General features: G+C 73.2%; 49 protein-coding genes (1 of these 49 cut by a window edge). 16 read left to right on the forward strand and 33 right to left on the reverse strand.

What is annotated here, in order from left to right; all coding sequences use genetic code 11:
• Window positions 1-1,057 carry the 5' portion of an N-acetylglucosamine/diacetylchitobiose ABC transporter substrate-binding protein gene (ngcE, locus tag AC067U_RS04090; RefSeq protein WP_478828020.1) on the reverse strand. The gene continues 368 nt to the left of window position 1, outside the view, so 1,057 of the gene's 1,425 nt are visible here — the first part of the coding sequence; the start codon lies at window positions 1,055-1,057; its stop codon lies off the left edge, out of view.
• 236 nt (window positions 1,058-1,293) lie between these two features.
• A complete protein-coding gene (acnA, locus tag AC067U_RS04095) occupies window positions 1,294-4,008 on the reverse strand; it encodes an aconitate hydratase AcnA (RefSeq protein ID WP_478828021.1) in 2,715 nt (904 codons plus the stop codon).
• 384 nt (window positions 4,009-4,392) lie between these two features.
• Here acnA and AC067U_RS04100 point away from each other — a divergent pair, with 384 nt between their 5' ends.
• Window positions 4,393-5,415, forward strand: coding sequence for a hypothetical protein (locus AC067U_RS04100; protein ID WP_478828022.1), 1,023 nt, complete (start codon window positions 4,393-4,395; stop codon window positions 5,413-5,415).
• Window positions 5,390-5,788, forward strand: a complete 399-nt coding sequence (locus AC067U_RS04105; protein ID WP_478828023.1) for an alpha/beta fold hydrolase — start codon at window positions 5,390-5,392, stop codon at window positions 5,786-5,788. Before AC067U_RS04100 ends, AC067U_RS04105 begins: the two co-directional genes overlap by 26 nt.
• Here the strand turns inward: AC067U_RS04105 and AC067U_RS04110 are convergent.
• Both AC067U_RS04110 and AC067U_RS04115 read right to left on the reverse strand, forming a co-directional pair.
• Window positions 5,703-6,605 carry a hypothetical protein gene (locus tag AC067U_RS04110; RefSeq protein ID WP_478828024.1) on the reverse strand — a complete coding sequence of 301 codons (903 nt, stop codon included), beginning with the start codon at window positions 6,603-6,605 and terminating at the stop codon, window positions 5,703-5,705. The genes AC067U_RS04105 and AC067U_RS04110 overlap by 86 nt on opposite strands.
• A gap of 78 nt (window positions 6,606-6,683) precedes the next feature.
• Window positions 6,684-7,694 (reverse strand): LacI family DNA-binding transcriptional regulator, encoded by a 1,011-nt coding sequence (locus tag AC067U_RS04115; protein WP_478828025.1) that lies wholly within the window; start codon window positions 7,692-7,694, stop codon window positions 6,684-6,686.
• A gap of 189 nt (window positions 7,695-7,883) precedes the next feature.
• On the opposite strand from AC067U_RS04115, the gene AC067U_RS04120 reads away from it, so the two are divergent.
• Window positions 7,884-9,815: an amidohydrolase gene (locus AC067U_RS04120; RefSeq protein WP_478828026.1), complete on the forward strand. Its 1,932-nt coding sequence runs from the start codon at window positions 7,884-7,886 to the stop codon at window positions 9,813-9,815.
• Between the two features lie 121 nt (window positions 9,816-9,936).
• On the opposite strand, the gene AC067U_RS04125 is transcribed toward AC067U_RS04120, so the two are convergent.
• Both AC067U_RS04125 and AC067U_RS04130 read right to left on the reverse strand, forming a co-directional pair.
• Entirely contained in the window at window positions 9,937-10,950 is a 1,014-nt protein-coding gene (locus AC067U_RS04125; RefSeq protein ID WP_478828027.1) for an ion transporter, read from the reverse strand.
• A gap of 227 nt (window positions 10,951-11,177) precedes the next feature.
• Complete coding sequence (locus AC067U_RS04130) at window positions 11,178-12,053, reverse strand: haloalkane dehalogenase (protein WP_478828028.1); 876 nt, start codon at window positions 12,051-12,053, stop codon at window positions 11,178-11,180.
• 93 nt (window positions 12,054-12,146) lie between these two features.
• On the opposite strand from AC067U_RS04130, the gene AC067U_RS04135 reads away from it, so the two are divergent.
• The 4 genes from AC067U_RS04135 (at window position 12,147) to AC067U_RS04150 (ending at window position 17,085) form a co-directional block, all read left to right on the forward strand.
• Window positions 12,147-12,644, forward strand: a complete 498-nt coding sequence (locus tag AC067U_RS04135) for a MarR family winged helix-turn-helix transcriptional regulator (protein WP_478828029.1) — start codon at window positions 12,147-12,149, stop codon at window positions 12,642-12,644.
• Between the two features lie 137 nt (window positions 12,645-12,781).
• Window positions 12,782-14,311, forward strand: a complete 1,530-nt coding sequence (locus AC067U_RS04140) for a helix-turn-helix domain-containing protein (protein ID WP_478828030.1) — start codon at window positions 12,782-12,784, stop codon at window positions 14,309-14,311.
• 403 nt (window positions 14,312-14,714) lie between these two features.
• Complete coding sequence (locus tag AC067U_RS04145; RefSeq protein WP_478828031.1) at window positions 14,715-16,088, forward strand: cytochrome P450; 1,374 nt, start codon at window positions 14,715-14,717, stop codon at window positions 16,086-16,088.
• Window positions 16,089-16,155: 67 nt separating this feature from the next.
• Window positions 16,156-17,085: a helix-turn-helix domain-containing protein gene (locus AC067U_RS04150; protein ID WP_478828032.1), complete on the forward strand. Its 930-nt coding sequence runs from the start codon at window positions 16,156-16,158 to the stop codon at window positions 17,083-17,085.
• 369 nt (window positions 17,086-17,454) lie between these two features.
• Here AC067U_RS04150 and AC067U_RS04155 read toward each other — a convergent pair whose 3' ends face one another.
• Complete coding sequence (locus AC067U_RS04155; RefSeq protein ID WP_478828286.1) at window positions 17,455-18,894, reverse strand: MFS transporter; 1,440 nt, start codon at window positions 18,892-18,894, stop codon at window positions 17,455-17,457.
• A 205-nt stretch (window positions 18,895-19,099) separates the two neighbouring features.
• Between AC067U_RS04155 and AC067U_RS04160 the strand changes: the two genes are divergently transcribed.
• Window positions 19,100-21,241 (forward strand): S9 family peptidase, encoded by a 2,142-nt coding sequence (locus AC067U_RS04160; RefSeq protein ID WP_478828033.1) that lies wholly within the window; start codon window positions 19,100-19,102, stop codon window positions 21,239-21,241.
• A 216-nt stretch (window positions 21,242-21,457) separates the two neighbouring features.
• On the opposite strand, the gene AC067U_RS04165 is transcribed toward AC067U_RS04160, so the two are convergent.
• From AC067U_RS04165 to AC067U_RS04205, 9 genes are all read right to left on the reverse strand, one after another.
• Window positions 21,458-22,126, reverse strand: coding sequence for a GntR family transcriptional regulator (locus AC067U_RS04165; RefSeq protein ID WP_478828034.1), 669 nt, complete (start codon window positions 22,124-22,126; stop codon window positions 21,458-21,460).
• A 40-nt stretch (window positions 22,127-22,166) separates the two neighbouring features.
• Window positions 22,167-23,117 (reverse strand): ornithine cyclodeaminase family protein, encoded by a 951-nt coding sequence (locus AC067U_RS04170; protein WP_478828287.1) that lies wholly within the window; start codon window positions 23,115-23,117, stop codon window positions 22,167-22,169.
• 80 nt (window positions 23,118-23,197) lie between these two features.
• Window positions 23,198-24,217 carry a proline racemase family protein gene (locus AC067U_RS04175; RefSeq protein ID WP_478828288.1) on the reverse strand — a complete coding sequence of 340 codons (1,020 nt, stop codon included), beginning with the start codon at window positions 24,215-24,217 and terminating at the stop codon, window positions 23,198-23,200.
• A gap of 71 nt (window positions 24,218-24,288) precedes the next feature.
• Window positions 24,289-25,293, reverse strand: a complete 1,005-nt coding sequence (locus AC067U_RS04180) for a proline racemase family protein (protein WP_478828035.1) — start codon at window positions 25,291-25,293, stop codon at window positions 24,289-24,291.
• A gap of 95 nt (window positions 25,294-25,388) precedes the next feature.
• On the reverse strand, window positions 25,389-26,288 hold the full coding sequence (locus AC067U_RS04185) for a dihydrodipicolinate synthase family protein (RefSeq protein WP_478828036.1): 900 nt from the start codon (window positions 26,286-26,288) through the stop codon (window positions 25,389-25,391).
• 74 nt (window positions 26,289-26,362) lie between these two features.
• The gene (locus tag AC067U_RS04190; protein WP_478828037.1) at window positions 26,363-27,859 is read right to left on the reverse strand and encodes an FAD/NAD(P)-dependent oxidoreductase; all 1,497 of its coding nucleotides are present in this window, start codon (window positions 27,857-27,859) and stop codon (window positions 26,363-26,365) included.
• Complete coding sequence (locus AC067U_RS04195; RefSeq protein WP_478828038.1) at window positions 27,840-28,181, reverse strand: (2Fe-2S)-binding protein; 342 nt, start codon at window positions 28,179-28,181, stop codon at window positions 27,840-27,842. Before AC067U_RS04195 ends, AC067U_RS04190 begins: the two co-directional genes overlap by 20 nt.
• On the reverse strand, window positions 28,178-29,341 hold the full coding sequence (locus AC067U_RS04200) for an NAD(P)/FAD-dependent oxidoreductase (protein ID WP_478828039.1): 1,164 nt from the start codon (window positions 29,339-29,341) through the stop codon (window positions 28,178-28,180). The genes AC067U_RS04195 and AC067U_RS04200 overlap by 4 nt, the downstream gene beginning before the upstream one ends.
• A gap of 136 nt (window positions 29,342-29,477) precedes the next feature.
• Entirely contained in the window at window positions 29,478-31,883 is a 2,406-nt protein-coding gene (locus tag AC067U_RS04205) for a collagenase (RefSeq protein WP_478828040.1), read from the reverse strand.
• Between the two features lie 180 nt (window positions 31,884-32,063).
• Between AC067U_RS04205 and AC067U_RS04210 the strand changes: the two genes are divergently transcribed.
• Window positions 32,064-33,434, forward strand: coding sequence for an aminopeptidase P family protein (locus tag AC067U_RS04210; protein ID WP_478828041.1), 1,371 nt, complete (start codon window positions 32,064-32,066; stop codon window positions 33,432-33,434).
• Between the two features lie 46 nt (window positions 33,435-33,480).
• On the opposite strand, the gene AC067U_RS04215 is transcribed toward AC067U_RS04210, so the two are convergent.
• The 3 genes from AC067U_RS04215 to AC067U_RS04225 form a co-directional block, all read right to left on the reverse strand.
• The gene (locus AC067U_RS04215) at window positions 33,481-33,939 is read right to left on the reverse strand and encodes a hypothetical protein (RefSeq protein WP_478828042.1); all 459 of its coding nucleotides are present in this window, start codon (window positions 33,937-33,939) and stop codon (window positions 33,481-33,483) included.
• Window positions 33,940-34,032: 93 nt separating this feature from the next.
• Window positions 34,033-34,431: a RidA family protein gene (locus AC067U_RS04220; protein WP_478828043.1), complete on the reverse strand. Its 399-nt coding sequence runs from the start codon at window positions 34,429-34,431 to the stop codon at window positions 34,033-34,035.
• The gene (locus AC067U_RS04225; protein ID WP_478828044.1) at window positions 34,428-35,606 is read right to left on the reverse strand and encodes an acyl-CoA dehydrogenase family protein; all 1,179 of its coding nucleotides are present in this window, start codon (window positions 35,604-35,606) and stop codon (window positions 34,428-34,430) included. Before AC067U_RS04225 ends, AC067U_RS04220 begins: the two co-directional genes overlap by 4 nt.
• Before the next feature lie 141 nt (window positions 35,607-35,747).
• Here AC067U_RS04225 and AC067U_RS04230 point away from each other — a divergent pair, with 141 nt between their 5' ends.
• The 3 genes from AC067U_RS04230 to AC067U_RS04240 all read left to right on the forward strand — a co-directional run bounded on the left by AC067U_RS04230 (window position 35,748) and on the right by AC067U_RS04240 (window position 39,203).
• A complete protein-coding gene (locus AC067U_RS04230) occupies window positions 35,748-37,355 on the forward strand; it encodes an AMP-binding protein (protein ID WP_478828045.1) in 1,608 nt (535 codons plus the stop codon).
• A gap of 4 nt (window positions 37,356-37,359) precedes the next feature.
• Window positions 37,360-38,169: a PaaX family transcriptional regulator gene (locus AC067U_RS04235; protein ID WP_478828046.1), complete on the forward strand. Its 810-nt coding sequence runs from the start codon at window positions 37,360-37,362 to the stop codon at window positions 38,167-38,169.
• 194 nt (window positions 38,170-38,363) lie between these two features.
• Complete coding sequence (locus tag AC067U_RS04240) at window positions 38,364-39,203, forward strand: GNAT family N-acetyltransferase (protein WP_478828047.1); 840 nt, start codon at window positions 38,364-38,366, stop codon at window positions 39,201-39,203.
• Between the two features lie 13 nt (window positions 39,204-39,216).
• On the opposite strand, the gene AC067U_RS04245 is transcribed toward AC067U_RS04240, so the two are convergent.
• Window positions 39,217-41,451: a bifunctional salicylyl-CoA 5-hydroxylase/oxidoreductase gene (locus tag AC067U_RS04245; protein ID WP_478828048.1), complete on the reverse strand. Its 2,235-nt coding sequence runs from the start codon at window positions 41,449-41,451 to the stop codon at window positions 39,217-39,219.
• Window positions 41,452-41,453: 2 nt separating this feature from the next.
• Window positions 41,454-42,281, reverse strand: a complete 828-nt coding sequence (locus tag AC067U_RS04250; protein ID WP_478828049.1) for an enoyl-CoA hydratase family protein — start codon at window positions 42,279-42,281, stop codon at window positions 41,454-41,456.
• Window positions 42,282-42,502: 221 nt separating this feature from the next.
• Here AC067U_RS04250 and AC067U_RS04255 point away from each other — a divergent pair, with 221 nt between their 5' ends.
• Window positions 42,503-42,940, forward strand: coding sequence for an ATP-binding protein (locus tag AC067U_RS04255; protein ID WP_478828050.1), 438 nt, complete (start codon window positions 42,503-42,505; stop codon window positions 42,938-42,940).
• Between the two features lie 70 nt (window positions 42,941-43,010).
• On the opposite strand, the gene argF is transcribed toward AC067U_RS04255, so the two are convergent.
• The 6 genes from argF to AC067U_RS04285 all read right to left on the reverse strand — a co-directional run bounded on the left by argF (window position 43,011) and on the right by AC067U_RS04285 (window position 50,705).
• Window positions 43,011-44,021: an ornithine carbamoyltransferase gene (gene argF / locus AC067U_RS04260; protein ID WP_478828051.1), complete on the reverse strand. Its 1,011-nt coding sequence runs from the start codon at window positions 44,019-44,021 to the stop codon at window positions 43,011-43,013.
• An 88-nt stretch (window positions 44,022-44,109) separates the two neighbouring features.
• Window positions 44,110-45,336 (reverse strand): arginine deiminase, encoded by a 1,227-nt coding sequence (locus AC067U_RS04265; protein ID WP_478828052.1) that lies wholly within the window; start codon window positions 45,334-45,336, stop codon window positions 44,110-44,112.
• 84 nt (window positions 45,337-45,420) lie between these two features.
• Window positions 45,421-45,915: a hypothetical protein gene (locus AC067U_RS04270; RefSeq protein WP_478828053.1), complete on the reverse strand. Its 495-nt coding sequence runs from the start codon at window positions 45,913-45,915 to the stop codon at window positions 45,421-45,423.
• 137 nt (window positions 45,916-46,052) lie between these two features.
• Window positions 46,053-48,713 (reverse strand): polynucleotide kinase-phosphatase, encoded by a 2,661-nt coding sequence (locus AC067U_RS04275; RefSeq protein WP_478828054.1) that lies wholly within the window; start codon window positions 48,711-48,713, stop codon window positions 46,053-46,055.
• Window positions 48,710-50,233 carry a 3' terminal RNA ribose 2'-O-methyltransferase Hen1 gene (locus tag AC067U_RS04280; RefSeq protein WP_478828055.1) on the reverse strand — a complete coding sequence of 508 codons (1,524 nt, stop codon included), beginning with the start codon at window positions 50,231-50,233 and terminating at the stop codon, window positions 48,710-48,712. Before AC067U_RS04280 ends, AC067U_RS04275 begins: the two co-directional genes overlap by 4 nt.
• Before the next feature lie 43 nt (window positions 50,234-50,276).
• A complete protein-coding gene (locus AC067U_RS04285; RefSeq protein WP_478828056.1) occupies window positions 50,277-50,705 on the reverse strand; it encodes a hypothetical protein in 429 nt (142 codons plus the stop codon).
• 144 nt (window positions 50,706-50,849) lie between these two features.
• Here AC067U_RS04285 and AC067U_RS04290 point away from each other — a divergent pair, with 144 nt between their 5' ends.
• A complete protein-coding gene (locus AC067U_RS04290; protein WP_478828057.1) occupies window positions 50,850-51,320 on the forward strand; it encodes a lamin tail domain-containing protein in 471 nt (156 codons plus the stop codon).
• 53 nt (window positions 51,321-51,373) lie between these two features.
• A complete protein-coding gene (locus tag AC067U_RS04295; RefSeq protein WP_478828058.1) occupies window positions 51,374-51,925 on the forward strand; it encodes a hypothetical protein in 552 nt (183 codons plus the stop codon).
• On the opposite strand, the gene mmuM is transcribed toward AC067U_RS04295, so the two are convergent.
• Both mmuM and AC067U_RS04305 read right to left on the reverse strand, forming a co-directional pair.
• Window positions 51,922-52,809, reverse strand: coding sequence for a homocysteine S-methyltransferase (mmuM, locus tag AC067U_RS04300; RefSeq protein WP_478828059.1), 888 nt, complete (start codon window positions 52,807-52,809; stop codon window positions 51,922-51,924). The genes AC067U_RS04295 and mmuM overlap by 4 nt on opposite strands.
• Window positions 52,810-52,816: 7 nt before the next feature.
• A complete protein-coding gene (locus AC067U_RS04305) occupies window positions 52,817-53,740 on the reverse strand; it encodes an LLM class F420-dependent oxidoreductase (protein ID WP_478828060.1) in 924 nt (307 codons plus the stop codon).
• Between the two features lie 212 nt (window positions 53,741-53,952).
• Here AC067U_RS04305 and AC067U_RS04310 point away from each other — a divergent pair, with 212 nt between their 5' ends.
• Window positions 53,953-54,156: a hypothetical protein gene (locus AC067U_RS04310; protein WP_478828061.1), complete on the forward strand. Its 204-nt coding sequence runs from the start codon at window positions 53,953-53,955 to the stop codon at window positions 54,154-54,156.
• Between the two features lie 102 nt (window positions 54,157-54,258).
• On the opposite strand, the gene AC067U_RS04315 is transcribed toward AC067U_RS04310, so the two are convergent.
• From AC067U_RS04315 to AC067U_RS04330, 4 genes are all read right to left on the reverse strand, one after another.
• The gene (locus tag AC067U_RS04315; protein WP_478828062.1) at window positions 54,259-54,744 is read right to left on the reverse strand and encodes a DUF6099 family protein; all 486 of its coding nucleotides are present in this window, start codon (window positions 54,742-54,744) and stop codon (window positions 54,259-54,261) included.
• Between the two features lie 120 nt (window positions 54,745-54,864).
• Window positions 54,865-55,212 carry a nucleotide pyrophosphohydrolase gene (locus AC067U_RS04320; protein WP_478828063.1) on the reverse strand — a complete coding sequence of 116 codons (348 nt, stop codon included), beginning with the start codon at window positions 55,210-55,212 and terminating at the stop codon, window positions 54,865-54,867.
• A gap of 95 nt (window positions 55,213-55,307) precedes the next feature.
• The gene (locus AC067U_RS04325) at window positions 55,308-56,708 is read right to left on the reverse strand and encodes an AAA family ATPase (RefSeq protein ID WP_478828064.1); all 1,401 of its coding nucleotides are present in this window, start codon (window positions 56,706-56,708) and stop codon (window positions 55,308-55,310) included.
• A 66-nt stretch (window positions 56,709-56,774) separates the two neighbouring features.
• Window positions 56,775-57,170 (reverse strand): cell division protein SepF, encoded by a 396-nt coding sequence (locus AC067U_RS04330; protein ID WP_478828065.1) that lies wholly within the window; start codon window positions 57,168-57,170, stop codon window positions 56,775-56,777.
• Between the last annotated feature and the right edge of the window lie 53 nt (window positions 57,171-57,223).

Raw genomic sequence — 57,223 nt, forward strand, 5'->3', positions numbered from 1 at the left:
TGAAGGGCTCGCCCGCACCGGCCCGGATGGCCTCGAAGGGCAGTTTGCTGTCCGCGAGCGGCGGCACCGGCAGGAACTTCATGTCGAAGTCGTCCGGGGTCTGCTTGAGCTGCTCGTTCTCCAGCCAGGAGCCCGAGGGGATGAAGGCGGCCTTGTACTGGTTCCAGGCGGTCTGCGACTCCGTGTGGGTGAGGCCGTTGGTGCCCGGCATCAGCAGGCCCTTCTCCACCACCTCGTAGACGGCCTCGGCGGCGGCCAGGGCGGCCGGGTTGCCCTCGAAGGCGTTCGGCTCCAGGTTGTCGATGGCCTTCATGGCCTCCAGACCGCCCTTCTTGGCGATCAGGTCCATGATCACGACGTTGATGTAGTACGGGAACTTGCCCTGGTGGGCCAGGCCGCCGATGCCGGCCTCCTTGGCCTTCGCGCAGACCGCGAGGAACTCGTCCCAGGTCTTCGGCGGGGTCCAGCCCTTCTCCTTGAAGAGCTTGCCGGAGTACCAGAAGCCGTACACGGTGTAGACGTAGTTGAGGGCGACGAACTTGCCGCCCTGGGTGCCCTGTTCGACGGTGCCGGGGATCAGCGTGTCCCGGACCTTCTTGCTCGGGTCGTCCAGCGAGGGCGCGTCCAGCACCGGGGTGAGGTCGGCCAGCTGGCCGGCCTTGAAGAGCACGTCCAGCTTGATCTTCTGGGCGCCGGAGTTGTTGACCACGTCCGGCGGGTTGCCGCCGTTGAAGCGGGTCTGGAGCTTGCCGGTGATCTCCTGGGTGCCCAGGTGGGAGCTGGCGGTGCCCCATTTCTTGTCGAAGGCGGCCTCCCACGCCTTGGCGTAGTCGTCGCCGAAGCCGCCCTTGAAGATCACGACGTCCATCTTGCCGCCCTTGGCCACGCCGAAGGGGTTCTCCTTGGTGGCCGGCACCTTGTCCGGGCCCTTGGTGGTCTCCTCGCCACCTGAGGCACAGGCGGACAGGACGCCCATCGTGGGCACCGTGATCAGTCCGAGTGCTGCGGAGCGCTTGATCAGATCACGGCGTCCGAGGCCCTCACCAGTGGATCCCATGCTCGTGTCCTCGCCTTCGTCAGAAGTGTGAAGGAGGGCCCGGGGCCGCTCGTCCGCGGTGGCCCGGACGCGCACAGGTATAGTCCACTTCCGCTCGGGGCAGCAAGATCGTGCACAAGATTGGCCGACGCTTTTTCCGAGTCGAGACCTGTCCGTCATCCGGCGCTGCCGCCATGAAAAGCGGAAGGGCCGCACCCCCTTAACGGGGATACGGCCCTTTGGTGCCGCTGTCGTGGCTAGCCGCGGATCAGGTTCCGCAGCACGTACTGCATGATGCCGCCGTTGCGGTAGTAGTCCGCCTCACCGGGGGTGTCGATGCGGACGACCGCGTCGAACTCGACACCGGAGTCGGTGGTGACCTTGACCGTGCGCGGGGTGGTGCCGTTGTTCAGCTCCTCCACACCGGTGAAGGAGAAGGTCTCCTCGCCGGTGAGGCCCAGGGAGGCCGCGGTGGCGCCCTCGGGGAACTGCAGGGGCAGGACGCCCATGCCGATCAGGTTGGAGCGGTGGATGCGCTCGTAGGACTCGGCGATGACGGCCTTGACGCCGAGCAGCGCGGTGCCCTTGGCGGCCCAGTCGCGGGAGGAGCCGGAGCCGTACTCCTTGCCCGCCAGGATGACCAGCGGGATGCCGGCGGCCTGGTAGTTCTGGGAGGCGTCGTAGATGAAGGAGACCGGGGCGCCCTCGACGGTGAAGTCGCGGGTGAAGCCGCCCTCGGTGCCCGGCGCGATCTGGTTGCGCAGGCGGATGTTGGCGAACGTACCGCGGATCATGACCTCGTGGTTGCCGCGGCGGGAACCGTAGGAGTTGAAGTCGCGGCGCTCGACGCCGTGCTCGGTGAGGTACTTGCCGGCCGGGGTGTCGGCCTTGATCGCACCGGCCGGGGAGATGTGGTCGGTGGTGACCGAGTCGCCCAGCTTCGCCAGCACGCGGGCGCCGGCGATGTCGGAGACCGGGGTGGTCTCCATGGTCATGCCCTCGAAGTACGGGGGCTTGCGCACGTAGGTGGACTGCGGGTCCCACTCGAAGGTGTTGCCGGTCGGGATCGGCAGCGCCTGCCACTGGGCGTCGCCCGCGAAGACGTCCTGGTAGGACTTGTTGAACATGTCCTCGCCGATGGCGTTGGCGACGACGTCGTTGACCTCGGCCTCGGAGGGCCAGATGTCCTTGAGGAAGACCGGGTTGCCCTCGGTGTCGGTGCCGATGGCGTCGGTGGTGATGTCCACCTTCATGGAGCCCGCGATGGCGTACGCGACGACCAGCGGCGGGGAGGCCAGGTAGTTCATCTTGACGTCGGGGTTGATCCGGCCCTCGAAGTTGCGGTTGCCGGAGAGCACCGAGGTGACCGCGAGGTCGTGCTCGTTGATCGCCTTCGAGATCTCCTCGTCCAGCGGACCGGAGTTGCCGATGCAGGTGGTGCAGCCGTACCCGACGAGGTTGAAGCCCATCTTGTCCAGGTACGGGGTCAGGCCGGCCTTGTCGAAGTAGTCGGTGACGACCTTCGAGCCCGGGGCCAGGGTGGTCTTGACCCACGGCTTGCGGGACAGGCCCTTCTCGACCGCCTTCTTGGCCACGAGCGCCGCGGCGACCATGACGTAGGGGTTCGAGGTGTTGGTGCAGGAGGTGATCGCGGCGACGGTGACGGCGCCGTGGTCGATCTCGAAGGAGGTGCCGTCGGCCAGGGTGACCGTGGTCGGGCGGGTCGGCACGCCGTTGGTCTGCGCCGGGGCGTCGGAGGCCGGGAAGGACTCCTGGCCCGCCTCGTCGGCGTCGTCCACGTAGTTGAGGACGTCCACCGCGAACTGCTGGGCGGCGTTGGCCAGGACGATGCGGTCCTGCGGGCGCTTCGGGCCGGCGATGGAGGGGACGACCGTGGAGAGGTCCAGCTCCAGCTTCTCGGAGAAGTCCGGCTCGGCGGCCGGGTCCAGCCACAGGCCCTGCTCCTTGGCGTACGCCTCGACGAGCGCGACCTGCTGCTCGGAGCGGCCGGTGAGCTTGAGGTAGTTCAGGGTCTCGCCGTCGATCGGGAAGATCGCGGCGGTGGAGCCGAACTCGGGCGACATGTTGCCGATGGTGGCGCGGTTCGCGAGGGAGGTGGCGGCGACGCCCTCACCGTAGAACTCGACGAACTTGCCGACGACGCCGTGCTTGCGCAGCATCTCGGTGATGGTGAGCACCAGGTCGGTGGCGGTGGTGCCGGTGGGCAGCTCGCCGGTCAGCTTGAAGCCGACGACGCGCGGGATCAGCATGGAGACCGGCTGGCCGAGCATCGCGGCCTCGGCCTCGATGCCGCCGACGCCCCAGCCGAGCACACCGAGGCCGTTGACCATGGTGGTGTGGGAGTCGGTGCCGACGAGGGTGTCGGGGTAGGCGACGCCGCCCCGGACCATGACCGTGCGGGCCAGGTGCTCGATGTTCACCTGGTGGACGATGCCGGTGCCGGGCGGGACGACCTTGAACTCGTCGAAGGCGGTCTGACCCCAGCGCAGGAACTGGTAGCGCTCCTTGTTGCGGCCGTACTCCAGCTCCACGTTCTGGGTGAAGGCGTCCTTGGTGCCGAACTTGTCGGCGATGACGGAGTGGTCGATGACCAGCTCGGCCGGGGCCAGCGGGTTGATCTTCGACGGGTCGCCGCCGAGCTCCTTCACGGCCTCACGCATGGTGGCGAGGTCCACGACACAGGGAACGCCGGTGAAGTCCTGCATGATCACGCGGGCGGGCGTGAACTGGATCTCCTGGCTCGGCTGGGCCTGCGAGTCCCAGTTGCCCAGCGCGCGGATGTGGTCGGCGGTGATGTTCGCGCCGTCCTCCGTGCGGAGCAGGTTCTCCAGCAGCACCTTCAGGCTGTAGGGCAGACGGGCGGAGCCCTCCACCTTGTCCAGCCGGAAGATCTCGTACGACTCGTCGCCCACCTGCAGCGTGCTACGGGCGTCGAAGCTGTTCGCCGACACGACAGTCTCCTTCATGCATGAATTCGCGCGTTCTACCGCATCCTGCCGCGTGGCACTCTGGCCAATCCGCTAAGGTAGGGCTAAGTTAGGTAAGCCTTATCAGCGGGGCGGCTGCGGTTCGCCTTCGGCAGATATCTCGATGTCGAGATAACTCTAGTACATGGCCGCGCCGAGGTCATGCACGGCATGGCCCTGCCGGGATCGAGAACGCCCGGCGCCGCCGCAACCCCCTGCCGACCGCCCGCCGACCGCCCGCCGCCGATCCCGGCGAAAATGGCCGGTTGTCGCTCATGTTTGTCCGGTCGCGCCGATGCGGGCGCCCCCGGGTGACCCGAACCTGAACCCCTCGGATGCGACCGACGGGGGCGCGGAGTGGAAGCGGATGTGACGGCTGCGGTCGTGCGGGTGATGACCGATCTTGCGAGCGGCCTCACGGCCACGGTGGGAGCGGAGATCGGCCAGACCGTCTCCGGCATGGTCCGCGAGAGGCTCGGACGGGATCCGGCCGGGCAGGCGGCCCTCGCGGCCGTGGACGCCCGGCCCGGGGAGCCGGAGGCCCGGACCCTGCTGACGGAAGCGGTGTCCGCCTCGGTCGCCGACGACCCGGAGTTCGCCGACCGGCTCGCCCGGGCACTGGCAGGACCGCGGCCGGCCGCAGCGCCGCGGAGTTACACGGGCAGCATCGTGATCGACGGCGGCGCCAGGGTGCGCCGGAGCACCATCGCGCTGGGCCCCGTCACCTTCGACAACACTCCGGCCGGGCGGGCCCTGGCCGTCCTGCTCACCGTGGCCGTGGTCGCCCTGGCCGCCCTGGGCATCTACGGCGGGACACGGCTGTTCGACGGTGACGACTCCCCCGGGGCCGGCGGGGCCTTCGGTGCGATCGCGGGGGCGTCCGGGGGTGGGGACGGCGGCCGTGGCGGTCGTACGAGGGCCGCAGCGCTGACCGATGCGAAGGCGGTCAAGGCGGTGCTGCCGGACGCCGCGGGTCTGCCGAGCGGCTGGACGGAGGTCTCCGCACCCGAAGCCGGCGTCTCCTCACGGGACGACGGATCCACGTTCGAGGGCCGGGCCGAGTACCTGGGGCGCTACAGCATGGAGACGGAGTTCATGGTGTTCGCCTATCCCGGTGAGGCCGAGGCCCGGGCCGCCTTCGAGCAGAAGGGCGCGGGGGTGCGGAAGCTGACGATGCCGCGGTTCGGCGACGAAAGCACCGCCTTCACCCAGTCCACGAGCCGCGGAACCGGGTACGTCACCAAGACGACCCGTTACACGATGGTCCGCACCGGCACCGTGCTCACCCTCGTCGGCGGCAAGGACAACGAGAGCCGGTCCTACGACAGCGGCGACCTGGAGTCGCTCACCCGGCTGCTGTCCGAACGTGCCCGGGCGGCCCAGGCCGGCTGACCGGAAACGGGTTGCCCGGCGGGGCGGGGCTTGCGAACCTCGCGATCATGCCTACCTCCACGGCCGCTGGGACGAGGCGGCGAAGCGGCTCGCCGCGGACAGCGACAGCCACAAGAACCACGAGGCGGGCGCCGTCTTCGGCGAGGAGGGCGCCTACGACCCGCCCGCCCTGCGCACCGCCCTCGCCCGCTTCGACCATCCGGTCCTGGTCCTGGCCGGTGACTCCGACCTCCAGGGCCCGGTGCCCGTGCTGGCCGAGTTCAGCGGGCTCTTCGGGAAGGCAGAGCTCACCGTCCAGCCCGGCGCCGGCCACTTCCCGTGGATGGACGACCCCGCGTCATTCGCGTCGACGGTCGGCGCCTTCCTGGCCTGATCTGCACTCCGCCCGTGCCGGGACCGGTGCGGGCGAGCGGGCCGCGGCCGAGGTGACCGCGGGCCGCCGTGCCGTACGTCGCTTCGGAGAGCCGGGTCAGGGCTTCCAGGGGACGCGCGCAGTCGGCTTCGGCGCCGCCGCCCCGTCCGGCGTCTCGGGCTCCTTCGGGTTCAGGCGGGCACAGCAGGAGCCGGAGGCACCGAGTGAGCTCCGCACGGGCGACCGCGGCCGCCTCGGCGAGGGCGGCCAGGGCGAAGCCGTGGTCGAGGGAGTAGCGCAGGGCCAGCTCGGGCCAGAGGCGCACCAGGTGCTCGAAAACGGCATCGATCTCGCGGGCGATGGTGGCGGAACTCGCGAAGAGGGACAGCGCGGCGAGCACCGTGCCGGTGCCGGTGCCGGGGCCGGTGCCGGAATCGACCGCGTCACCGGAGGGTTCCGGCACGGCGGCGAAGGCCCGGAAAGAGCCCGCCGGGGATGTGCGGCCCGGTCGGGGATCGGGCCGGACCCGAGCGCCCGGAAGCCGCGCGGCTGCCTCGGTGGCGTCGGAGGGGGCCATGCCGAGGCTCCGTGCGAAGAGCTCGGCGAGGCCGGTGCCCGGTGCGTCCGCGGCCAGGTCCGGGACGGAGGGGTGGCTGATCAGGTAGTAGAGGCGTGTCGCCCCGTCCAGGCGGCGCCAGATGGCCGCGATCCGGTGCTGCCCGTCGAGTACCAAGGGCCTCTGCGTGCCCCGGGCGGGACCGGAGCTGGAGTAGGACAGGAAGAAGTGCGGGCGGGATTCACCCCGCGCGCCGTTCCCCCATTCCTGCCGGAAGTCCACGGCCGAACGCTGGCGAGAGGTCGGCGGACACGGGACCGGATGGGCGAGATACCCCGTCCCTGTTCGCCCCGCTCCTGCTCAGCGGCGGGGGCGCGAAGAGGCACGGGGGCGCAAAAGGGCCGGCACCGTGCGCTGTCCGGGGATCGCACGGGCGGCCGGGTCGGGCGATTCCACGAGCTCGACCAGGGCGGCCACAGCGAGCTCGGCGATGCGCTCGGGTTGGAGGGTCATCGTGGTCACCGGGACCTCGGTGGACTCGTAGGCGGGGTCCTCGCTGGCGCAGACGATCAGGAGGTCCTCGGGGACGCGCAGGCCGTGGCGGGCGGCGGCGGCCAGGGTCTGCCGGCCTCCCGGGTCGTAGAGGGAGTAGACGGCGTCGGCCGCGCCCCCGGCGAACGTCTCGTCGAAGGCGTGGCCGGGGGCGTCGTGCGGGTCGAAGACCACCGGGAGCGGCGGGCGGGCGCGGTCCGCGCACCAGCGTTCGTACGCCTCCGTCACCGCCCTGGTGTAGTGCTCGCCGCCGAAGCCGCCGTGCAGGGCGATGCGTTGCGCGCCGGCCGCCGCGAGGTGGTCGAGGACCTCCCGGGTGGTCGCGGCGTGGTCGTTGTCCACCCAGGTGTCCTCCGGCCGGGGAGCGGCCGGCCGGCCGTCGAAGACCACCGGGATGCCGCGGGCGCGCAGGGCGCGGAGCACCGGATCGTCCTGCGGGCTGTCGAGGAGCAGCATTCCGTCCACGGCGAGGTTGTGCCACAGTGCCTCGGCCCCGCGGTCGGCGGGGAGGGTGGTCAGGGCGTAACCGCGGGCGTGCGCGGCGGCGGTGGCGGCCGTCAGCCAGCGGGAGAAGTACGAGACCGCGACGTAGTTCCACGCCGAACCGGCGAAGGTGGTGACGGCCAGGCCGAGGGTGCGGGTCCGCGGTCCGGCGGCGGGCGCGCCGTAGCCGAGGGCGGTCGCGACCGCCCGGACCCGGCGGCGGGTGGCCTCGCCGATCCGCCCGGTGCCGTTGAGGGCGTGCGACACCGTCGCCGTGGACACCTCCGCGGCGCGCGCTATGTCGGCGATGGTCGGGCTGGCGGGCACGGGGGCCATCGTACGGATCCCGGCGCGGGCCGCGCGTGGTCACGGCGACGGGTCGGGCGGCGCAGGGGACGACGGCGGCGGATCGGGACGCGGGGCGGGCGGCGTGTGGGCGGGGTGCGGATTCCGTTGCCGGGGGCGGGTTCCGGTTAAGGGGTTAATCACCGATCGTCCTGGCCACTGCCAACCTTTGGAGTGGTCATGACGTCTTCCTCCTCCCTGTCCCGGCGGGGTCTGCTCGCCGCCGCCGGTGCCGCGGGTGCGGCCGGTCTGCTCGGCGGCCCGGCGGCGGGTGCCGCTGCCGCCGCGCCCGCTACCGGCACCGGCACCGGTAGCGGTTCGAAGCGCGGTTCGGCCGCCCTGGTGATCCACAACGCCCGAGTGTTCACGGGGACGCAGGGCGGTCCGCCGGTCGACGCGGTCGCGGTCGGCCGGGACGGCACGATCCTCGACACCGGGCGGGGCCGGTCCCTGCACCGCTACGTCGGCCGGGACACCGAGGTGGTCGACGCCCGCGGCAACACGGTGATGAGCGGGATCCACGACGGGCACGTCCACCCGCTCGGGGCGGGCGACCGCTCGCTGCGTTCCTCCCTGGACGGTGCGGAAACCACCCTGCCCGAACTCCAGGAGATCCTGCGCGGGTTCCTCGCCGACACCGGCGGGGCCGGCGCCGAGCCGGACGGCTGGCTGGTGGTGGAGGACTGGAACCCGGTCGGGCTGCTGCCGACCGGCACCGTCCCGCACCACTCCATGCTGGACGCGCTGCCGACCCGCCGCCCGGTGATCCTGGTCGGCGGGGACGGCCACAACCTCTGGGCCAATCAACGTGCCCTGGACATCGCCGGGATCACCGCGGCCACCCCCGACCCGGCCGGCGGGAAGATCGTCAAGGGGCCCGACGGCCGCCCCACGGGCGTGCTCAAGGACGACGCGCAGGGTCTGGTCAAGCGGCACGTCCCGGAGCCGACGCGGGCAGAACTGGTCGCGGCCTGCGCGAAGGTACTGGAGCAGGCGGCCGCCTCCGGCGTCACCACGATGATGGACGCGCTGGTGGGACGGCACGAGCTGGAGCTCTACCGGGACCTCGCCGCGGCCGGGAAGCTGCCCCAGCGGATCGTGCCCGCGATCCGGCTGGAGGTGGAGAAGACCCGGGACCCGGCGGCCGCCCTGGCGTACGCGCGGGGCCTGCGCCGGGAGTTCGGGGGCGTGCCCGGGCTCCGGTTCGGGATGATCAAGGTCTTTCTGGACGGGGTCATCGAGTACCCGGCCCAGACGGCCGCCCTGCTGGAGCCCTACCTGGACGGCACCACGGGGAAGCCGACGGACAACCGGGGCGAGCTGTACACCACGGCCGGGGAGTACGGACGGCTCACCGCCGCCTTCAACCGGGCCGGCTGGCAGATGCACGCGCACGGACTCGGCGACCGGGCGGTCCGTACCGCCCTCGACGGGTACGCGTACGCGCGCCGGGCCACCGGGCAGCGCGACCCGCGCAACGCCGTCGCGCACCTGCAGATCGTGGACCCGGCCGACCTGCGGCGGTTCGCCGCCCTGGGCGTCGCGGCCTGCATGCAGCTGCAGTGGGCGGCGAAGGACACCTGGACGATGGAGGCGCTGCTGCCGTACATCGGGCCGCGGCGGCACCGGTGGATGTACCCGGCACGGAGCCTGGAGCGGGCCGGGGCCCGGCTGTCCGGCGGCTCGGACTGGCCGGTGGACGCGCTGCAGGTGTGGAACCAGCTGCGGACCGCCGTCGACCGGCAGGGCGCGCACGGCAGCGGTGAGCTCTACCGCGAGCTGGAAGGGTTGAGCCGTGCGTCCGCCCTGCGGATGCACACGTCGGGCACCGCGTGGCAGCTCCGCCAGGAGGCACTGACCGGGACCGTGGAGCGGGGGAAGGCCGCCGACCTGGTGGTGCTGGACCGGGACGTGACCCGTTGCCCGGTACCGGACATCAGCGACACGGCGGTCGAACTGACCCTGGTCGGCGGGCGGGTGGTGCACGACGCACGGTCGGTGGCGGGCCGTGCGGCCGCGGCCCGCCTCACCCGGGCGGCGTCCGGTCCGCGCCCGGCGTCGTACGCGGCGATCCACGGCGGCAGTCGGCACGACGCCTGCTGCGGGGCGTAGCGGCCTCCCGCCGGCCCGCGGCCCTTGGCTGCGGAATCGGCCTCCGGGGCCGCAGTGCCGGAGGCGGGGGCGGCGGCGCGGCAGCGGCCGGAGGCGGGGCGGGGGCGGCGGGCCGCAGGCGTCACCCGCTGCCCGAGACCTCCAGGCGGCGGCCGGCCGGGATCAGGCGCTCGCGGTCCAGGCTGGCCTCCAGTTCGTCCAGCGCCCGGCGGGCGTTCGCGATCCGCTCGCGCACCTCAAGGGTGTGCGCGTCCGCCACGGACGCTCCTGCGACCGCTGCCGCTGCCGCCGTCGACGATGGCGATGGCGATGGCGATGGCGACGACGGTGATGGCGACGGCGACGACGGTGATAGCGGCGGCGACGGCTGCTTCGGGCTCGCCCGCCTCGCCTGCTCCTCCTTCTCCATCTCCCGCGCCTCGTCCAGCGAGCCGAGGACCACCCCGATCAGCATGTTGACCAGCAGGAAGGAGGCCAGCAGGGCGTACGACGCGTAGTAGAGGATGCTGAACCGGGAGATCTCCAGCCCGGCCCGAACGGCATCGGTGAGGCCGTCCATCGTGGTGAGCAGGAACAACGTCAGGCCCGCCCGGCCGATGGAGCCGTAGTGGGCGGGGTCGACCCCGGCGAAGCAGATCCAGCCGATCATGGCGTAGACGTAGAGCACCAGCCCGCCGACGAACAGGAAGCTCATGGTGCCCGGCAGGCTGCGCCCCATCGCGATGAGCAGGATCCGCAACTGCGGCAGGAAGCGGGCGGTCCGCAGCACCCTGGCCAGCCGCAGCAGCCGGAAGACGGTGGCGTTGTCCCACACCATCGGGAGGACCGAGGAGAGCACGACGGCCAGGTCGAAGAGGTGCCAGGGGTCGCGGAAGAACTCGCGCGGCCGGTCCGCGCAGGCGGCGGCGCGGATCAGCAGCTCCAGCGCGAACAGCGCCAGGCAGGCGTGTTCGACGGCCCGGATCTCCTGCTCGTAGGCGAGGGCGGTCCCGCGGTACGTCTCCACGCCGAGGACCGCGGCGTTCACCAGGATCAGCGCGAAGACGCTCAGCCCGAAGGCGGGATCCTCGATGATCGCCCGGCAGCGGGTGGCTAATCCCACCCGGCGACGGGACGGCCGTGCCTCGGGCATCATCGGGCATCACCTCTGCGCAGCTCGGACTTCGGGCACACCGGGCGTCACGGCCAGGACATGCCGGGCGTGGAGAGACCCGCGACGCAGGGGCGTGTGCGCGGGGTCGCACGGATCAACGTCGGAACGCGCCCCCGGACGTCCCCCGACGGGGATCATGACCGGATCGAGTGAATTGACGGCCGGGATCGGCAGCGGGGTGCGGACGGGCGGGGGTCACGGGCGGGGGGTCACGGGCGGGGGTCGCCCAGCAGGCCCTGCCGTACGACCCAGGCGTTGACTGCGGCCGCGATCTCCTCGCCGCGGTCCTCAGGGGCGAGGTGTGCTGCGTGGCCGCAGTACTCGGTCTCCAGGGCGGCGATGTTCTCCTCGCACCAGGCGGTCAGTTCCGGTCCGACCATCAGCGTGGGTGAGCCGTCGAAGGTGAGCAGCAGCTTCGGTACGCCCGGGGTGCCGGCCAGCCAGGCGTCGTACGCCTCGACGCGGGCGACCACATCGGCGGGTTCTCCGTCCAGCGGCATGGAGCGCGCCCACTGGAGCATGGGGAGCCGGCTCTCGGGGGTCGGGTAGGGGGCGGCGTAGACGGCGTGGTCCGCTTCGGTCAGCGGGTTCAGGACGGTCTTGTGGATGCTGTCCTCGATGAAGACGTTCTCCTCCAGGACGAGCCGCTCCCCCACCCCCGGCGTCTTGAGGGCTTGGAACCGGGACCGGGAGGATTCGGGGTATTCCGCCCAGGTCATGGGGCGCAGGACGGTCTCCATGAAGGCGGTGCCGCGCACCCGCCCGGGGTGCCGGGCGGCGTGGTCGAAGGCGAGCGCGCCGCCCCAGTCCTGGCCGACGAGGACCACGTCGTCGAGGCCGAGGGCCTCGAACCAGGCGTCCAGGTAGCGGGCGTGGTCGGCGAACCGGTACGCGCCGCCGGGCTTGCCGGAGCGCCCCATGCCGATGAGGTCGGGTGCGAGGACCCGGATCCCGTCGGCCATCCGGGGCAGGACCTTCCGCCACAGATGGGATGAAGTCGGGTTGCCGTGCAGGAAGACGAAGGGCACCCCTTCGCCCCGGTCCTCGTAGTACATCGTCGAGTCGAGCACGTCGATGACGGGCATTTCAGCCCCTCCATTTCGTTTGGGCGACTAACGTTCGCGGCACGAACGAAATTAGACCGTTAGTGCCACGAACGCAAGGGCTAGGATCGGGACATGGAAACGGAAGGCAAGACCTCGCAGCCCGGCCCGCCGGTCCCCGCCCGGCTGCGCGAACTGCCCAGCCGGCTGCTGGGGCAGGCGGCGACCCTGGCCCAACGCCTGGTCGTGGAGGGACTGACCGGGGCAGATGCCCGCAAATGGCATTACGCCGCCCTGGTCGCACTGGACGAGTACGGGCCGGCCAGCCAGGCCGAGCTGAGCGCCCGTACCGGGATCCACCGGAGCGATCTGGTCGCCGTACTCAACGAGCTCGCCGGGCGCGGGGACGTGGAGCGGACCCCCGATCCGGCGGACCGCCGACGGAATGTCATCACTCTCACACCGCACGGACGGAAGCAGCTCGGCCGCCTGGAACAGCTGCTCCGGCAGACCCAGGAGGAACTCCTGTCCCCACTGTCCCCCCGTGAACAGCAGCAGCTCACCGCCCTGCTGACGAAGCTCGTGGCCCATCACGCGGGTACGGCGGGCCGGATGGAGCCGGGCGAAAACTGACCGAAGGTGCGGCAAGCGGAACGGCCGGGCAGAAGCAGTCAGGACCCGGGACAGAACGGACACGATCTGACGGTGGGTAACACCCGTCTGCCGCACCCCACGCGAGCCCCATCTCATATCTGAGATACGGTGCATCCATGGCAGACGACTACCTCGTACGCATCGGCAGGCTCATCCGTGACGCCCGGCAACACCGGGGATGGACGCAGAGCCAGCTCGCCGAGGCGCTGGGCACCAGCCAGAGCGCCGTGAACCGGATCGAGCGCGGCAACCAGAACATCAGCCTTGAGATGATCGCCCGAATCGGCGAAGCGCTCGACAGCGAGATCGTCGCTCTCGGCTACTCCGGACCGATGCACCTGAGGGTCGTCGGCGGGCGCCGCCTCTCCGGCGCCATCGACGTCAAGACGAGCAAGAACGCGTGCGTGGCGCTGCTCTGCGCCAGCCTGCTCAACAAGGGCCGCACGGTCCTGCGCCGGGTCGCCCGGATCGAGGAGGTCTACCGCCTGCTGGAGGTACTCGGCTCCATCGGCGTCCGCACCCGCTGGATCAACGACGGCGTGGACCTGGAACTCGTCCCGCCGGCCGAGCTCGACATGGACGCCATCGACGCGGAGGCGGCCGTACGGACCCGGAGCATCATCATGTTCCTGGGCCCCCTGCTCCACCGGATGGACCAGTTCCGCCTGCCCTACGCCGGCGGCTGCGACCTCGGTACCCGCACCATCGAGCCGCACATGATCGCCCTGCGCCGCTTCGGCCTGGACATCACCGCGACCGAGGGCATCTACCACGCCAAGGTCGAGCCCGGCGTCAGCCCCGGCCGCCCGATCGTGCTGACCGAGCGCGGGGACACCGTCACCGAGAACGCGCTGCTGGCCGCGGCCCGCCACGACGGCGTCACGGTCATCCGCAACGCCTCCTCCAACTACATGGTCCAGGACCTGTGCTTCTTCCTCGAGGCACTGGGCGTCGAGGTCGAGGGCATCGGCACCACCACCCTCACGGTGCACGGCGTCCCGAACATCGACGTGGACGTGGACTACTCGCCCTCCGAGGACCCGGTCGAGGCCATGAGCCTGCTGGCCGCCGCGGTGGTCACGGAATCCGAACTGACCATCCGCCGCGTGCCGATCGAGTTCATGGAGATCGAGCTCGCGGTCCTGGAGGAGATGGGCCTGGACCACGACCGCTCGGCGGAGTACACGGCCGACAACGGCCGCACCCGCCTGGTCGACCTGACGGTCCGCCCCTCCAAGCTCGAGGCGCCGATCGACAAGATCCACCCCATGCCGTTCCCGGGCCTGAACATCGACAACGTCCCGTTCTTCGCGGCGATCGCGGCCACCGCCCAGGGCAAGACCCTCATCCACGACTGGGTCTACGACAACCGCGCCATCTACCTCACCGACCTCAACCGCCTCGGCGGCCGCCTCCAGCTCCTGGACCCGCACCGCGTCCTGGTCGAAGGCCCCACCCGCTGGCGCGCGGCGGAGATGATGTGCCCGCCGGCCCTCCGCCCGGCGGTGGTCGTCCTCCTGGCCATGATGGCCGCCGAGGGCACCTCGGTCCTCCGCAACGTCTACGTCATCAACCGCGGCTACGAGGAACTGGCGGAACGCCTCAACTCGGTCGGCGCCCAGATCGAGATCTTCCGCGACATCTAGCCACCGCTTGCCGCGAGACCGGCAACCGCACGAAGCCCCCGCCTCGCGGGGGCTTCGTCATTTCTGCGAGCTCCGCCCCCAGGAGCCGTCCGGAAGCACCTGAGCACATGGCTGGAGGAGAACCCGGACCAGGCCGTGGCCGTCGTCGGTCGGACGGCGACCGGAAGCGTACGCCCGAACTCGTCCTGACGGTGGGGTCGGTGCCGGAACATCGCAAAGGATGACGTTGTGCGTGACGTTGTGCGTGTGCGCCCTCGCGCTGCTGCTGCACGAGCGTCAAGGCCGGAGAGGGCGGTGAGGGCGTCAAGGGTGGAAATCGGCCGTGTGAGGTGTGGGTGGACTCGCCCTCCCGGGTAACGGGGCGGCAGAATCAGCGTGTTGAGATCGCGGAAGGGGCACCGGGATGGCAGTGACGGACAGTGTCGGCGCGAAGGTCCCGGGGCTGGCGGGGGTACCGCTGCTCGGGTCGCTGCTCGACCTGCAGAAGGACTCGCTCGGGACCTATCTGCGGGCCCGGCGCGAACTCGGTGACGTGGTCCGGGTCACCGCCGGGCCGCCCGGCCTGCGGGCCGAACTGTACTGCGTGTTCTCCGCCGAGGGGGCCCAGCAGGTGCTGGCCTCCGACGCGGCCAACTTCCGCAAGGAGAACACCTTCTACCAGGAAGTCCGGGAATCCTTCGGGAACGGCCTGCTGACCAGCCAGGACGAGGACTACCTGCGCCAGCGGCGGCTGGTGCAGCCGCTGTTCACCCGGCGCCGGGTGGACTCGTACGCCGGTGCCATAGCTGCCGAGGCGCAGACCGCGCTCGACGCCTGGCGCGACGCTCCCGGCGGGGTCGTGGACGTGGCGGACTCCATGATGGAGCTCGCCCTGCGCGCGGTGGCGAGGATCCTGTTCGGGGCGGACGTAGAGGCCACCGTTCCGGTCGTGGACCGGTGTTTTCCGGTCATCACCGATTACGTGCTCAGGCGCGGCTACTCCCCCAAATCCATCCCCCGCACCTGGCCCACCCCGGGCAACAAGCGGGCGGCCGCCGCGATCGCCGAGCTGTACGGCGTGTGCGACGGGATCGTGGAGCGCCGGCGCCGCGGCGAGGACGGCGGCGAGGACCTGCTGTCGCTGCTCGCGGCGGCCGGCAGCGGTGAGGACGGCGCGTTCGACGACGCCGAACTCCGCGACCAGGTGCTCATCTTCCTGCTCGCCGGGCACGAGACCACCGCGACCTCCCTGGCCTTCTCCCTGCACCTGCTCGCGCGTCACCCCGAGGTCCAGGACCGTGCCCGCGAGGAGGTCGCGAAGGTGCTGGGCGGGCGGGACCCGGAGGCCGCGGACCTGGACCGGCTGCCGTACCTGACGCAGGTGCTGAAGGAGGCGATGCGGCTGTATCCGGCCGCCCCGGTGATCGGCCGCCGGTCCGTCGCCGCGACCGAGGTCGACGGGTACGCCGTGCCCGCGGGCGCGGACGTGATCGTGGCGCCCTGGGTCACCCACCGGCACCCGCGCTACTGGCCGGATCCCGAGCGGTTCGACCCGGACCGGTTCGGCCCGGAGGCGGAGGCGGGGCGGCCCCGATACGCCTGGCTGCCGTTCGGCGGTGGCCCGCGCGCGTGCATCGGGCAGCACTTCTCGATGCTGGAGTCGGTGATCGCACTGGCGATGATGGTCCGGGCGTACGAGTTCGAGCCGGTGGATGAGGAGGTGCCGGTGGCGGCCGGGATCACCCTGCGGGTGGCCGGGCCGGCCCGGTGCCGGATCCGCCCCCTCAGCCCGTCGTAACTCGCGGCGCGGCGGGCGGCGGACCGCGGGCGGCGGGATGGCGACGGCGGGCGGCGGAATGGCGGGCATGAGACGGTCGTGGGGCGTCACCGGGCACGGGACGTGGCGGCTGGTCACCGCCGTGCCGGCGGCCGCCCTGCGGCCCGGGGTGCGCGGGTACCGCGGCTACCGGGTGGAGATGGACCGCCCGCAGCGCCGGATCGAGATCCCGAACGGGACCGCGACGGTGGTCGTCAACTTCGACGGGCCGGTACGGATATCCAGGGCGGGCGGCACACGATCCGCTGCCGCGGCGGGGGCCGGTTCGGGGCCCGGTGCCCCTTCGGGCGCCGGTGCAGGCGAGGCCTATGGTTCGCTGCTCACCGGTCTGCGCACCGACGCGACGGTCGGTGAGCACGCCGGGCGGCTGCAGGGGGTGGAGGTCCACTTCGCGCCGTGGATGGCGTACACCGTCTTCCGGCTCCCCATGTACGAGCTCCGGGACCGGGTCGTCCCGCTCGCCGACCCCGGTCTGCTGGGCGCCGAGGCCGGCCGCCTGGAGGCCGGGCTCGCCCGGGCGCCGGGCTGGGCCGAGCGGTTCGCGCTGCTCGACGCGGTGCTGCTGGAGCGGGCGGCCTCGGGGCCCGCCGCCGCCCCGCAGGTGGTGTGGGCGTGGGGGCGGCTGCTGCGTACGGGCGGCCTGGTGCCGCTCGACGACCTCGCGGCCGGTGCGGGCTGGAGCGCGCGGCGCCTGGAGGACCGGTTCCGGGAGCAGATCGGGCTGTCCCCGAAGTCCGCCGCGCGGGTGCTGCGGATGCAGCGGGCGCTGCGGATGCTGACCAGCGGGTACCGGGCGTCCGAGGCGGCGTCGGCGTGCGGCTTCTACGACCAGGCGCACCTGCACCGGGACTTCCGGGAGATGACCGGCTGCGCGCCGGGGCAGTTCCTGGCGTACCGGGGCGGGGGCGAGCGGCCGGTGGACCGGGTGCCGGGGCGGGTGACCAGCGTGCTGCTGTGACCTGGCGGTGGGCCGGTCCGGGTCCTGGACGGGCGGGGCGCCGCCCAAGCCCCGGTGGGCCGGTCCGGGGCGGCCCGGCACCGCCCGGACGCCGCCCAAGCTCCGGCCCGAGCTTGGGGCGGCGGTTTTTTCCAATACCCGGGCCCGGGCCGCCTGCGAGGATGACGCCACTTCCACCAGGCCACCGGGCGTACGGGGGTGGGGCCGGGACGTGCGGGCTGCGCCTGCCCCCCGGCCCCGGTCGCCCGGTCACCCCTCACCGGGAGTCGGCGCCCGGTGAGGGGTGGCCGGGGCACTCCGGCCCCGGCCACCCGGTGGAGGTCGGCCCCGCCCCGCCTCCCGGCGGAGGTGGCCCCCCGTCTGGCCCGGTCACCCGTGGTGATTGCCCTGGAGGCGTTCCAGGTCCGAGGGGCGGACCTGGATCACGAACAGGGCGATCAGCGCCCCGATCAGCGTGAAGGCCGCCGCCACGGTGAACGCCGTGGACACGCCCGCCGTGAGGACCCGGTCCCCCCACGGATCCGGGAGCATCCGGGTCCGCTCGAACAGCACCCGCTGGGCCGGCGTGGCCTGCGCCAGGAAGGCCGCGACCTGTTGCGCACCCTCCGTCCGGCCGGCCGCGCCGAACACGGTGACCAGGATGGACAGGCCCAGCGAGCCGCCCACCTGCTGGGTGGTGTTCAGCAGTCCGGAGGCCGCGCCCGATTCCTGGTCGGCGACGTTCGACAGGGCCATCAGGGTCAGCGAGACGAACTGCATGCCCATGCCCGCGCTGAACAGCAGCATCGGCCCCAGGATGCTGCCGAGGTAGGTGGAGTGGATGTCGGTGAGGCTCAGCCAGGCCAGGCCGACGGTCGTGCTCAGCGCACCACCCACCATGAAGGGCTTCGGCCCGAGTTTCGGGAGCAGCTTGGAGGTGATGTTCGCGAACACCGCGACCACCACGCTGACCGGTAGGAAGGCCAGGCCGGCCTGGATCGGGCTGAAGCCCAGCACGTTCTGTACGAACAGGGTCAGGAAGAAGAACATGCCGAACAGCGCGCAGGCGAGGAAGAGCATCATGCCGTACGTGCCGGCGCGGTTGCGGTCGGCGAACATGTGCAGCGGGGTGATCGGTTGCCGCGAGCGGCGCTCGATCAGCACGAACCCGGTGAGCAGCAGCACCGCCGAGCCGAAGGAGATCAGGGTGCCCGGGTCCCGCCAGCCGTCCTCGGCAGCGCGGATGAACCCGTAGACCAGGGCCACCACGCCGAGGGTGCCGGTCAGCGCGCCCGCGAGGTCGAAGTGCCCGGGGTGGCGCTCGGACTCCTTCAGGACGCGCGGCGCGATCAGGGCGATGGTCAGTGCGATGGGGACGTTGACGAACAGCACCCACCGCCAGTCGAGCCATTCGACGAGCATGCCGCCGGCCAGCAGGCCGATCGCTCCGCCGCCCGCCGAGACCGCCGCGAAGACGCCGAAGGCCCGGTTGCGGTCAGGGCCTTCCTTGAAGGTGGTGCTGATCAGGGCCAGCGAGGTCGGCGACGCGACCGCCGCACCGGCGCCCTGCAGGGCGCGGGCGGCCATCAGCTGACCCGCGTTCTGGGCGAATCCGCCGAGCAGCGAGGCCAGTCCGAACAGCAGTACGCCGAAGATCCACACCCGGCGCCGGCCGAGGATGTCGCCGGCCCGGCCGCCCAGCAGCATCAGACCGCCGAAGGTGAGGGTGTAGGCGTTGACCACCCAGGACAGGCTCTCGGTGGAGAAGCCCAGCGCCGTCTGGATGTGCGGCAGGGCGATGTTCACGATGGTGATGTCGAGCACCACCATCAACTGGCAGGAGGCGATGACGACGAGGGCGGCGAGTCCGTCCCCGCGCCCTTCGGCTGTGCCGCCGCCCGGTCGGGTGGACGGCAGGGAGGCGTTCCGGTCCGCGTTGCGGTCCACCCTTACGACGCTAGACCCGAGCGCGGAGCGTCACCACTCGAACGGCCCAAGGCTAGGCGAGTGATATTTCACATGTCACACTTCCATCATGGACGCGTTTCTCGATCTTTCCGCCCGCACCGGACGCTTCACCTACGGCGCCCCGCGCGCCTTCGCCTTCGGCGACGAGGGCCGCCTGCTGTACTTCCTCCGCTCCACCGGCCCCACCGACCCCTACGACGCCCTCTGGGTGCTCGACACCGCCACCGGAGCCGAGGCCCTGCTCGCCGACCCCCGCGAGCTCTCCCCCGAACCGGGGGCGCTACCCGTCGCCGAACGCCGACTCCGCGAGCGGATCCGCCTGGTCGCCGCCGGGATCGGCTCGTACGCCCCGTCCGGCGACGGACGGCGGGCGGCCTTCGCGCTCTACGGCCGGCTCTACGAGGTCCCGGGCGACGGCACCGGGAAGCCCCGGGAGGTCCCGGCCGCGGGACCGGTCGTGGACCCGCGGCCCGACACCGACGGCCGCCGCATCGCGTACGTGAGCGAGGACGCGCTGTACGTCGCCCGGTCCGGCACGCACGCCTCTGCGAGGAGCGGCTCCGACGGCGACCGCGACGGCGGCCACGACCACGGCGGCGACCGCACCTGGAGCACGGAACGGGTCAGCCCCGACGACGGCGCCCGCTGGGGCCTGGCCGAGTTCGTCGCCGCCGAGGAACTGGGCCGGTCCCGCGGCCACTGGTGGTCCCCCGACGGGCAGGCGCTGCTCGCCGCCCGGGTGGACGAGTCCGCCCTGCAGCGCCGCTGGTTCGCCGACCCCGCGCACCCCGAGCTCCCCGCCGAGGACTTCGCCTATCCGGAGGCCGGCGGCCCCAACGCCTCGGTCGAGCTGTGGGTCCTCGGCCCGGCCGGCCGACGGGTCCGCCTGGACTGGGACGCGGACACGTACCCCTACGTCTCCGACGCCGGCTGGGAGAGCCCGGAGGAGGTCCTGCTGACCGTCCAGGACCGGCTCCAGCGCAACGTCCTCCTGCTGTCCGCCGATCCGGCCACCGGCGCCACCCGTGAGCTGTCCCGCACCACGCACCCCCAGTGGGTGGACCCGTTGCTGCCGGGCACCCCGGCCCGGCTCTCCGACGGCCGGATGCTCACCGCCGCCGACACCGCGGGCGGCGCCGCCCGCGCGCTGGCGCTGGACGGCGTCCCGCTCACCGGGGACGGGGTGCAGATACGCCGGGTGGCCGGCGAGCACCGCGGCGCCCTGCTGGTCGAGGCCGGCCTGCGCGACCCCGCCGAGCAGCAGGTACTGCTGCTCGACCCGGACACCGGCGCCCTCACCCCGGTCGCCGACGGCCACGGCGTGCACGCGGTGACCGCCTCCGCCGGGGCCCTGCTGCTGACCTCGGCCGGGCCGGACGGCGTCCGCAGGACCGTACGCACCGCCGACGGGCGGGAGTTCTCCCCGGCCGACCTCTCCGAGCCGCTGCCGTACCGGGTGGCTCCCCGGCTGGCCCGGGTCACCGAACACGGCCTGCCCACCGCGGTGGTACTGCCCCGCGGCCATGTGCCCGGGCAGCGGCTGCCCGTGCTGGTCCAGGGCTACGGCGGCCCCGGCTTCCAGGACGTCAGCCTGGAGCCGCGCCGCTGGCAGCACCGGCAGTGGTGGGCCGACCAGGGCTTCGCCGTGGTCACCGTCGACAACCGGGGCACCCCGTACGTGTCCCCCGCCTTCACCCACGCCATGGACCGGGACTTCTCCCGGGTCACCCTGGACGACCAGGTGGCCGCCCTCCGGGCACTCGGCGAACGCCACCCCGAGCTCGACCTCGGCCGGGTCGGGGTGATGGGCTGGTCCTACGGCGGCTACCTGGCCGCGGCGGCCGTGCTGCGCCGCCCGGACGTCTTCCACGCGGCCGTGGCGGGCGCCCCGCCCACCGACTTCCGCCACTACGACACCGCCTACACCGAGCGCTACCTGGGCCTTCCGCAGGAAAACCCGGAGGTCTACGAGCAGGAGTCGCTGCTCGCGGACGCGCCCCGGCTGACCCGCCCGCTGCTGCTGATCACCGGCCTGGCCGACGACAACGTGCACCCCTCTCACACCCTGCGGCTCTCCCGGGCCCTGACCGACGCGGGCCGCCCGCACCAGCTCCTCGCCCTCCCGGGCGTCACCCACATGACCCCGAACGGCACCTACGAGAAGATCACCGCCCAGGAACTCGCCTTCCTGAAGGCGGCCCTGCACTAATCGGCTCGTTCGGATCATCGCGTGCTTCGGCCGGGACCCCTCATCGCGGGCCCCGACCGCGTGCCGACGGGCGGGCACGATAACCAATGAGACAAGCGATCAGATGGTCCGAGGAAACGGGCCCTTCTCGGTCGGCGCCGGTGACGTCCTAGCCCGACAGCCCGCGGCCGACGCAGTGTCGGCCGCGGGCTGTCGGAGCCGTAGGGCCCGCAGGGGCTACTCGGCCTGGTCGGCCCAGAGGGAGCGGACGTGGCCGAGGTGGCGGCGCATGCAGGCTTCGGCCGCGGGGGCGTCGCCCGCCAGCATCAGGTCGAGGAGCTCCAGGTGCTCCTCCGCCGAGGACACCAGCAGGCCGGCCTTGTCCAGGCTGGTCAGGCCGTACAGCCGGGACCTCTTGCGCAGGTCGCCGACGGTCTCCACCAGGCGTTCGTTGCCGGCGAGTCCGAGCAGGGTCAGGTGGAAGCGCCGGTCGGCCTCCAGGTACCCGATCAGGTTGTGCTCGCGGGCCTGGGTGACGATCTCCTGGGCGATGGGCCGGAGTTCCTCCAGGGCCTCCTTGGCGGCGATCCGGGTGACCACGCCGATGGTGGGGACCTCGATCAGGGTGCGCAGCTCGGTGAACTGGTCCAGGTCGCGTTCGCTGACCTCGGTGACCCGGAAGCCCTTGTTGCGGACCGGCTCGACCAGGCCCTCGCGGGCCAGGTCGAGCATCGCCTCGCGGACCGGGGTGGCCGACACACCGAGGTCGGCGGCGAGCGTGGGGGCCGAGTAGACCCGGCCGGGCTCCAGCTGTCCGGCTATCAGGGCTGCTCGAAGGGCATGGCCTACCTGATCGCGAAGCCGCTCCTGGGCCTTGATGAGACTGTGCTGCTTCAGGTCACCCATCGCATTCCTCCGAGAAATCGCAGAGGAACAGCGTACAATGTCACGTTTCGCTGTCGCCCCCGGCGGCGTGGTACAGGGCCACGGCCACAGCGAGATCTTCCCAGGCCATGCCCACGCTCTTGAAGAGGTGTGGACAGCCGGACGGCCCGCCCGGCGCGGCGGGACCGGCGGCCTGCCCGCGCCCGGCGACCAGGTCGGCCAAGGTGCCGGTGATGTGGCCCGGCCCGATCGCGCCCTCGGCCTCGGGGACGAGCAGGTCCCCCGCCTCGCGCAGGGCGGCGGCCCGCGACTCGACCCATACCGCGGCACGTCGCACGAGCGCGGTGTCGGTCTCGCGGGCGTCCGGCTCGTGCGAGCCGACCGCGATGACGGTGGCGCCGTCCGCCACCAGCCGTCCGTCGAAGAGGGGTTCGCGGGCCGTGGTGCAGCAGACCACCAGATCGGCCCCGGCCACGTCGGCGGCACTGCCGGTACGGGCGGCCACCCCGCGGGTCCGGGCGTACGCGGCGAGCCGGGCGGCGCCGTCGCCGTTCCGCGCGACCACCGCGACCTCGTCGAGCTCGCGCTCCGCGAGCAGCGCGTCGAGGTGCCCGTAGGCCTGCGGACCGCTGCCGAACAGCACCGTCCGCAGCGGCCGCCCGGCGGGGGTGAGGGCGCGTACGGCCAGTGCGGACACCGCCGGGGTCCGCAGGGCGGTGAGCGCGGCGGCGTCCAGCAGGGCGACCGGCCGCAGGGTGGGACCGTCGAGCAGCAGGTAGCTGCCGGTGATCCGGGGCAGGCCGCGGGCCGGGTTGCCGGGAGCGACCCCGGCGACCTTCACCCCGGCCCAGGGGCCGAAGGCGGCCGGCATCAGCAGCAGCTCGCCCGCCGGGACGGGCACGTTGCCGCGCTGCGGGCAGCTCTCCGGGTCGAGGCCGGCCCGCAGGACCCCGGCCAGCGCGTCGGCGGCGGCCCCCGGGCCGAGCAGTCCGGCGATCTCGTCGGCCCCCAGGACGAGCGGCCCCTTCCGGTCCCCCGCCCCGGAGCGCACTTCCGCCCGGGAGCGCACTTCCGGCGCGGACGGCACACCCCTCACAGCAGGAACCCCGTGCCGAGGGTGTCCCGGGAGTCCAGCAGGAAGGTGTGCTCGCCGGTCCGGTAGGCGGTGCCGGTGACCTCGGTCAGCCCTTCCGAGGCAGGGCCGAGCATCCGGCCGGTGAACACCGTGCCCGCCACGGACTCGTGCAACAGGTCCTGTCCGGCCCCGAGCAGCCCGTCCTCGGCGAGCAGCGCCAGCCGGGTGGAGGTGCCGGAGCCGCAGGGCGAGCGGTCGATCTGACCGTCGGCGAAGACCGTGACGTTGCGCTGGTGCGGGCCGAACGGGGTGTCGGGCAGTTCCTCGTACAGGACGACCCCGTAGACCCCGGACAGCAGCGGGCCCCCGGGGTGCCAGGTGGCGGGGTGGGTGGCCAGCGCGGCGCGGATCTCCTGCCCGGCCCGGACCAGGGCGGGCAGGTCGGCGGGGAGCACCCGCAGGCCCAGGTCGCGGGCGCGCACGGAGGCGTAACAGGCACCGGCGTGCGCGATGTCCACCTCGGCCAGGCCGAGGGTGGTGGCCACCGGCACCCGGCGGGCGGCGACCTGGGCCGGGACGTTCCGGAAGGTGACCCCGGTGGTCCGGCCGCCGTCGCGGTGGACGGTGGCGGTGACCCGCCCGGACGGTACGTCGATCCGGACCTGCGCCACCCCGTCGTCCGGGGCGGGGACCAGTCCGCTGTCCACCGCCCAGACCCCGAGTGCCATGGTGCCGTGCCCGCAGGCCGTGGAGTAGCCGTCCTTGTGCCAGAACAGCACGCCGAGGTGGGCCCCGTCGTCGTCCGGCGGGACCAGGAACCCGCCGTACATTCCGGCGTGTCCGCGCGGTTCCTGCACCAGCATGCGCCGTACGTCGTCCAGCGCGCTGCGCCGGGGCGCGGTGCCGGATCCGCCCGCGCCGACGGCGGTGGCGCAGCGGTCGGCGACGGTGTCCCCGGGAACGGGCGGGAGGCCCTCGGTGACGATCCGGAAGGGTTCGCCGGCGGTGTGGTAGTCGGTGGTGCGGACGGAGTGCACCGTGTAGGAGGAGTCGGCGGCGGGTGCCGGGGCGGCCGCCGGGGACACGGCTGCGGGGGTGTGGGCCGGGTTCACAGCAGGAACCCTCCGGGGAAGGGGTCGGTCGGGTCGAGGAAGTACTGGGCGGTGCCGGTGATCCAGGCCCGGCCGGTGACGGTGGGTACGACGGCGGGCCGGCCGCCGACGGTGGTCTCGCCGACCAGGCGGCCGGTGAACTCGGTGCCGATGAAGGACTCGTTGACGAAGTCGGTGTCCAGCGGCAGCAGGCCGCGGGCGTGCAGCTGGGCCATCCGCGCGCTGGTGCCCGTACCGCAGGGGGAACGGTCGAACCAGCCCGGATAGATGGCCATGGCGTGCCGCGAGCGGACGGCGTCGGAGCCGGGGGCGGCGAGGTAGACGTGCTTGAGTCCGGAGATGCCGGGGTTCTCGGGGTGCACCGGGCGGTCCGGTCCGGCGTTGACCGCGTCCATGACCGCGAGACCGGCGGCCAGGAGGTCCTCCTTGCGGGCGCGGTCGAAGGGCAGGCCGAGGGAGTCGAGCTCCACGAAGGCGTAGAAGTTGCCGCCGTAGGCGAGGTCGTAGGTGACCGTGCCGTAGCCGGGTACGTCGGCCTTCAGGTCGAGGGCGACGCAGAAGGCGGGGACGTTGGTGAGCGTGACGGACCTCGCCGCGCCGTCCTCGACGCGAACGTCCACGCTCACCAGTCCGGCGGGGGTGTCCAGGCGTACGGTGGTCACCGGTTCGACGGCAGGCACCATGCCCGTCTCGACCAGGACGGTGGCCACCCCGATGGTCCCGTGCCCGCACATCGGCAGCAGCCCGGACACCTCGATGTAGAGCACGCCGTAGTCGGCGTCCGGGCGGGTGGGCGGCTGGAGGATGGCGCCGCTCATCGCCGCGTGGCCGCGCGGCTCGTACATGAGCAGGGTCCGGACGTGGTCCAGGTGCTCGATGAAGTGCAGGCGCTTCTCGGCCATGGTGGCGCCGGGGATCACCCCGACGCCGCCGGTGATGACCCGGGTCGGCATGCCCTCGGTGTGCGAGTCCACCGCGTGGTAGATGTGACGCGTACGCATGGGGTCTCCCCTGACTGTCGGTGATGGCCTGTCAGTGGCCCTTCAGTGGCCTGCCGATGGCCTGTCGGTGGCGGCCGTCGGGCTCGGCTGCCGGCTCAGCAGTGGCCGTCGGCGAGGGCCTTCTCGGTGGCGGCGCGGACGGCGGCCTCGACCTCGCCGGTGAGCGCCAGGCGGGGCGGCCGGGTGGGGCCGCCGGGGCGGCCGGCGAGGTCCATGGAGAGCTTGATGGCCTGGACGAACTCGGTCTTGGAGTCCCAGCGGAGCAGGCTGTGCAGGGACTTGTAGAGCGGCAGGGCGGTCTCCAGGTCGCCGGCGACGGCCGCCCGGTAGAGCGTGGCGCAGGAGGACGGCAGGGCGTTGGGGTAGCCGGCGATCCAGCCGACCGCGCCGGCCAGGGCGAGTTCGAGCAGGACGTCGTCGGCGCCGATGAGCAGGTCCAGGCCGGGGGCGAGCTCGGCGATCTCGTACGCGCGGCGGACGTCACCACTGAACTCCTTGACGGCGACGATGCTGCCGTCGGCGTGCAGCCGGGCGAGGAGGGCCGGGGTCAGGTCGACCTTGGTGTCGATGGGGTTGTTGTACGCGACCACGGGCAGGCCGGCCTTGGCGACCTCGGCGTAGTGGGCGCGGACGGCGGCCTCGTCGGCGCGGTAGGCGTTGGGCGGCAGCAGCAGGACGGATCCGGCGCCCGCCTCGGCGGCCTGCTCGGCCCAGCGGCGGGACTCGGCGCTGCCGTAGGCGGCGACGCCGGGCATCACGCGGGCGCCGTCGCCGGCCGCCTCGACGGCGGTGCGGACCACGCGGGCGCGCTCCTCGGCGGTGAGGGTCTGGTACTCGCCGAGGGAGCCGTTGGGGACGACGCCGTCGCAGCCGTTCGCGATCAGCCAGGCGACGTGCTCGGCGTAGGCGTCGTGGTCGACGGAGAGGTCGGGGCGCATCGGCAGGGTGGTGGCGACCATGATGCCGTGCCAGGGGGTGCGGGGTGCGGCGCTCATACGGGACTCCCTAGTGTGGTGTGTGACATTTTACTGTGGGGTGTACGGGCGCCACAAGAGGTGGCGCACGGGTGTCAGTCCGCGGCGTCGGTCTGCGGCGCCCGGCCGGCGCCGGGACCGGCGCCAGGACCGGGACCGGCTCCGGCCGGGGGCACTGCCGCAGGCAGGTCGGCGAGGTGACGGAGCGGCACCGGGCAGGACAGCGGCCGGCGGTCGGCGGCGGGCTCCGTGCCGGCCAGAGCGGCGACGGCCTGGCCGCACATGCGGCCCTGGCACCAGCCCATGCCGGCCCGGGTGAGCAGCTTGGCCGTACGGGCGTCGCGGGCACCGAGCTCGTGCACCGCTTCGCGGATGCGGGCTGCGGGCACCTCCTCGCACCGGCAGACCTCGGTGCCGTCGGTGACCCAGCCGGTCCAGCCGTCGCCCGGACGGTGGGCGGCCCCCATGGCCTCGGCGAAGGCCCGCAGCCGCGCGCGGCGGCGTTCGAGGCGGGCCGCTGCGCCGCGCGGCGGCTGCGCGCGCAGCACCGAGGCGACGGAACGGGCCGCCAGTTCGCCCTCGATCAGGGCCAGTTGGGCGCCGCCGATGCCGCCGGTCTCGCCGGCCGACCAGATACCGGGGACGTTGGTGCGCTGTTCGGTGTCCAGGACCAGGGCCGGGGTGCCGTCGGCGGCGAGGCGGGTGGCGCAGCCCAGGCCGGTGGCCAGTTCCAGCTGGGGGACCAGGCCGTGGCCGACGGCGAGGGCATCGCACGGGATCCGGCGGCCGGTGCCCGGAACGGGCCGCCAGTCGCGGCCCAGCCGCGCCACGGTGACGGCCTCCACGCGCTCGGTGCCGTGCGCCTCGACAACGGCGTGCCGGCTGAGCAGCCGGACCTGATGGCGCGCCAGGGCCCCGCCGAAGACGGCGCCTTCGGCCAGCTTGCCCGGGTTGCGGAGCAGGGCCGGCACCCGGCTGGCATAGGCGAGGTAGGACGCGGCCTCGACCACGGCGGGCACCCGCGCCCCGGCCGCGGCCAGCGATCCGGCGACGGCCAGTAGCAGCGGGCCGCTGCCGGCCACCACGACCCGCCGCCCGGGCAGCACGAGCCCGGCCTTGAGCATGGCCTGCGCCCCGCCGGCCCCGACCACCCCGGGCAGCGTCCAGCCGGGGAAGGGCAGTTGGCGCTCGTACGCGCCGGTCGCGAGCAGCACCGCGCGGGCGCGGACGGTCGCGGCCCGCTCCTCGGCCTCGACCACGGCGTGCAGCAGCCACTCCCGCTCCTCCGCCGGGACCACCGTCCAGACGTGGTGGCCCGGCAGGTACGTCACCCGGCCCGCCGCCTCGTGCGCGCGCAGCCGCGCCTCGCGGTCGGCGAAGGCGGACCAGGCGTGGTGCAGGGCCTCCGGGCGGGCCGCGCCCAGGCCCGGGGCGGGGTGGCGGTAGTACTGGCCGCCGGGCCGGTCGCCCGCGTCCAGCAGGGCGACGCTCAGGCCGAGTTCGGCGGCGCTGACGGCGGCCGCGAGCCCGGCCGGCCCGGCTCCGACGACCGCGAGGTCCGCGGCGGGGGCGTCAGACGGCGAGTTCGGCACGGCCGGTTCCCTCCTGGGTGGTGACGGTGTCCCCGGGGCGGGCCGGGACCAGGCAGGCCCGCTGGTTCGGGCGGCCGTTGACGGTGGCCAGGCAGTCGTGGCACTGGCCGATGCCGCAGAACGCGCCGCGCGGGGCGCCGCCGTCGCGGGTGGTGCGCCAGGCCAGGATGCCGGCGCCCCACAGGGCTGCGGCGATGGACTGGCCGGCCTGGGCCGGGATGTGGCGGCCGTCGAAGCTGATCGTGTACGTGGCCTGCGGTGCCCCGCCGACCACGTCCCGCGGAGTGCGTGTCGTACGGCTCGTGCGGCTCGTCCGGCTCATGGGGTAGCCTCCGCGAAACGGTCGGGGCGGAACGGGGTCGGGTCCAGCGGCGGTTCGCTCCCGGTCAGCGCCGCGGCGATCAGCAGGCCGGTCGCCGGGGCCAGGCCGATGCCGGCGCCCTCGTGGCCGCAGGCGTGCAGCAGGCCCGGGACCCGCGGGTCGGGGCCGATCGCCGGGAGGTGGTCGGGCAGGTACGGGCGGAAGCCGTGGTAGGTCCGCATCACCTTCACGTCGGCCAGGACCGGGAAGAGCGCGGCCGCCTGGGCGGCGAGGCGGCGCAGCGCCTCGGTGGAGAGGGAGCGGTCGAAGCCGACGCGTTCCCGGGTGGCGCCGATCAGCACCGGTCCGGAGGGCGTGCCCTCGACCACCGCCGAGGACTGCAGGGCGGCGGAGCCGCTGGCCACGTCCGCGATGTAGTCGGCGGCGTAGACCTTGTGCCGGACCACCCGCGGCAGTGGCTCGGTGACCAGGACGAAGCCTCGGCGGGGCAGTACGGGCAGCTCCGTCCCGGCCAGCGCCGCGACCGCGCCGCCCCAGGTGCCGGCCGCGTTCACCACGGCGGGGGCGAGGAGTTCGCGGCGGGTGGTGCGGACGCCGCGCAGGGCGCCGGAGGGTTCGCGGAGGATCTCGGTGACCTCTTCGCCGAGGTACCGCGCGGCGCCGGAGGCGGCGAGCAGGCGGGCCGCCGCCTGGGCGGGCTGCACCTGGGCGTCCTGCGGGTAGTGGAAGCCGCCGGCGAGGTCCGGCGCGAGGTGCGGTTCCAGCACGCGGAGCTCGTCGGGACCGACCTCCCGCGCCTGGACGCCCGCCGTCCGCTGGCCTTCGGCGAAGCGGCGCAGGGCCTTGAGGGTGGTCTCGTCGGGCGTCACGACGAGACCACCCTTGGGCTCGTACTCGGTCTCCGGCGGTAGGACGGAGGCCAGTTCGCACCACAGCCTCGTGGACAGCAGCGCGAGGTCGAGCTCGGGGCCCGCCTCCTTGTCGGAGACGAGCAGATTGCCTTCCCCGGCACCGGTCGTGCCGCCCGCGACGGGACCGCGGTCGACGACGGCGACGGACAGTCCGGAGCGGCCGGCGTAGTACGCGCAGGCGGCTCCGACCACGCCGGCGCCGATGATCACGACGTCCGGGGAGGCATCCAGGTGGTGTCTCTTGGGCACGACAGTAATATGTCACATACTTCTGTGCCTGCCTAGGGCCCCTGACCTGCGCGTCGTGACCCGTCGGGCGCACCCGCGCCACGGGCCGGCCGCCCCCTGTGCGGCCGGCCCCGCGCGCACGCCCGGGCCCGGGGCGTCAGCCGCGCAGCGGACCCTCGCAGCTGTAGGACGAGGTGCCCGCCACCTTGTTGGACCAGATCTCCACCGGCCCGAAGTGGCAGTTCATGTCGGCCAGGTTGGTGGAGGCCGCGCCCGCCCGGTCGAGGATGAAGTAGTCGACCGTCTCGGACATGTCCTTGAAGTTCTGGTCCTCGCTGCGCCAGTTCTTCAGGTTGGCGGTGATCCGCCCGGTGCAGGTGAAGCGGCGCTTCCCGGGCTCCCCGTTCTCCACGCAGTCCGGGGTGTTGTACGTCGCCGTGGCGAAGGAGGACTTCACCGCGGCCAGCGCCGAGTCGCGCAGCTGGTCGACCGGGGTGAAGGCGGTGTTCGGCACGTACAGCTGGTCGACCTTGGCGATCTGGGCGTCCAGGAAGCGGTCGTAGTCGCGCTGCAGGTAGCTGTCGGCACCCATCCGGTAGCGCCAGTCGTCGTACTTGGCCACGTCGTTGTTGCGCAGGTGCGTGTACATCTCGCGGAGCAGCGCGGGCTTCTCGGTCCACAGGAACTCGAAGAACGTGCCCGCGTAGGAGTAGAAGCGGAAGCCGTCGCCGTCGTAGGTGGCGTTCATGATCTGCTCGACGCTCATCCGCGGGCCGCCGCCGGCGGTGTCGTTGATGACGCTCTTCACCAGGGACTTGCGGACGGCGATGCCGTTGTCGCGGGTGGCGCCGTCGAAGAACTCGGCGGTGCCCTCGTCCATGGCGGTGGTCCGGTCGCCCTCGTACCAGGGGCCCTCGCCGAAGAAGCCGGGGACCGCGTACCGCCCGTTGAGGTAGTGCGTGTACTCGTGGCGGAACAGCTCCTCCAGCGTCAGCGAGGAGTCCTGCGGCACCCGCCGCTCGTAGGTGTAGAAGGTGGCGCCGCGCTCGATGTAGATGCCGCCGTTGTTGGTGCCCATCCCGGTGAGGATCGGGTGGTACTTCTCGTAGTCGGCGCGCGAGGCGTACAGCACGATGTTCAGCGTGGTGTTCGGGTCCCCGGCGAGCGGCTGGTCGGTGCCGAGCACCCGGTGGTACTGCGCCTTGACCTGCTTGCTCGCGTAGTACAGCTTGTCGACGGTGGCCTGCGGGAGGCCGGTGCGGACCTTGATGGCCCCGTTGTCGTAGGTGTACGTGTACGGGAAGATCCGCTTCTCGATGTCCTCCTTGCAGACCCCGTACGGTCGGCACGCCTCGTAGAAGTTGAGCCAGGAGACGAGCGTGGCCCACTGCTCGCTGCCGGCGCCCCAGTCGCGCTCGACCGTGCCGAGCAGGCCGCCGAGGTCGGCGACGGTGCCGTCCTTGAGGCCGGCTATCTGGCCGAAGCGGGCGTACTCGCTGAGCGCGTCGCGCACCACCCAGTCGTTGCCGGTGCCCTTGAGGTGGGTCCAGCCGGCGAACGTCTTGAACGCCGCCCGGTAGGAGGGGTCGGCGGCCACGGCCGAGTGGAAGGCCGCGTCCTGGTTGCCCGGGTACACGCCGAGGTAGTTGACCGAGAGGCCGGCCAGCGCCGCACCCGCCCAGCCGGCGTCGCGGTGGGTGGCGGGCCGGTCGGGGCCCATGGTGGCGAGCACGTTCTTGATCAGGCCGAGCTGGTGCTGGCGCAGACCGGGACCGCTGGCCGCGTACAGGGCCTCGCGGAGGGTCCGGGCATTGGAGGGGGTGGCGTCGAAGGTGCGGGCGGCACCCCCGAAGTCGGCTATCGCCTGGCGCATCGCGGCCGCGGTCGGGGCGTCGGTGACATCGATCTCGCCGCGCGAGAAGTCGTGGTACACGACCGCGTGCAGGTAGGTGAACATCTCCTCCAGGTGGGAGGAGTTGCGGCCGTCGTGAGCGGCGGCCAGGCCGGATATCCGGCGGGAGACGGCCTGGACGTGGGCGTCGGACATCACCGGGGCGAGGCGGGCGTCCCAGGTCCAGATGATGTCGCGGAGGCACCCGTCGGCGAGCACGGCCGGGTCGGCGAGGAAGTCGGCGAACTGCTCCGGGGAGAGGTTCTTGACCCCGTCGAGGGTGCAGGGCACCCCGGCGGCGGTGCCGCCCGCGGCCTGGACGAGCGCCCGCCCGGCCGCCGCCGGGGCCTTCTCGGCGGGGCCGGGGACCTTGGCGGCGTCCTTGGCCTTGGCGCCGGGCTTCACCGTGCGGCCGCCGGGGACGCGGCTCGCGGCGGGGACGTTCTCGGGGGCCGAGGCGAGCCGCTGGACCTCGTCGAACGGGTTCTGGCCGTGCGCCGCGGTGCCGGTGCCGGCACCGGAGGCGAAGGTGCCGGGGACCGTCGCGGCCACCGGGGAAGCCGGGGCGGTCCGTTCGGCCGCGAGGCTCACGGCCTGCCCGGCGGAGGCGACCAGAGCGACGGCGACGGAGCCTGCGAGGAGGGAGGAGCGCACAACTCTGTGCATGGACACCAAGTACTCCTGTGGGAAGCGGAGGTGGGGGAAATGGTGCTGTGAAGCGTCAACTGCCGTACGTCACACGGCATTTGAGCCCCGTTAACGGGGCCCGGTGTGAGCTGTAACATAGTAATGTGAAATTGCACTGACAAGACCTGTGCGCCCACCAGTTCGCATCAAACTTGGGGAGCCCCCGTGACCGACCACCCCGCCCCGCTCAACATCGGCAGTCACGACCTGCCGGTATCAGCCGAGTTGTCTCGTTTCATGGCGGGCGACTGGGCACCCTCCCCCCTGGCGGCCTCCGACCGGGTCACCGCCTTCGACGTCACCCCGGCCCGCCGGGCCCGCCTCTCGGCGCGCTTCCCGGGCGAGCGGCTGATCGTGCCGGCCGGTGAGCTCAAGGTCCGCACCAACGACTGCGACCACCGGTTCCGCCCGCACAGCGCGTACGCCTGGCTCACCGGCCTGACCGGCGAGGACCAGGTCGGTCACGTGCTGGTACTGGAACCGTCCGGCCCGCACGGCCACGAAGCCGTCCTGTACCTGCGCCCCCGGTCACCGCGGGCCGGCGGCAACGAGGAGTTCTTCCGGGACCGCCGGCACGGCGAGTTCTGGGTCGGCCGCCGCCCCGACCTCGCCGAGGCCGAGCGGCTCACCGGTATCCGCTGCGCGCACCTGGACACCCTCGGCTCCCCGGCCGGCCGCAACGCCGCCGACGACTCCGAACTCGCCACCGTCCTCTCGGAGCTGCGACTGGTCAAGGACGCCTGGGAGGTGGCGCAGCTGCAGCTCGCCGTGGACCACACCACCGCCGGTTTCGAGGACGTCGTACGCGCCCTGCCGCGCGCGCTGGCCCACCCGCGCGGCGAGCGCTGGATCGAGGGGGTCTTCGGCCTGCGGGCCCGCGCCGAGGGCAACGGCACCGGGTACGAGACCATCGCCGCCTCCGGCGCCCACGCCTGCGTCCTGCACTGGATCCGCAACGACGGCGCGCTGAACCGGGACGAACTGCTGCTGCTGGACGCCGGGGTGGAGACGGACACCCTCTACACCGCGGACATCACCCGGACGCTCCCGCTCTCCGGGCGCTTCTCCCCCGTGCAGCGCCAGGTCTACGAACTCGTACTGGCCGCCCAGGAGGCGGGCATCGCCGCGCTCCGCCCCGGCGCCAGCTTCCGGGACTTCCACCGGGCCGGCATGCGGGTCATCGCCGAGGGCCTGGCCGAGTGGGGTGTGCTCAAGGACGCCGAGGGCGACCTGCACCGCCGGTACACCCTGTGCAGCAGCGGGCACATGCTGGGGCTGGACGTCCACGACTGCGCCAAGGCGCGCGCCGAGACGTACCTGGACGGGGTGCTGGAGGAGGGTCAGGTGCTCACCGTGGAACCCGGCCTGTACCTGCAGCCCGACGACCTCACCCTCCCGGCCGAGCTGCGCGGGATCGGCGTCCGCATCGAGGACGACCTGGTCATCACGGCGGAGGGCGCCCGACTGATGTCGGGCGCCCTGCCGCGCTCGGTCGCGGGTGTGGAGGAGTGGATGGGTTCCCTGCTGGAGGGCTGAGCGCCGCCAGATCACCCGCCCCGCGAGCGGTGGCGGTCAGTGGCGGTCACCAGCCGCCGTGGCCGCCCCAGCCGCCATGGCCGCCGTCGCCACCGTCACCGCCGCGACCACCGTGGCCGCCCCAGCCGCCATGGCCGCCGTCGCCACCATCACCGCCGCGACCACCGTGGCCGCCCCAGCCGTCGTTCCAGTGGCCGTCGCCACCGCGACCGTCCCAGTCGTGGTGACGGTCGTGGTCCCAGCCGTTGCCGCCATAACCCGTCCAGTACGGGTTGTAGCCGCCGTAGCCGGTCCAGTCGTTGTCGCACCAGCCACGGTCACGCCAGTCGTCGCACCAACGGCCGTGGCCGCCATGGCCATGGCCATCGCCGCCGTGACCGTCGCCGGTCTGCACCTGGGGCAGCGTCTGCGGGGGTGTGGCGGCGAAAGCTCCACTGAGGGGCATCAGGCCGAGGGTGACCCCGGCGGCCCCTGCCAGGACTGCCGCTCCGATCCTACGGCGCATCTTCATGCACCTCCGAACATAGTTGACGGAGAACACTTCGGGGCATTTCCACCGTCCCTCCGTGTAGGGCCGCTGTCAAAATCGGTCGAACACTCACTCGACCACGGCGATCCCGTCGAGCTCCACCAGCGCCCGCTCGTCCCAAAGCCGGGTGATGCCGACCACCGCCATCGCCGGATAGTCCCGGCCCGCCAACTTCCGCCAGATCCTCCCGAGTTCGGGCGCGTGATCGCGGTACTCGGCCACGTCGACGGCGTACACGGTGACCCGGGCGAGCCGGTCCGGGGTGCCGCCCGCCGCCGCGAGCGCTCCGAGCAGGTTGGCCAGGGCGCGCTCGAACTGTTCGGGCAGGGTCTTCCCCACCACCCGGCCGTCACCGTCCAGGGCCGTCTGCCCGGCCAGCAGCACCAGGCGCGAGCCGGTGGCCACCACGGCGTGCGAGAAGCCGGTGGGCGGGGACAGCTCCACCGGGTTGACCCGCTCCAGGCTCATCGCACCCCCTCCGCCGAAACCGTCGCCGCCGGAGCGGCCGGAGCCGCCGGGTCCGCCATGCCCGCCTCGCGGTACAGCTCCCGGGCGATGATGGTCCGCTGCACCTCGCTGGCCCCCTCGTAGATGCGCGGCGCCCGCACCTCCCGGTAGAGGTGTTCGAGCAGATGGCCGCGCTGCAGCGCCCGTGCGCCGTGCAGCTGCACGGCGTGGTCGACCACGTACTGCGCGGTCTCGGTGGCCAGCAGCTTCGCCATCGCCACCCGCCGGGCCACGTCCGGCGCGCCCGCGTCGTACGCGGCGGCGGCCGCGTGGACCAGCAGCCGGGCCGCCTCGGTCCGGGTGGCCATCTCGGCGATCCGGTGGGCCACCGCCTGGAGGTCGCCCAGCACCCCGCCGAACGCCTCCCGCCGGGCGGTGTGCGCGAGCGCCGCGTCCAGCGCGGCCCGGGCCATCCCCACCGCGAAGGCCCCCACGCTGGGCCGGAAGCGGTTCAGGGTGTCCATGGCCAGCCGGAACCCGCCTCCGGGCTCCCCCAGCAGGTCCGCGGGCCCGACCGGCACCCCGTCGAAGGCCAGCGACCCGATCGGGTGCGGCGAGAGCATCTCCAGCGCCTCCCCGGTCAGCCCGGGCCGGTCCCCCGGGACCAGGAAGGCCGTGACGCCGCGCGCCCCGGCGGCCTCCCCGGTCCGCGCGAACACCGTGTAGAAGTCGGCCTCCGGGGCGTTGGAGATCCAGCGCTTCTCCCCGATGAGCCGCCAGCCCTCCCCGTCGCGCTCCGCGCGCAGCGACAGTGCCGCCGCGTCCGAGCCGGCCCCCGGCTCGCTCAGCGCGAACGCGGCCACCGCCGCGCCCCGCCGTACGGCCGGCAGCCAGCGCTCCCGCTGCTCCGCGCTGCCGCCGCGCAGCACCGGATGGGCCCCGAGCCCCTGCAGGGCCAGCGCGGTCTCCGCCTCCGTGCAGCCGTAGGCCAGGGACTCCCGCAGCAGGCAGAGCTCCAGCGCCCCGAAGTCGAACAGCCGCTCCAGCAGACCGAGTTCCCCCAGGGCGGCGAGCAGGGGCCGGTTGACCCGGCCCGGCTCCCCGCGCGCCGCCAGTTCGTGGAGGCGTCCGGCGGCCAGGGCGCGCAGCCGGCCGGCCCATTCCTCTTGTTCCTTCTCCAGCGCGAATTCGGGCATCGATTGTCCCCAGTTTTATCGCGTTCAGTTGACTGCCGTCACCGTCACGATACGCTCGTTGCCGCGACCGCACGGCCGGCTCCATCCACTCGGTCCCGTCACAACGGGGCCCGGACCGTTGTGCAAGGGGGCGATCCCGCCTTGGAACTCCTGCCTTCCGCCCACGCCGACACCTTCGCCCGAGACCACCTTCCGCCGCCGCACGCCTGGCCGGAGCTGGTCTTCCAGTTGCCCGAACTGGCCTATCCGGAGCGGCTGAACTGCGCGGCGGAGCTACTGGACGCCACCGTCGCCCGGTTGGGGCCGGACCGGCCCGCCTTCCGCACCGCCGAGGGCGAGGTGTGGTCCTACGGCGTGCTCCAGGAGCGGGTGGACCGGATCGCCCGGGTGCTCGTCGGGGATCTGGGGGTGGTCCCCGGCAACCGGGTGCTGCTGCGCGGCCCCACCGGCCCCTGGCTGGCTGCCTGCTGGCTGGCGGTGGTGAAGGCGGGTGCGGTGGCCGTCACCGTGCTGGCCCAGCAGCGCGCCCAGGAGCTGGCCACGGTGTGCGCGATGGCCCGGGCGCAGTTCGCGCTGTGCCACACCTCGGTGCTGGCGGACCTGGAGCGGGCCGCCGTACCCGGCCTGCGGATCACCCCGTACGGCGGAACGGACCCCGGCGACCTGCTGGAGCTGGTCGGGAAGCAGGTGGAGGACCCCTTCCCGGCCGTGCCCACCTCCGCCGACGACGTGGCGCTGATCGCCTTCACCTCCGGGACCACCGGCCGCCCCAAGGGCTGCATGCACTTCCACCGGGACGTGCTGGCCGTCGCCGACACCTTCTCCCGGCAGGTGCTGCGCCCGCGCCCGGACGACCTCTTCGCCGGCAGCCCGCCGCTCGGCTTCACCTTCGGCCTCGGCGGCCTGGTGGTCTTCCCGCTGCGGGCCGGGGCCTGCGCGCTGCTGCTGGAGCAGGCCGGTCCCAGACAGCTGCTGCCCGCCCTGGCCGAGCACCGGGTGACCGTGCTGTTCACCGCGCCCACCGCGTACAAGACCATGCTCGGCGAGCTGGACGGCCACGACCTGTCCGCCCTGCGCCGGTGCGTATCGGCCGGGGAGAACCTCCCCGCGGCGACCTGGCGGGCCTGGTACGAGGCCACCGGCCTGCGGATCATCAACGGCATCGGCGCGACCGAGCTGCTGCACATCTTCATCTCCGCCGCCGACGAGGACATCCGCCCGGGCACCACCGGCCGGGTGGTGCCCGGCTGGCAGGCCCGGGTGGTGGACGGCGACGGCGAGCCGGTGGCGGACAACGAACCCGGGCTGCTGGCGGTGCGCGGCCCGGTGGGCTGCCGGTACCTGGCCGATCCGCGGCAGGGCGAGTACGTGCGCGACGGCTGGAACCTCACCGGGGACACGTACGTACGCGACGGGGAGGGGTACTTCCGCTACGTGGCCCGCGCCGACGACATGATCATCTCGGCGGGGTACAACATCGCCGGCCCGGAGGTGGAGGAGGCCCTGCTGCGCCACCCGGACGTGCTGGAGGCGGCCGTGGTGGGGCGGCCCGACGAGCGGCGCGGCCAGATCGTGGTGGCGTACACGGTCACCCGCGAGGGCGCGGCCGTGTCGGAGGACGGGCTGCGGGCCTTCATGAAGGACGAGCTGGCCCCGCACAAATGCCCGCGGACCTTCGTCTTCCTGCCCGCGCTCCCCCGGACGGCGACCGGGAAGATTCAACGGTTCCGGCTGCGGGATCTAAAGTGACCACGTGGCCGAGCAGCACACTCCGCGATCCCTGATCGTCACCTTCTACGGCGCCTACGGGCGGGCCGCCGAGGGGCCCGTCCCGGTGTCCGCGCTGGTCCGCCTGCTGGGCGCGGCCGGGGTGGACGCCCCCTCGGTGCGGTCCTCGGTGTCCCGGCTCAAGCGGCGCGGGTTCCTGCTGCCCGGCCGGGCGGCGGACGGCTCCGCCGGTTACGGCCTCTCGGACGAGGCCCGCGAGCTGCTGGAGGACGGCGACCGGCGGATCTACGCCGAGCCGCCGGCCGGGGACGCGGAGCCGGCGTGGCTGCTGGCGACGTTCTCGGTGCCCGAGCAGGAGCGGCACAAGCGGCACCTGCTGCGGTCCCGGCTGGCGCGGCTCGGGTTCGGGACGGTCGCGCCGGGCGTGTGGATCGCGCCCGCGCACCTGGAGGCCGAGACCCGGCACACCCTGGACCGACTCCAGCTCACCGGGTACGTGGAGCTGTTCCGCGGCGGGCACCTCGGTTTCGCCCCCACGGCCGAGGCGGTGGCCCGCTGGTGGGACCTGACCTCGCTGGCCAAGCAGCACGAGGAGTTCCTGGACCTGCACGAGCCGGTGCTGCGGGGCTGGCAGACCGGGCCGGCCCCGGACCCGGAGGCCGCGTACCGGGACTACCTGGCGGCCCTGGACAGCTGGCGGCGGCTGCCCTACGCCGACCCCGGCCTCCCTCGCCTGCTCCTGCCGTCGGACTGGCCGGGTGACCGCTCGGCGGCGGTCTTCGCCGAACTGCACGCGCGGCTGCGGGACGTCGGCGCGGCCTTCGTCGGCCTCTGACCGGCGCGCCGGTCCGGTCCCGCGGCCTGGCGCTGCGCGGGCCGGCCCCGGACCCCGTCCGGGTGCTGCCCGCCCGTTCCGGGCCTGCGGGCCGTCGCTGGCCGGTCGCGCAGTTCCGCGCGCCCCTGGGCCGGCGGACCGGGACCACGGTCAAAACCGTGTGCGCGGGAGCCGCGGGTTCGCGACCATGGGCCATGACTTGGACCTTCACCCATGACCTGAACACGTATCTCGACACCGCGGGGCCCGCCGTACGCGCCGACGCCGTGTCCAACACCATGCTGCTCACCGTGGCCGATGCGCTGGCACGGCGCGGGGTGCACGCCTTCGGGGACGAAGACCCGGTCTTCGGCTGGTGGACCGGTCCCGACGGGCGGGTGGACGGGGCCCTGCTGTGCACCCCGCCGCATCCGCTGCTGCTCGGTGCCGTGCCGGCGGAGGCGGTGGCCGCGCTGGGCGCGGAGCCGCTGTTCGCCGCGGCCGACGGGGTCAACGCGCGGCGGGCCGACGCCGAGGCGCTGGCCGTGGCCTGGGGGCGGCCGGCCCGGGTGGAGGAGGAGCAGCGGCTGTACCGGCTGCCGGGCCGGGAAGGGCTGATCCCGCCGGATCCCGCCCCGGCGGGGAGCTCCCGCACCGCCGTCCCGGATGACCTTCCGCTGGTGGTGGACTGGTTCGCGGCCTTCGTCCGGGACATCGGCGGGGACTCCGCCCCCTCCGAGGCCGTGCTCCTGGACCGGATCTCCTACGGCGGGCTGCTGCTCTGGGAGGACCCGTCCGGGACACCCGTCTCCATGGCGGGCTTCTCCCGCACCCTCGGCGGCACCTCGCGCCTCTTCCCCGTCTACACCCCGCCGGCCCTCCGCGGCCGCGGCTACGCGGCCGGCGTCACGACGGCCGCGAGCAGGGCGGCGTACGACTCCGGGGCCGAGGAGGTGCTGCTCTTCACCGACCTGGCCAATCCGACCAGCAACGGCGTGTACCAGCGGCTGGGTTACACGGCCGTGGAGGACAGGGTGATCCTCGGCAGGCCCTGACCGGTCGTCCCCGTCAGCCCCTGCCGGTCGGCGGTTTGCGGCTGCCCGCCCGGTAGGGGGCCGGCCAGGGGGCGGCGGGGCCTTCGTAGCCCTGGTCGGCGGCCGCGTGGAGGGTCCAGTGCGGGTCGTACAGGTGCGGGCGGGCCAGGGCGCACAGGTCGGCGCGGCCGGCCAGCAGCAGGGAGTTGACGTCGTCCCAGGAGGAGATCGCCCCGACCGCGATGACCGGCACGCCGAGGGCGTTGCGGATCCGGTCGGCGTACGGCGTCTGGTACGAGCGGCCGTACTCGGGCCGCTCGTCGGCGACCACCTGGCCGGTGGAGACGTCGATGGCGTCGGCACCGTGCTCGGCGAAGGCGGCGGCGAAGGCCACCGCGTCCTCCTCGGTGGTGCCGCCCTCCGCCCAGTCGGTGGCGGAGATGCGGACCGTCATCGGCCGGTCCTCCGGCCAGACCGCACGGACCGCGTCGAAGACCTCCAACGGGAACCGGAGCCGGCCCTCCAGGGTGCCCCCGTAGGCGTCCGTGCGGCGGTTGGTGAGCGGGGAGAGGAAGCCGGACAGCAGGTAGCCGTGGGCGCAGTGCAGTTCCAGCAGGTCGAAGCCGCAGGCGGCGGCGCGGACCGCCGATGCCGTGAACTGGTCGCGGATCACGGCCAGTTCGGAGAGGGTCAGGGCGTGCGGGGTCTGGTTGACGCCCGGCCGGTAGGGCAGCGCGGAGGCCGCCGCGAGCGGCCAGTTGCCGTCCGGCAGCGGTTCGTCGATGCCCTCCCACATGACCTTCGTGGAGCCCTTGCGGCCGGAGTGGCCGAGCTGGACGCCCAGCGCGGTGCCCGGCGCGGAGGTGTGGACGAAGTCCACGATCCGGCGCCAGGCCCGGGCCTGTCCGTCGGCGTAGAGCCCGGCGCAGCCGGGGGTGATCCGCCCCGAAGGGGAGACGCAGACCATCTCGGTCATCACCAGGCCGGCCCCGCCGAGGGCCCGGGCGCCGAGGTGGACCAGGTGGAAGTCGCCGGGCACCCCGTCCACGGCGGAGTACACGTCCATCGGGGAGACGACCACCCGGTTGCGCAGGGTCAGGCCGCGCAGCCGGTACGGGGTGAACATCGGCGGGGTGGACCCGTCGAGGCAGCCGAAGTCCCGCTCGACGGCGGCCGTGAAACGGGCGTCGCGCAGCCGCAGGTTGTCGTGGGTGACCCGGCGGCTGCGGGTGAGCAGGTTGAAGGCGAACTGCCGGGCGGGCTGGCCGGTGTACCCGGCGAGGTTCTCGAACCAGCGCATGCTGGCGGCGGCCGCGCGCTGGGTGGAGGCGACGGCGGGACGGCGGGCCTCCTCGTACGCGGCGAGGGCCGCGGGCACGTCGGGGGCGGTGCCGACCGCGTCGGCGAGGGCGAGGGCGTCCTCGACGGCCAGTTTGGTGCCCGAGCCGATGGAGAAGTGCGCGGTGTGGGCCGCGTCGCCGAGCAGCACCGTGTTGCCGTGCGACCAGCGCTCGTTGACGACGGTCCGGAAGGCCGTCCACGCCGAGCGGTTGCCGCGCAGGGCGCGCCCCCGCAGCGTCTCGCCGAAGATCTTCGCGCAGCGGGTGGCCGACTCGGTCTCGTCGCAGAGGTCGAACCCCGCGGCGCGCCACACCTCCTCGCGCATCTCGACGATCACGGTGGAGGAGTCGGCCGAGTAGGGGTAGCCGTGGAGCTGCACCACCCCGTGTTCGGTTTCGGCGATCTCGAAGCGGAAGGAGTCGAAGGCGAAGTCGGCGGCCAGCCAGATGTAACGGCAGCGGCCGGTGGTGACGGTGGGCCGGAGGTGCTCGGCGAGGGTCTCGCGGGTGGCGCTGTGCACTCCGTCGGCGGCCACCACCAGGTCGTACGAGGCCGCCAGCGCGGCCGGGTCGGGGGCCTCGCGGCGCAGCCGCAGGTGCACGCCGAGCTCGGCGCACCGCTCGTGGAGGATCTCCAGCAGCCGGCGGCGGCCGAGGGCGGCGAAGCCGTGGCCGCCGGAGGTCAGCAGCCGGCCGCGGTGGACGATGTCGATGTCGTCCCAGCGGACGAACTCGGCGGACAGTGCCGCGTAGACCTCCGGGTCGGCGTCCTCGATGCCGCCGAGGGTCTCGTCGGAGAGCACCACGCCGAAGCCGAAGGTGTCATGGGGCGCGTTGCGTTCCCAGAGGGTGACCTCGTGGCCGCGACGGGCCAGGAGCGCGGCTGCGTAGAGCCCGCCGGGCCCTCCGCCGGTGACGGCGGCCCGCACGGCTAGCGTCCCCGCCAGGCGGGCGGGCGCTTGCCGGTGAAGGCGGCGTGGAACTCGGCGTAGTCCTCGCCGTTCATCAACAGGGCCTGGGTGGCGGCGTCCATCTCCACCGAGGCGGCCAGCGGCATGTCGAGCTCGGCGGTGAGCAGGGCCTTGGTCTGGGCGTAGGCGAGGGCGGGGCCGGCCGCGAGGCGGTCGGCGAGTTCGGCGGCGCGGACGCCCGCCTTGCCCTCCTCGGTGAGTTCGCTGAGCAGGCCGATGCGTTCCGCCTCGGCGGCGTGGACGGGTTCGCCGAGCATCAGCAGCCGGGTGGCGTGGCCGAGGCCGACCACCCGGGGCAGCAGGTAGGCGGCGCCCATGTCGCCGCCGGACAGGCCGACCCGGGTGAAGAGGAAGGCGAAGCGGGCGGTGGGGTCGGCGATCCGGAAGTCGGCGGCCAGAGCGAGGACGGCGCCGGCCCCGGCGGCCACCCCGTGCACGGCGGCGACCACCGGGAAGGGGCACTCCCGGATGGCGCGCACCACCTGGCCGGTCATCCGGTTGAAGTCGAGGAGCTGGGCGGTGTCCATGGCGAGGGTGGCGCCGATGATCTCGTCCACATCGCCGCCGGAGCAGAAGCCGCGGCCCTCCCCGCCGAGCACCAGGGCCCGGACGGAGCGCTCGCGGGAGAGCTCGGCGAGCAGATCGCGCAGGTCGGCGTAGGCGCCGAAGGTGAGCGCGTTCAGCTTCTGGGGGCGGTCGAGGGTGACGGTGGCCACGCCGTCCTGCCGGGTGACCCGGAGGTGGCGCCACCGCTGCGTGCCGGCTGCGGAACCAGTGAAGGGGCTCACGGTCCCGACCGTAGCACCGATCCGTGACTGCCGTCACGGATACGCGATAAACGGATGACGGGGCGGCGTGTCCCCGCCCGAAGTCCCGGTGGCGGCGTGACCCTGGTCCCGGAGAACGCGCCGGGGTGCCCTGGGAGACCTGCTTTCCGCTCCGTATCGTTGAATCCGTTACCAGTAGCGCCCGTGCCCCGCCGGTGCCTCACGGAAAGGACCGCCCTGCCATGCCGACCGCACCCGCCCTGCCCACCGCAGCCGCCGCCCGGCGCGCCACCCTCCCGCATTCCCCCGCGGCGGTCCCGATGGCCCGCGCCCTGGTCCGGAGCACGCTGACCGGGGCCGGCGATCCCGCCGACGGCGACACGGCGGAGCTCCTGACCGCGGAGCTGGTCGCCAACGCGGTGCAGCACGCGCGCGGCGGCGGCCCCATCGAGATCGTCGTGGAGCTGCTGCCGGACGGGTGTCAGGTGGAGGTGCACGACGGCGATCCGGTGCCGCCGACCCGCCTCGGCGGCCCCGTCCGGGACCTGTGCCCGGACGCCTGGCAGGAACACGGCCGGGGCCTGCTCCTGCTCCGTTTGCTGAGCTCGGCCTGCGGCCACCGGCCGACGGAGCGCGGCAAGGCCGTGTGGTTCACCCTGCCGGCCGGGTCCGCCGCCTGACGCTCCGTATGACTATGCGGATGGCTGTGCGTCGCCGTGCGGATGGCCGTGCGGATGGCCGTGCGGATGACTATGCGGCCGGTCCGCCGAGGGTGGCCACCATGACGGCCTTGATGGTGTGCAGCCGGTTCTCCGCCTCGTCGAAGACCACCGAGTGCGCCGACTCGAACACCTCGTCGGTGACCTCCAGCGCGGTGAGGCCGTGCCGCTCGTGGATCTCCCGCCCGACCTTGGTGCCGAGGTCGTGGAAGGCCGGGAGGCAGTGCAGGAACTTCACGTCCGGGTTGCCGGTGGCCCGCAGTACGTCCATGGTGACGGCGTAGTCGCGCAGGGACTCGATCCGCTCGTCCCACACCTCCTTGGGCTCGCCCATGGAGACCCAGACGTCGGTGGCGACGAAGTCGGCCCGGTCGACGCCCTCGGCCACGTCCTCGGTGAGGGTGATCCGGGCGCCGCTCGCCCGGGCGAGTTCCCGGGCCCGGGCCACGACCGGCTCGGCCGGCCAGTACGCCTCGGGCGCGACGATCCGTACGTCCATGCCGAGCAGGGCGCCGGTGACCAGGTAGGAGTTGCCCATGTTGAACCGGGCGTCGCCGAGGTAGGCGAAGGAGATCCGTTCCAGCGGCTTGTCCGTGTGCTCGGTCATGGTGAGCACGTCGGCCAGCATCTGGGTGGGGTGCCAGTCGTCGGTCAGCCCGTTGTAGACGGGGATTCCCGCGAACGCGGCGAGTTCCTCGACGGAGTCCTGGCTGTCACCCCGGTACTCGATCGCGTCGAACATCCGGCCGAGCACCCGCGCCGAGTCCTTGACCGATTCCTTGTGGCCCAGCTGGGAGCCGGCGGGGTCCAGGTAGACGGTGTGCGCACCCTGGTGGGCGGCGGCGACCTCGAAGGCGCACCGGGTGCGGGTGGAGGTCTTCTCGAAGATCAGCGCGATGGTGCGGCCCTGGAGCCGGCGCTCCTCTGCGCCCGCCTTCCTGGCCGCCTTCAGCTCGGCGGCCAGCTCGACCAGGCCGCGGAACTCGGCGGCGGTGAAGTCGAGCTCCTTGAGGAAACTGCGGCCGGCGAGGTCGATGGCCATGAGGGTGCTCCAGGGTGGCGCGGGACGAGGACCATGGAAGTCTATACGACACTCTGCATTGCTATACGAAGACTCGGGGAGGGGCTCGTCACACCGGATCGCGCTCGACCGGGCAGCTCATGCACCGCGGACCGCCCCGGCCGCGCCCCAGTTCGCTACCCGGGATCTCGATCACCTCGATGCCCTCCTTGCGCAGGTGGGTGTTGGTGGTGACGTTCCGCTCGTACGCGATCACCACTCCTGGCTCCACGGCGAGCACGTTGCAGCCGTCGTCCCACTGCTCCCGTTCCGCCGAGTGCACGTCCTGGGTGGCGGTCAGCACCCGGATGGAGTCCAGCCCGAGGGCGGCGGCGATCGCCCGGTGCATGTGCTCGGGCGGATGGTCGGTGACCTTCAGCTCCTGGCCGTCGCCGCCCGGCTCGATCGTGTAGGAGCGGAGCATGCCCAGGCCCGCGTACTGGGTGAAGGTGTCCCCGTCGACCATGGTCATCACCGTGTCGAGGTGCATGAAGGCCCGCCGCTTGGGCATGTCCAGCGCCACGATGGTGTGGGCCGAACCGGCCGCGAACAGCCCGCGCGCCAGCATCTCCACGGCCTGGGGGGTGGTGCGCTCGCTCATGCCGATCAGCACCGCCCCGTTCCCGATGACCAGGACGTCCCCGCCCTCGATGGTCGAGGGGTAGTCGGCCTGGCCCTGCGACCAGTAGTGGAAGGGGCCCGAGGCGGTGAACAGGGGGTGGTGCTTGTAGATCGCCTCGAAGTGCACGGTCTCCCGCTGCCGGGCCGGCCAGCGCATGGCGTTGATGGACACCCCGTCGTAGATCCAGGCGGAGGTGTCCCGGGTGAAGAGGTGGTTGGGCAGCGGTCCGAGCAGGAAGCCGTCCAGCTCCAGGGCGTGGAAGCGGACCGACACCGGTTCGGGGTGCCGCTCCAGGAACTCGCGCTTGGTCATCCCGCCGACCAGCGCCTCGGCCAGATCCGCGGAGGGCAGCTCGTCGAAGACCGACCGGAGGTGGTCGGTGGCGAGCGGACCGTACTCCTTCTCGTCGAACACCCGGTCAAGGACCAGCGCTCTGGCCTCGGGGAGGTCCAGCGACTCGGTCAGCAGGTCCCCGAAGAGGTGCACCTCGACCCCGCGGTCGCGCAGCACGTCCGCGAAGCCGTCGTGCTCCTGGCGGGCCCGGCGCACCCACAGGACGTCGTCGAAGAGCAGCGCGTCCTTGTTGCTCGGTGTGAGCCGCTTCAGCTCCAGGTCGGGCCGGTGCAGTATGACGCGGCGGAGCCGCCCGGTCTCGGAATCGACATGGAATCCCATGCGGTACACGTTCGCAGACCGGGCGGCGTTTTGACGTGGTGTTCCGCAGCGTCGTCCCCGCGCGGAGCGGGCGCCGGCCGTGCCTCAGCGCAGACCGAGGAGCGCCGAGGGCTCGCCGATCAGCTCGGGGGTGACCAGGCCCGCCTTGGGCAGGGTGACGTTCGGCAGCCCGTAGTTGGAAGCGTCCGGCGCGGTCAGCGGCAGGCCGAGCACCGCGCCCGGGCCGCGCGCCGCCAGGGTGGTGGCCGGGGCCTCCAGGGACCCCTGGGCGTCCTTCTCCTCCGGGCCGAGGGCGTTCGGCACCTTCGAGGACACCAGGGTGCGGCCGAGGCCGGCGTCGACGGGCAGTGCGGGCAGGACCCGGTCCGGCATGAGCTCCCCGGTGTGGAACCGGGGGGCCTCGATCGCGCCGACCACGGGGACCGGTACGCCGGTGGCCACGCGCGGGGCGTCCATGCCCAGCGCGGACTCGACACCCTCCAGCGGGACCCCGACAGGCACATCGGCCACGGCCGGGGACGCCGCCCCCGCCGCGGCCATACAGGTCATGAGCGCCGCAATGCTTCCGCGCGCGGTCATCTTCATATCTGACGTTCCGTCCTTCCACAGGGGTCATGTACATCCGCTGTCATGGAAGAACGATCCCGTCCGCACCTGGTCACAATCCGGCGCTCCGCCCCTTGACGCCGTTCCCGCGCCGCTCTTGACGAGCGGACCTAGAGCCGCGGGTCCACCGGCTCCGACTCCAGCGCCAGGACGGCGAACACCGTCTCGTGCACCCGCCACAGCGGCTCACCGGCCGCCAGCCGGTCCAGCCCCTCCAGTCCCAGCGCGTACTCCCGCAGCGCCAGCGACCGCTTGTGGCCGAGGAAGCGCTGCCGCAGCCGCTCCAGGTTCTCCGGGCGGGTGTACTCCGGACCGTAGATGATCCGCAGGTACTCGCGTCCGCGCACCTTGACGCCCGGCTGCACCAGCCGTCCGCCCGCATCGCGCGCGTACGCCTGGAGCGGCTTGACGACCATGCCCTCGCCGCCCGACTCGGTCAGCTCCAGCCACCAGTCGGTGCCCGCCCGTACGGAGTCCTCGTCGCCGGTGTCGACCACGATCCGCCCGGTCCGGCGGAGCAGTCCGGTGCCGGCCTTCTCATCGGCCTCGACCAGCCGGTCCAGCCAGGCCAGCTGCCGGTCGTGCGGCTCCGCGGCGAGGCTGCGCCCCTGGGCGGCGAGCACCTGGAACGGCGCGAACCGCACCCCGTCCAGGCCGTCGGTGGTCCAGCAGTACCGGCGGTAGGCGTCGGTGAACGCCGCGGCGTCGGCCGCCCGTTCCCGCTGCCGGGCGAGCAGTCCGGCGGTGTCCACGCCGCGTGCCGCGGTCGCCTCCAGGGCGGCGAGAGCCGCCGGGAACACCGCACCGGCGGCAGCGCCCACCGCCGCGTACTGGCTGCGCAGCAGACCGGCCGACTTCAGCGACCACGGCAGCAGCTCACCGTCCAGCAGCAGCCAGTCGCACGCGCCGGAGGCGCCCTCGGATGCGGCGAGTTCCTCCCACAGTCCGGCCGTGGAGACCGCGTCGCGGAGCCGGGTGAGGACCTCCTCGGTCGTGGCCGGGTCGTCGAAGAACGGCCGTCCGGTGCGGGTGTACACGGAGCCGGACGGCCCTCGTACCCCGAACCGCTCCGCGGCCGTGTCCGCGTCCTTGCAGAGCAGCACCACGGCCCGGGATCCCATGTGCTTCTCCTCGCACACCACCCGCTCGACGCCGTCCTTGCGGAACTGCGCGAAGGCCTCGGCGGGGTGCTCCAGGTAGCCCTCCTCCTTCGAGGCCGCCGTGGGCGCCATGGTCGGCGGCAGGTACGGGACCAGCCGCGGGTCGGCGGCGAACCGGCTCATCACCTCCAGGGCCGCGGCCGCGTTCTCCTCGCGCACGGCGACGTTCCCCAGGTGCCGGGTCTCGACGGTCCGCCGTCCGTGCACGTCGGCCAGGTCCAGCGGCCGGCCCTCGTGTCCCCCGGGCGCCGCGGCGGCCATCGGCTTGACCGGCTCGTACCAGACCCGCTCCGCCGGTACGTCGACCAGCTCGCGCTCCGGCCAGCGCAGCGCGGTCATCCTTCCGCCGAACACCGCGCCGGTGTCCAGGCAGATGGTGTTGTTGACCCACGAGGTGTTCGGGACCGGGGTGTGGCCGTAGACCACCGTGGCCTTGCCCCGGTAGTCCTCGGCCCACGGGTACCGCACGGGCAGCCCGAACTCGTCGGTCTCACCGGTGGTGTCGCCGTACAGCGCGTGCGAGCGGACCCGGCCGGAGGTGCGGCCGTGGTACTTCTCCGGGAGTCCGGCGTGGCAGACGACCAGGTTGCCGCCGTCCAGCAGGTAGTGGCTGACCAGGCCGTCGATGAACGCGCGGACCTCGGCGACGAACTCCTCGTCCTCCCCCGCCAGCTGTTCGACGGTCTCGGCGAGACCGTGGGTGAGCTGGACCTTGCGTCCCTTGAGGTGCCGGCCGAGCTTGTTCTCGTGGTTGCCGGGCACGCACAGCGCGTTGCCCGTCTTGACCATGCTCATGACCCGGCGGAGCACCCCCGGGCTGTCCGGTCCGCGGTCGACGAGGTCGCCGACGAACACGGCGGTCCGGCCCTCTGGGTGCACGCCGTCCTCGTAGCCGAGCTTGGCGAGCAGGCTCTCCAGCTCCGAGGAGCAGCCGTGGATGTCGCCGACGATGTCGAAGGGGCCGGTGAGGTGCCTCAGGTCGTTGAAGCGCTTCTCCAGCACCACCTCGGCGGCCTCGGCCTCCTCGACGCTGCGCAGCACGTGCACCTTGCGGAAGCCCTCGCGCTCCAGGCCGCGCAGCGAGCGGCGGAGCTCGCGGCGGTGCCGCTGGATGACGGCGCGGGGCAGCCCGGCGCGGTCGGGGCGGGTGGCGTTGCGGGCGGCGCAGACCTCCTCGGGCATGTCGAGGACGATCGCGATGGGCAGCACGTCATGGGCCCGGGCCAGCTGGACCAGCTGCCGGCGGGCCTCCTGCTGCACGCTGGTGGCGTCGACGACGGTGAGACGGCCGGCGGCCAGCCGCTTGCCCGCGATGTAGTGGAGGACGTCGAAGGCGTCCTTGCTGGCGCTCTGGTCGTTCTCGTCGTCGGCGACCAGGCCCCGGCAGTAGTCGGAGGACAGCACCTCGGTGGGCTTGAAGTGCTTGCGGGCGAAGGTGGACTTGCCCGATCCGGTGGCGCCGATCAGGACGACGAGGGACAGGTCGGTGACGGGCAGCACCCGCCGGTCCGTGCGGGCGCCGGCCCGGGTGTCGGTGGTCCCGGTCCCGGTGGTCCCGGTCTCGGTCTCGGTCTCGGTCCCGGTCCCGGCGTCGGTGGTGTGCGTGTTCATGCGGCCTCTCCCTCCTTCAGGGTGCCGGTGGCGGCGTTGGTGGCGTTGGTGGCTTTGCTGGCGCCGGTCGTGGCGCCCGTGTTCGGGTGGGTGAAGACGGCCATCTGGGTGGGCGGGCCGACCTCGGGGTCGTCCTCGCCGACCGGTGCGTACGCGACGGCGTACCCGTACCGCCCGGCGATCGCCTCCGCCCAGCTCCGGAACTCCTCGCGGGTCCATTCGAAGCGGTGGTCGCGGTGCCGGACGTGTCCGGCGGGCAGGGACTCCCAGCGCACGTTGTACTCGACGTTCGGGGTCGTCACCACCACGGTACGGGGCCGGGCCGAGCCGAACACCGCGTACTCCAGGGCCGGCAGCCGGGGCAGGTCCAGGTGCTCGATGACCTCGCTGAGCACGGCCGCGTCGTAGCCGGCGAGCCGCTTGTCGGTGTAGGCCAGCGAGCCCTGGAGCAGCCGTACCCGGGAGCTCTGGCGCTCGCCCATGCGGTCCAGCCGCAGCCGCCTCGCGGCGACGGTCAGGGCCTTCATGGACACGTCCACGCCCACGATCTCGGCGAACGCCGGGTCCGCGAGCAGCGCCTGGACCAGCTGTCCCTGGCCGCAGCCGAGGTCCAGCACCCGCTGGGCGCCGGCGTCGCGCAGCACGGCGAGGATCGCCTCGCGGCGCTGCCGGGCGAGCGGCACGGGCCGTTCCTCCGTGTCCTGACCCTCGTCGACGGCGTTGTCGATGTCCTCGACCTCGCTGTCGTCGGCCGCGGCGAGCCGGACCAGCTCCAGCCGCTCCATGGCCTCGCGGGTCAGGCCCCAGCGACGGGACAGGTAGCGGGCGGTGATGAGCGGGTGCTCGGGGTGCCCGGCCAGCCAGCCGTCGCCGGCCCGGAGCAGCTTGTCGACCTCGTCGGGCGCCACCCAGTAGTGCTTGGCGTCGTCGAGCACCGGGAGCAGGACGTAGAGCTGCCGGAGGGCGTCGGCCAGCCGCAGCTCGCCCTCCAGCACCAGCCGTACGTACCGGGAGTCGCCCCACTCCGGGAACCGCTCGTCGAGCGGCACCGGGTCGGCCGTCACGGAGGCCCAGCCGAGCGGCCCGAACAGCCGGTGCACCAGATCCGCCCCGCCGCGCGCGGGCAGCGCGGGGATCTCGACCCGCAGCGGCAGCGGCTGCTCCGGCAGCTCGGGCCGGGCGGCGCACTGCCCCTTGAGGGCGGTGCGGAAGACGCTTCCGAGGGCCACCGCGAGCAGCGAGGAGGCGGCGTACGGGCGGTCGTTGACGTACTGCGCGAGGGCGGCGTCGGGAGCTCCGCCGCGGCCCTTTCCCTGACCTCGCCGGACCAGCGCCACGGGGTCGACCTCCAGCAGCAGCGCCGCCGTGCACCGCTCGGCCGTGGCCTCGGGGTACAGGACGTGCGCGGTGCCGTGGGAGGTACTGAACGCCTGGGCCCTGCCGGGATGCTTGTGCAGGAGGAAGCCCAGGTCGGTGGCGGGTTTCTCGGGAGTGCCGGTCGTGCCGACGGTCAGGAACATGCGTGTGAGTATGTGCGGGCCGCAGGGCCCCGGCCAGCGGTTTTCAGGCGTCGCGGGGCGGGAGGTGGCCCGTGCGGCGGGCCTCGGCGATCCAGCGGCCGGCGGTGGCCTCCGACCTGCCCCAGCGGGCGGCGATGGCGCGGCGGGGCGGGATGTCGTGGTCGAGAGCCCAGAGATAGACCTCGGCGACCTCGGCGGTGTGCTCGTCACCGCCGCCGTAGGGGCGGCCCTGCGCGGCGGGGGCTGCGATGGCGCCGAGTTCGGCGACGCGGGCCTCGGTCGCGGTCTTGAGCAGGGTGTCGAGGGGGAGCCGCCGGAGGAAGGTGGCAGTGAGCGGACTGCCTTCGGGGGCGCGGACGAAGAAGCCGTTCGGCTTGGCTCCGCCCGGCGGGAAGCCGGTGACGAACGCGTATCCCTCGTAGCCGGCCAGCTCCTCCACGGTGACGCCGTTCGCGCTGGTGGTGACCTTCACGTCACCCTCCGTCCAAATTGATCGCCAGAATGTAAGACGAGTATGCAATTTGATCGGGGCCGTGCCAGGCTTACAGCCACCCCGGCTCCATCATGCCGCAGTACCAAGACGGGGCTTTGTCATGCCACGACCAGGGGGGATCCCATGAAGAAGACCCACATCCTCGGCGCCTCCGCCGCATCCGCCGCGCTCGCGGTCGGCATCCTGGCCGCGCCGCCGGCCTCCGCCGCCGTGCACCAGGGCGGCTTGCACTTCGGCGCACTCCAGTTCGATGGCCCGGGCGCGGACCGTCCGCAGACGAACGCGAAGCTGAACGCCGAGTACGTCGACATCCACAACAACACCCGCTCGGCGATGCAGCTGAAGGGCTACACCGTCCGGACCGACTCGGGCTTCAAGGCCATCTTCAGCACCTCGTTCACCCTGGGCGCGGGCAAGACCGTGCGGGTGCGCAACGGCCAGGGCACCAACAACGCCTCCACGGTCTACCGGAAGGCCAACAACTTCTGGTTCAACAACAGCAAGGGCGGGGTCACCCTGTACGCCGCGAACGGCGCCAAGAAGGACTACTGCTCCTGGAAGGCCAACGGGCGCGGCTACACCACCTGCCACTGATGACGTCCGCACCGCCCCCACCCTCATTCCCGCCGCAGCCGCGGCTTCCTCGGGTGGCGAGGGCCGGTCTCGATGCCAAGCAGAAGACGGCGCTCGGCTGCGGCGGCATCGCCGCGGCCGTCCTGGCCGTCCTCGTGGTCGCCGCCTCCTGCACCACGGAGCCCCGAACGGCCACCCGCGCCGTGCCCGGCCCCGCAGTCACCGTCACGGCCACGGTCACCGCCACGGCCACGGTGACCGCCACCTCCTCCGCGCCCGCCCCACCCGGTCCGACCGTCACGGCCACCGTGACCGAGACGGCCACCGGGACGAGCGCCGGGCCCGCCACGGAGAGCACCCCCACCGAGGACGAGGGCCCCGCCACGGAGATCCCGGGCGACGGCAGCTACGTGGTGGGCGAGGACATCCAGCCCGGCACCTACAAGACCGCCGGCCCGGAGCCCGGAACCTTCGCCAACTGCTACTGGGCACGGCACTCCAGCGCCGACGGCAGCTTGGACAGCATCATCGCCAACGGCAACTCGCAGGGAGCCGCCGTGGTAACGGTCAAGAAGTCGGACAAGGTCTTCGAGACCAGCGGCTGCAAGACCTGGAAGCGCAGCTAACCACGGCCCTGGCGGTCGCCGCCGACGGCGACCGCCAGGGCCCTGATGCGGGAGGGGCCGATGCGGCAGCAGCCGCCGATCAGGCGGGCGCCGGCCGCCTGCCAGGCGGCGACCGGCCAGGGGCGGGGGGCGTGCGGGGCGTTCCACGTGCCTGTCGCCGCGTCCCAGACCGAGCCGTCGTTGGGGTAGGCCACCACAGGCCGGCCGGTGATCGCGGCGGCGAGCCCGGCGGCCGGCAGGACCTCCTCGGGATCGCAGCAGTTGACCCCGGCCGCGATCACCTCCGGGGTTGCGGCGGCGAGCCCGAACGCCTCGGCCAGGGGCTGGCCGGCCCGGGTACGGCCGCCCTCGACCGTGTACGAGAGCCAGACCGGAACGCCCGTGCCGGCCAGCACCGACAGCAGGGCTTCGGCTTCGTCGGTGTCCGGGACGGTCTCCAGGGCCAGTACGTCCGGACCGGCGGACAACAGGGCCTCGATCCGGGGCCGGTGGAAGTCCGCGAGCTGCCGGACCGTCAGCCCGTAGCGGCCCCGGTACTCGGAGCCGTCCGCGAGCAGCGCCCCGTACGGGCCGACCGAGGCGGCCACCCACACCTGGTGTTCCGCCTCTTCGGCGGCGCGCGCGGCCAGGGCGACGCTGCGCCGCAGCAGTTCGGGTTCGGCCCCGATCTGGTAGCTCGCGGTGATGATCACCTCGGCGCCGGCCCGGACGTACGCGGTGTGGGCGGCGGTGATCTGATGGGGCGCCTCGTCGAGCACCCGGCCCGTCCAGCGGCCGCCGGACAGGTCGCAGCCCTGGTCGACGAGTTGGTTGCTGAGACCGCCGTCCAGCAGGACGGTCCGGCGGTCCAGAGCGGCGGCGAGCGGGCCGGGTGCGCGGGTCATCGGGCCGTCAGCCGAGCCGGGAGAGGACCTGGTCGGAGATCAGCTCCAGGTGGTCCAGATCGTCCAGGTCGAGGACCTGCAGGTAGATGCGCGAGGAACCGGCCTCCTGGTAGGTGCCGATCTTCTCCACGACCTCGGCCGGGGAACCGGCCAGCCCGTTGGCCTTCAGCTCGTCGACCTCCCGGCCGATCGCGGCGGCCCGGCGGGCCACCTCGGCGTCGTCCTTGCCCACGCACACCACCAGCGCGTTCGAGTAGACGAGCTCCCCGGGCTTCCGTCCGGCCCGCTCGGCCGCCTCCCGGACCCGGCCGAACTGGCGCCGGCTGTCCGCCACGGAGGCGAACGGCATGTTGAACTCGTCCGCGTACCGCGCCGCCAGCGCCGGCGTCCGCTTGGCACCGTGGCCGCCGACCAGCACCGGCACCTTGGCCTGGGCGGGCTTGGGCAGCGCCGGCGAGCCCTCCACCTTGTAGTACGTCCCGTCGAAGTCGAAGGTCTGCCCGGCCTCGGTGCCCCACAGACCGGTGACGATCGCCAGTTGCTCCTCCAGCCGGGCGATCCGCTCCGCCGGGAACGGGATGCCGTACGCCTTGTGCTCCTCCTCGAACCAGCCCGCGCCCAGGCCCAGCTCGATCCGGCCGCCGGACATCTGGTCCACCTGCGCCACCTGGATGGCCAGCACGCCGGGCAGCCGGAACGTGCCGGCGGTCATCAGTGTGCCGAGCCGGATCCGGCTGGTCTCGCGGGCCAGCCCGGCGAGGGTGATCCAGGCGTCGGTCGGTCCGGGCAGGCCGTCGGCCGAGCCCATCTTCAGGTAGTGGTCGGAGCGAAAGAAGGCGTCGAAGCCGAGGTCTTCGGTGGCCTTGGCCACGGTGAGCAGGGTGTCGTAGGACGCGCCCTGCTGGGGCTCCGTGAAAATGCGAAGATCCATGCCCCCCATCCTGCCCCGCGCGCCCCGCCAGGGTGAATCTCCGTCAACGTCGAGCCTCCGGTCCGTCCTCGCCAGTGTCCCGCGCCGACGGTGATCGTTGGCCCGACCGGAGCCGGACCGCCCGGCCCGCGCGCCGGCGGCCACCGATCGCCGGCCGGTGCGTCCACCACCCCCTTCCGTTCCGGAAGGGCAGGGCCGAGGAGGCCGCCGCCATGTCCCAGGAGTCCGTGCCCGAGCCCGTCGCAGGGGAGTCCGCGGTACCCGCGCAGAGCGGCGCACCGAAGGGTCTCCTCCAGCAGATGGAGGAGCTGATGGCCGCGCTCAACGCCGACCTCTCCGAACTCGACGCCGACCTTCAGTCCTCCGGGAACCGCACCCCCACGACCGACCACCCCGCCCCCTTCGGCACCCACTGACGCCGGGAGCCGCCTGCCCCGCCGGTCCCGCCGCACCCGTGCGGCGGGACCGGCGGGGCCCGGACGGCGGGACCCGGACGGCGGAACCCGCGCCGCCGGTGGTCAGGCGACTCCCGAGGCGGAGCCCCGTTCGCGGACTTCGAGGCGGCGCAGGATCGCCCGGACGCGGTCGCTGGACTCGTCGGCCGCGTCGATGGCCTCTATGCAGGGCCAGTACAGCGCGTCGTCATCCGTGGCACAGGCCACCCCGACCAACGCGATGCCGACATCCCCCAACAACGCCTGCAACCCGAGCAGCGCCTGCCGTACGTCCGAGACCTCCGTCAGCCGGTCGACCCGTGGCGTACGGTCGGGTGCTCTCTCCTCGCCGCGCGGCTGCGCGCGGTCGAGCGCCCCGCAGCCTCTTCCCCCTGATTCCCTCAGCCCCCGTGCCTCCGCTCTGAGCTCCTGCGGCCCGGTGGCCGCCAGCCAGCTCCCGATCCCCTGGGCCAGTGCCTGCGCCTGCCAGGACTCGCCGATGATGTCCATCGCCGCCCCGCTCCGTGCCAGCGCATGCCGGCCGGCCGCGATCAGCCGTACCGCATCCATATGCCGTCCCCCGTCCGCACGACACCCCGTACTCACCACTACCCAGAGTGAGGGCAACGACTCAGTAAAGCCAGGGGTATTCGGAAAATGTGGACAGAATCAAGGTTGTGGACAACGCCATCACTCCGAAGAGTGACGATCAGACCCCGGGCTGCCCGGTACCGGGAAGCGGAGCTCGTTCCGGTCGATCTTCGCGGCGAGCGCATCCAGCACATCCACCCCGAGAACCTCACAGAACTGCAGCAGATACGCGAGCACATCGGCCACCTCGTCGGCCACCCGGTGCGCGGTGTCCGGCTTCTCCATCACGCGCGCCGACTGTTCCGGCGTCAGCCACTGGAAGATCTCGACCAGTTCGGCCGCCTCCACGCTCAGCGCCACCGCCAGGTTCTTCGGGGTGTGGTACGGCCCCCAGCCGCGCGCCTCCGCGAACTCCGCCAGCCGGCGCTGCAGGTCCGCCAGCCGCATGTCGCCGCCCCCACCTTCGCTCCCTGCCGGGCGCCCGCCCCCTTCCCGTTCCCCGCCGGCCCCGCCGCTTCCGCCATCCGCAGTACGTTCATCGCTCACGGCACCAGGTCTACCACCGTCACGCCCGGCACTCCCCGGGCCCCCGCGGCATCCTCCCCCACCGCCGCCACCAGCCTCAGGTGCCCCCGGTCCGCCGCCGTCAGGGCCAGCCAGACCAGCTCCGCCCGCTGCCGCCGGTCCAGGTACCGGTCGAAGCCGTCCGCGAGCACGGTCAACACCTGGCGGGCGGAGGGGAGTTCGGCGGCCGGGTCCATGGCCAGCACCCCGGGCCCGGTCAGCAGCACCAGCGCCAGCGCGAGGAAGCGCAGTTCCCCGTCTCCCAGCCGGGCCAGCGGGGTCGCCGGCCCGGACTCGCGCACCAGCTCGGCCGCGATGCGCCCGCCGGCGGTCGCCCGCGCGGCCACCTCGCGGACCGGGCCGCCCGCGCACCCGGCACGTACCGCGTTCACCAGCAGCGCGTACCGGGTCCCGCACTCCCGCCGGGTCCGGCGCAGCACCTCGGCCAGGTTGGCGCAGTCCCCCGCCAGCCGGCCCTCGCCGAGCGGCACCGGCGCACGCATGGCCTCCGGCCGCGGATCGCACGCGTACATCGACCGCAGTGCGACCACGACCTGCTCGGCGGCGGCGAGCACCCGCCGCTGCCCCTCGGTGCGGCCGGCCACCCGCAGCGGCAGCAACGCGGTCCCGAGCCGGTCGTCGGGCAGCGGGGCGCGGGTGACCCCGCTGGTGCCGTCGGTCAGCCAGGCCGCCTCGACCGTGGGCAGCCGGGGATCGCGCAGCGCGGTGGTGAGCAGAGGCCGGCCGGCCGCGCTGAGCCGCTCGCCGACGATCCGCAGGGCGGGTTCGGCCTGGACGGCCAGGTCGAGCCGGACCGGCCCGGCCGGCCCGTCGACCGTGCAGCCGATCCGGAACCCGCGCCGCCGCTCCGCGTCGGGGGCCGCCCGGTCGGGCACGCAGGCGCCCGGTTCGGGGAACACCTCGGCCAGCGTGCCGCCCGCGCCCAGCCCGGCCAGGGCCCTGCAGGCCTCCAGCAGCCGGGACTTGCCGCTGCCGCTTGGCCCGGCGATCAGCGTGACCGGCCCGAAGGCGAAGGCGGCGGCGCGGTGCGGGCCGAAGGCGGACAGCCTCAGCTCGGACAGCACTGGCCGCGGCTGCGGCCGGCGGGGCACCCGTCCGGCACCCCCGGGCGCGGCCGGCCCGGCCCGCCAGTCGTACGTCCGGGGGTCCGGTGTACGGGTTTCCGGCGTAGGGGGCTGCGGCGCACGGGGTTCCGGCAGGCGCGGAACCGGCGCGGCCGAACCGGCCGAACCGGCCGTCCGCGGCTCCGGCGTACGCGGGTCGTACGGTAAGGCGTTCGTCGCAGGACCGGCCGCAGGCGCGGTCCCGCTCCCGGGACCGGTCGCAGGAGCGGTCGCGGTGTCCGTCGTGGCGTCCATGGGCGGACGGTACGGCCGTCGCGGCGGGCCGGACGGCCGCCGAACCGTTCCACCGCGACGCTCTTCCTACGATCGGGGGACGGCTGCGGCCGCGATCCCCTCGACCTCGGTGCCGACCGGGGCCAGCAGGAAGACGTTCCGGTCGACGCGGTGCATGCCGCTGCCGAGCCCGAACACCACGCCGCTGCTGAAGTCCAGGATGCGCTTGGCCACTTCGGTGTCCGCCCCGGTCAGGTCGAGGAGCACCGGCACCCGGTCGATCAGGTACTCCGCGACCTCGCGGGCGTCGGCGAAGATCTGCACCCGGATGACCACGAAGCGGCGCTGCGCGGATGCGGCCGCCTCCGGAGCCGTGGGGATGGTGCGGTGGTCCACCCGCGAGGGCCACTCGTTACGACTGCGCAGCGGCACGACCTGCGCGAGCCCCTCCCACTGTTCGTCGGTGACGTCGTACCTGCTCACCGGCCCACCTCGGCCCCACGCTTCATGTGCATCTCCCCATCCTCCCCCCTTTC

Source organism: Streptomyces sp. NPDC043853 (assembly GCF_056436025.1).

Excerpts from the sequence above, each read along its gene's own strand:
- AC067U_RS04135 (WP_478828029.1), top strand. The coding sequence starts at position 12,147 with ATGGAAACGGAAGGCAAGACCTCGCAGCCCGGCCCGCCGGTCCCCGCC.
- AC067U_RS04320 (WP_478828063.1), bottom strand. The coding sequence starts at position 55,212 with ATGCGGCTGGCGGACCTGCAGCGCCGGCTGGCGGAGTTCGCGGAGGCG.
- AC067U_RS04275 (WP_478828054.1), bottom strand. The coding sequence starts at position 48,713 with ATGAACACGCACACCACCGACGCCGGGACCGGGACCGAGACCGAGACC.
- AC067U_RS04150 (WP_478828032.1), top strand. The coding sequence starts at position 16,156 with ATGAGACGGTCGTGGGGCGTCACCGGGCACGGGACGTGGCGGCTGGTC.
- AC067U_RS04180 (WP_478828035.1), bottom strand. The coding sequence starts at position 25,293 with ATGCGTACGCGTCACATCTACCACGCGGTGGACTCGCACACCGAGGGC.
- AC067U_RS04125 (WP_478828027.1), bottom strand. The coding sequence starts at position 10,950 with ATGATGCCCGAGGCACGGCCGTCCCGTCGCCGGGTGGGATTAGCCACC.
- AC067U_RS04220 (WP_478828043.1), bottom strand. The coding sequence starts at position 34,431 with ATGAGCCTGGAGCGGGTCAACCCGGTGGAGCTGTCCCCGCCCACCGGC.
- AC067U_RS04225 (WP_478828044.1), bottom strand. The coding sequence starts at position 35,606 with ATGCCCGAATTCGCGCTGGAGAAGGAACAAGAGGAATGGGCCGGCCGG.
- AC067U_RS04265 (WP_478828052.1), bottom strand. The coding sequence starts at position 45,336 with ATGGGATTCCATGTCGATTCCGAGACCGGGCGGCTCCGCCGCGTCATA.
- AC067U_RS04130 (WP_478828028.1), bottom strand. The coding sequence starts at position 12,053 with ATGCCCGTCATCGACGTGCTCGACTCGACGATGTACTACGAGGACCGG.
- AC067U_RS04195 (WP_478828038.1), bottom strand. The coding sequence starts at position 28,181 with ATGAGCCGGACGAGCCGCACGAGCCGTACGACACGCACTCCGCGGGAC.
- AC067U_RS04145 (WP_478828031.1), top strand. The coding sequence starts at position 14,715 with ATGGCAGTGACGGACAGTGTCGGCGCGAAGGTCCCGGGGCTGGCGGGG.
- AC067U_RS04325 (WP_478828064.1), bottom strand. The coding sequence starts at position 56,708 with ATGGACGCCACGACGGACACCGCGACCGCTCCTGCGACCGGTCCCGGG.
- AC067U_RS04155 (WP_478828286.1), bottom strand. The coding sequence starts at position 18,894 with ATGGTGGTGCTCGACATCACCATCGTGAACATCGCCCTGCCGCACATC.
- AC067U_RS04270 (WP_478828053.1), bottom strand. The coding sequence starts at position 45,915 with ATGACCGCGCGCGGAAGCATTGCGGCGCTCATGACCTGTATGGCCGCG.
- AC067U_RS04240 (WP_478828047.1), top strand. The coding sequence starts at position 38,364 with ATGACTTGGACCTTCACCCATGACCTGAACACGTATCTCGACACCGCG.
- argF (WP_478828051.1), bottom strand. The coding sequence starts at position 44,021 with ATGGCCATCGACCTCGCCGGCCGCAGTTTCCTCAAGGAGCTCGACTTC.
- AC067U_RS04310 (WP_478828061.1), top strand. The coding sequence starts at position 53,953 with ATGTCCCAGGAGTCCGTGCCCGAGCCCGTCGCAGGGGAGTCCGCGGTA.
- AC067U_RS04140 (WP_478828030.1), top strand. The coding sequence starts at position 12,782 with ATGGCAGACGACTACCTCGTACGCATCGGCAGGCTCATCCGTGACGCC.
- AC067U_RS04255 (WP_478828050.1), top strand. The coding sequence starts at position 42,503 with ATGCCGACCGCACCCGCCCTGCCCACCGCAGCCGCCGCCCGGCGCGCC.
- AC067U_RS04215 (WP_478828042.1), bottom strand. The coding sequence starts at position 33,939 with ATGCGCCGTAGGATCGGAGCGGCAGTCCTGGCAGGGGCCGCCGGGGTC.
- mmuM (WP_478828059.1), bottom strand. The coding sequence starts at position 52,809 with ATGACCCGCGCACCCGGCCCGCTCGCCGCCGCTCTGGACCGCCGGACC.
- AC067U_RS04290 (WP_478828057.1), top strand. The coding sequence starts at position 50,850 with ATGAAGAAGACCCACATCCTCGGCGCCTCCGCCGCATCCGCCGCGCTC.
- AC067U_RS04115 (WP_478828025.1), bottom strand. The coding sequence starts at position 7,694 with ATGGCCCCCGTGCCCGCCAGCCCGACCATCGCCGACATAGCGCGCGCC.
- AC067U_RS04165 (WP_478828034.1), bottom strand. The coding sequence starts at position 22,126 with ATGGGTGACCTGAAGCAGCACAGTCTCATCAAGGCCCAGGAGCGGCTT.
- AC067U_RS04280 (WP_478828055.1), bottom strand. The coding sequence starts at position 50,233 with ATGTTCCTGACCGTCGGCACGACCGGCACTCCCGAGAAACCCGCCACC.
- AC067U_RS04305 (WP_478828060.1), bottom strand. The coding sequence starts at position 53,740 with ATGGATCTTCGCATTTTCACGGAGCCCCAGCAGGGCGCGTCCTACGAC.
- AC067U_RS04160 (WP_478828033.1), top strand. The coding sequence starts at position 19,100 with ATGGACGCGTTTCTCGATCTTTCCGCCCGCACCGGACGCTTCACCTAC.
- AC067U_RS04185 (WP_478828036.1), bottom strand. The coding sequence starts at position 26,288 with ATGAGCGCCGCACCCCGCACCCCCTGGCACGGCATCATGGTCGCCACC.
- AC067U_RS04120 (WP_478828026.1), top strand. The coding sequence starts at position 7,884 with ATGACGTCTTCCTCCTCCCTGTCCCGGCGGGGTCTGCTCGCCGCCGCC.
- AC067U_RS04315 (WP_478828062.1), bottom strand. The coding sequence starts at position 54,744 with ATGGATGCGGTACGGCTGATCGCGGCCGGCCGGCATGCGCTGGCACGG.